The 56939-nt window shown below is 69.5% G+C and carries 56 protein-coding genes and 4 tRNA genes (2 of these 60 only partly in view); 23 read left to right on the top strand and 37 right to left on the bottom strand.

Annotated features, from left to right (window positions below; translation table 11 throughout):
• From QSK25_RS23720 to QSK25_RS23645, 16 genes are all read right to left on the bottom strand, one after another.
• Positions 1–977 carry the 5' portion of a prenyltransferase/squalene oxidase repeat-containing protein gene (locus QSK25_RS23720; RefSeq protein WP_285641339.1) on the bottom strand. Its footprint begins 247 nt before the window's first position, so only the first 977 of its 1224 coding nucleotides appear in the window; its start codon is at positions 975–977; its stop codon lies beyond the left edge, outside the window.
• A 147-nt stretch (positions 978–1124) separates the two neighbouring features.
• Positions 1125–1565, bottom strand: coding sequence for an NUDIX domain-containing protein (locus QSK25_RS23715; RefSeq protein ID WP_285641337.1), 441 nt, complete (start codon positions 1563–1565; stop codon positions 1125–1127).
• A gap of 4 nt (positions 1566–1569) precedes the next feature.
• Positions 1570–2421, bottom strand: coding sequence for a DUF72 domain-containing protein (locus tag QSK25_RS23710; RefSeq protein ID WP_502881887.1), 852 nt, complete (start codon positions 2419–2421; stop codon positions 1570–1572).
• A 54-nt stretch (positions 2422–2475) separates the two neighbouring features.
• Positions 2476–2553 (bottom strand) — tRNA-Ile (locus tag QSK25_RS23705).
• 89 nt (positions 2554–2642) lie between these two features.
• Positions 2643–2715: transfer RNA gene (locus QSK25_RS23700), tRNA-Leu, on the bottom strand.
• A 1-nt stretch (position 2716) separates the two neighbouring features.
• Positions 2717–2790: transfer RNA gene (locus QSK25_RS23695), tRNA-Leu, on the bottom strand.
• A 12-nt stretch (positions 2791–2802) separates the two neighbouring features.
• Positions 2803–2875 (bottom strand) — tRNA-Gly (locus tag QSK25_RS23690).
• Between the two features lie 348 nt (positions 2876–3223).
• Positions 3224–3979, bottom strand: a complete 756-nt coding sequence (locus tag QSK25_RS23685; protein ID WP_285641335.1) for a hypothetical protein — start codon at positions 3977–3979, stop codon at positions 3224–3226.
• A 67-nt stretch (positions 3980–4046) separates the two neighbouring features.
• Positions 4047–4433 (bottom strand): metal-sulfur cluster assembly factor, encoded by a 387-nt coding sequence (locus QSK25_RS23680; protein WP_285641334.1) that lies wholly within the window; start codon positions 4431–4433, stop codon positions 4047–4049.
• Positions 4430–4870 (bottom strand): Fe-S cluster assembly sulfur transfer protein SufU, encoded by a 441-nt coding sequence (sufU, locus tag QSK25_RS23675; RefSeq protein ID WP_285641333.1) that lies wholly within the window; start codon positions 4868–4870, stop codon positions 4430–4432. The genes QSK25_RS23680 and sufU overlap by 4 nt, the downstream gene beginning before the upstream one ends.
• Before the next feature lies 1 nt (position 4871).
• The gene (locus tag QSK25_RS23670; protein ID WP_285641332.1) at positions 4872–6149 is read right to left on the bottom strand and encodes a cysteine desulfurase; all 1278 of its coding nucleotides are present in this window, start codon (positions 6147–6149) and stop codon (positions 4872–4874) included.
• Between the two features lie 26 nt (positions 6150–6175).
• Complete coding sequence (sufC, locus tag QSK25_RS23665) at positions 6176–6949, bottom strand: Fe-S cluster assembly ATPase SufC (RefSeq protein ID WP_285641331.1); 774 nt, start codon at positions 6947–6949, stop codon at positions 6176–6178.
• Between the two features lie 36 nt (positions 6950–6985).
• Positions 6986–7300, bottom strand: coding sequence for a non-heme iron oxygenase ferredoxin subunit (locus QSK25_RS23660; protein ID WP_285641328.1), 315 nt, complete (start codon positions 7298–7300; stop codon positions 6986–6988).
• The gene (gene sufD, locus QSK25_RS23655) at positions 7297–8454 is read right to left on the bottom strand and encodes a Fe-S cluster assembly protein SufD (RefSeq protein WP_285641326.1); all 1158 of its coding nucleotides are present in this window, start codon (positions 8452–8454) and stop codon (positions 7297–7299) included. Before sufD ends, QSK25_RS23660 begins: the two co-directional genes overlap by 4 nt.
• Before the next feature lies 1 nt (position 8455).
• Positions 8456–9910, bottom strand: coding sequence for a Fe-S cluster assembly protein SufB (gene sufB, locus QSK25_RS23650; protein ID WP_285641324.1), 1455 nt, complete (start codon positions 9908–9910; stop codon positions 8456–8458).
• Positions 9907–10578, bottom strand: a complete 672-nt coding sequence (locus tag QSK25_RS23645; protein ID WP_285641322.1) for a helix-turn-helix transcriptional regulator — start codon at positions 10576–10578, stop codon at positions 9907–9909. Before QSK25_RS23645 ends, sufB begins: the two co-directional genes overlap by 4 nt.
• 124 nt (positions 10579–10702) lie before the next feature.
• On the opposite strand from QSK25_RS23645, the gene mptB reads away from it, so the two are divergent.
• The 4 genes from mptB to QSK25_RS23625 all read left to right on the top strand — a co-directional run bounded on the left by mptB (position 10703) and on the right by QSK25_RS23625 (position 17457).
• Positions 10703–12250: a polyprenol phosphomannose-dependent alpha 1,6 mannosyltransferase MptB gene (mptB, locus tag QSK25_RS23640; RefSeq protein ID WP_285641320.1), complete on the top strand. Its 1548-nt coding sequence runs from the start codon at positions 10703–10705 to the stop codon at positions 12248–12250.
• An 84-nt stretch (positions 12251–12334) separates the two neighbouring features.
• A complete protein-coding gene (locus QSK25_RS23635) occupies positions 12335–15982 on the top strand; it encodes a patatin-like protein (protein ID WP_285641318.1) in 3648 nt (1215 codons plus the stop codon).
• Between the two features lie 10 nt (positions 15983–15992).
• On the top strand, positions 15993–16523 hold the full coding sequence (locus QSK25_RS23630; RefSeq protein WP_285641316.1) for a TetR/AcrR family transcriptional regulator: 531 nt from the start codon (positions 15993–15995) through the stop codon (positions 16521–16523).
• Between the two features lie 91 nt (positions 16524–16614).
• A complete protein-coding gene (locus tag QSK25_RS23625; RefSeq protein ID WP_285641315.1) occupies positions 16615–17457 on the top strand; it encodes an oxidoreductase in 843 nt (280 codons plus the stop codon).
• Between the two features lie 165 nt (positions 17458–17622).
• Here QSK25_RS23625 and QSK25_RS23620 read toward each other — a convergent pair whose 3' ends face one another.
• Together QSK25_RS23620 and QSK25_RS23615 are read right to left on the bottom strand one after the other, a co-directional pair.
• A complete protein-coding gene (locus tag QSK25_RS23620) occupies positions 17623–19608 on the bottom strand; it encodes a glycosyltransferase (RefSeq protein ID WP_285641314.1) in 1986 nt (661 codons plus the stop codon).
• Entirely contained in the window at positions 19605–20180 is a 576-nt protein-coding gene (locus tag QSK25_RS23615) for a DUF998 domain-containing protein (protein WP_285641313.1), read from the bottom strand. Before QSK25_RS23615 ends, QSK25_RS23620 begins: the two co-directional genes overlap by 4 nt.
• Before the next feature lie 178 nt (positions 20181–20358).
• Here QSK25_RS23615 and QSK25_RS23610 point away from each other — a divergent pair, with 178 nt between their 5' ends.
• Genes QSK25_RS23610 through QSK25_RS23600 form a run of 3 tightly spaced genes read left to right on the top strand, consistent with a single transcriptional unit; the run spans position 20359 to position 22980 of the window.
• A complete protein-coding gene (locus QSK25_RS23610) occupies positions 20359–21288 on the top strand; it encodes an ABC transporter ATP-binding protein (RefSeq protein ID WP_285641312.1) in 930 nt (309 codons plus the stop codon).
• Between the two features lie 56 nt (positions 21289–21344).
• Complete coding sequence (locus tag QSK25_RS23605) at positions 21345–22043, top strand: ABC transporter permease (protein WP_285641358.1); 699 nt, start codon at positions 21345–21347, stop codon at positions 22041–22043.
• A 19-nt stretch (positions 22044–22062) separates the two neighbouring features.
• Complete coding sequence (locus tag QSK25_RS23600) at positions 22063–22980, top strand: COX15/CtaA family protein (protein WP_285641310.1); 918 nt, start codon at positions 22063–22065, stop codon at positions 22978–22980.
• Here QSK25_RS23600 and QSK25_RS23595 read toward each other — a convergent pair.
• The 9 genes from QSK25_RS23595 to QSK25_RS23555 form a co-directional block, all read right to left on the bottom strand.
• A complete protein-coding gene (locus QSK25_RS23595; protein ID WP_285641308.1) occupies positions 22959–24062 on the bottom strand; it encodes an ankyrin repeat domain-containing protein in 1104 nt (367 codons plus the stop codon). The two genes, QSK25_RS23600 and QSK25_RS23595, sit on opposite strands and share 22 nt — an antisense overlap.
• A 9-nt stretch (positions 24063–24071) precedes the next feature.
• A complete protein-coding gene (locus QSK25_RS23590) occupies positions 24072–24536 on the bottom strand; it encodes a GbsR/MarR family transcriptional regulator (protein WP_285641307.1) in 465 nt (154 codons plus the stop codon).
• Between the two features lie 115 nt (positions 24537–24651).
• Complete coding sequence (locus QSK25_RS23585; RefSeq protein WP_285641306.1) at positions 24652–25089, bottom strand: Imm1 family immunity protein; 438 nt, start codon at positions 25087–25089, stop codon at positions 24652–24654.
• 404 nt (positions 25090–25493) lie between these two features.
• Positions 25494–25661 carry a DUF397 domain-containing protein gene (locus tag QSK25_RS23580; protein WP_285641305.1) on the bottom strand — a complete coding sequence of 56 codons (168 nt, stop codon included), beginning with the start codon at positions 25659–25661 and terminating at the stop codon, positions 25494–25496.
• On the bottom strand, positions 25658–26494 hold the full coding sequence (locus QSK25_RS23575; RefSeq protein ID WP_285641304.1) for a helix-turn-helix domain-containing protein: 837 nt from the start codon (positions 26492–26494) through the stop codon (positions 25658–25660). Before QSK25_RS23575 ends, QSK25_RS23580 begins: the two co-directional genes overlap by 4 nt.
• Before the next feature lie 131 nt (positions 26495–26625).
• Positions 26626–27144 carry an ATP-binding protein gene (locus tag QSK25_RS23570; RefSeq protein ID WP_285641303.1) on the bottom strand — a complete coding sequence of 173 codons (519 nt, stop codon included), beginning with the start codon at positions 27142–27144 and terminating at the stop codon, positions 26626–26628.
• A gap of 79 nt (positions 27145–27223) precedes the next feature.
• Positions 27224–27697: a DUF742 domain-containing protein gene (locus tag QSK25_RS23565; protein ID WP_285641302.1), complete on the bottom strand. Its 474-nt coding sequence runs from the start codon at positions 27695–27697 to the stop codon at positions 27224–27226.
• Positions 27698–27775: 78 nt separating this feature from the next.
• Positions 27776–28195, bottom strand: coding sequence for a roadblock/LC7 domain-containing protein (locus QSK25_RS23560; RefSeq protein WP_285641301.1), 420 nt, complete (start codon positions 28193–28195; stop codon positions 27776–27778).
• On the bottom strand, positions 28192–30837 hold the full coding sequence (locus tag QSK25_RS23555; RefSeq protein ID WP_285641299.1) for a sensor histidine kinase: 2646 nt from the start codon (positions 30835–30837) through the stop codon (positions 28192–28194). Before QSK25_RS23555 ends, QSK25_RS23560 begins: the two co-directional genes overlap by 4 nt.
• 333 nt (positions 30838–31170) lie before the next feature.
• Here QSK25_RS23555 and QSK25_RS23550 point away from each other — a divergent pair, with 333 nt between their 5' ends.
• Both QSK25_RS23550 and QSK25_RS23545 read left to right on the top strand, forming a co-directional pair.
• The gene (locus QSK25_RS23550) at positions 31171–31581 is read left to right on the top strand and encodes a DUF485 domain-containing protein (RefSeq protein WP_285641298.1); all 411 of its coding nucleotides are present in this window, start codon (positions 31171–31173) and stop codon (positions 31579–31581) included.
• Entirely contained in the window at positions 31578–33155 is a 1578-nt protein-coding gene (locus QSK25_RS23545; RefSeq protein ID WP_285641297.1) for a monocarboxylic acid transporter, read from the top strand. Before QSK25_RS23550 ends, QSK25_RS23545 begins: the two co-directional genes overlap by 4 nt.
• On the opposite strand, the gene QSK25_RS23540 is transcribed toward QSK25_RS23545, so the two are convergent.
• From QSK25_RS23540 to QSK25_RS23530, 3 genes are all read right to left on the bottom strand, one after another.
• A complete protein-coding gene (locus tag QSK25_RS23540) occupies positions 33141–33926 on the bottom strand; it encodes an alpha/beta fold hydrolase (protein WP_285641295.1) in 786 nt (261 codons plus the stop codon). The genes QSK25_RS23545 and QSK25_RS23540 overlap by 15 nt on opposite strands.
• Before the next feature lie 105 nt (positions 33927–34031).
• Entirely contained in the window at positions 34032–34883 is an 852-nt protein-coding gene (locus tag QSK25_RS23535) for an ATP-grasp domain-containing protein (protein ID WP_285641293.1), read from the bottom strand.
• Complete coding sequence (locus QSK25_RS23530; RefSeq protein WP_285641292.1) at positions 34880–35170, bottom strand: hypothetical protein; 291 nt, start codon at positions 35168–35170, stop codon at positions 34880–34882. The genes QSK25_RS23535 and QSK25_RS23530 overlap by 4 nt, the downstream gene beginning before the upstream one ends.
• 36 nt (positions 35171–35206) lie before the next feature.
• Between QSK25_RS23530 and QSK25_RS23525 the strand changes: the two genes are divergently transcribed.
• Entirely contained in the window at positions 35207–36793 is a 1587-nt protein-coding gene (locus QSK25_RS23525; RefSeq protein WP_285641290.1) for a DUF885 domain-containing protein, read from the top strand.
• On the opposite strand, the gene QSK25_RS23520 is transcribed toward QSK25_RS23525, so the two are convergent.
• Positions 36790–37578 carry a glycoside hydrolase family protein gene (locus tag QSK25_RS23520; RefSeq protein WP_285641289.1) on the bottom strand — a complete coding sequence of 263 codons (789 nt, stop codon included), beginning with the start codon at positions 37576–37578 and terminating at the stop codon, positions 36790–36792. The genes QSK25_RS23525 and QSK25_RS23520 overlap by 4 nt on opposite strands.
• Positions 37579–37711: 133 nt before the next feature.
• Between QSK25_RS23520 and QSK25_RS23515 the strand changes: the two genes are divergently transcribed.
• Both QSK25_RS23515 and QSK25_RS23510 read left to right on the top strand, forming a co-directional pair.
• On the top strand, positions 37712–38653 hold the full coding sequence (locus QSK25_RS23515; RefSeq protein ID WP_285641287.1) for a quinone oxidoreductase family protein: 942 nt from the start codon (positions 37712–37714) through the stop codon (positions 38651–38653).
• Positions 38650–38874 (top strand): cold-shock protein, encoded by a 225-nt coding sequence (locus QSK25_RS23510; protein ID WP_285641286.1) that lies wholly within the window; start codon positions 38650–38652, stop codon positions 38872–38874. The genes QSK25_RS23515 and QSK25_RS23510 overlap by 4 nt, the downstream gene beginning before the upstream one ends.
• Before the next feature lie 44 nt (positions 38875–38918).
• Here QSK25_RS23510 and QSK25_RS23505 read toward each other — a convergent pair whose 3' ends face one another.
• Positions 38919–39437 carry an FKBP-type peptidyl-prolyl cis-trans isomerase gene (locus QSK25_RS23505; protein WP_285641284.1) on the bottom strand — a complete coding sequence of 173 codons (519 nt, stop codon included), beginning with the start codon at positions 39435–39437 and terminating at the stop codon, positions 38919–38921.
• Between the two features lie 396 nt (positions 39438–39833).
• Here QSK25_RS23505 and QSK25_RS23500 point away from each other — a divergent pair, with 396 nt between their 5' ends.
• The 4 genes from QSK25_RS23500 to QSK25_RS23485 all read left to right on the top strand — a co-directional run bounded on the left by QSK25_RS23500 (position 39834) and on the right by QSK25_RS23485 (position 42464).
• A complete protein-coding gene (locus QSK25_RS23500) occupies positions 39834–40772 on the top strand; it encodes a hypothetical protein (protein WP_502881892.1) in 939 nt (312 codons plus the stop codon).
• Positions 40773–40778: 6 nt separating this feature from the next.
• The gene (locus QSK25_RS23495) at positions 40779–41426 is read left to right on the top strand and encodes a hypothetical protein (protein WP_285641282.1); all 648 of its coding nucleotides are present in this window, start codon (positions 40779–40781) and stop codon (positions 41424–41426) included.
• A 61-nt stretch (positions 41427–41487) separates the two neighbouring features.
• Positions 41488–42138, top strand: coding sequence for an HD domain-containing protein (locus QSK25_RS23490; RefSeq protein ID WP_502881891.1), 651 nt, complete (start codon positions 41488–41490; stop codon positions 42136–42138).
• Positions 42102–42464 carry a hypothetical protein gene (locus tag QSK25_RS23485; RefSeq protein ID WP_285641360.1) on the top strand — a complete coding sequence of 121 codons (363 nt, stop codon included), beginning with the start codon at positions 42102–42104 and terminating at the stop codon, positions 42462–42464. The genes QSK25_RS23490 and QSK25_RS23485 overlap by 37 nt, the downstream gene beginning before the upstream one ends.
• On the opposite strand, the gene QSK25_RS23480 is transcribed toward QSK25_RS23485, so the two are convergent.
• Genes QSK25_RS23480 through QSK25_RS23470 form a run of 3 tightly spaced genes read right to left on the bottom strand, consistent with a single transcriptional unit; the run spans position 42448 to position 45684 of the window.
• Positions 42448–42696, bottom strand: a complete 249-nt coding sequence (locus tag QSK25_RS23480; RefSeq protein WP_285641279.1) for a three-helix bundle dimerization domain-containing protein — start codon at positions 42694–42696, stop codon at positions 42448–42450. The two genes, QSK25_RS23485 and QSK25_RS23480, sit on opposite strands and share 17 nt — an antisense overlap.
• Positions 42697–42728: 32 nt before the next feature.
• Entirely contained in the window at positions 42729–44738 is a 2010-nt protein-coding gene (locus QSK25_RS23475) for a hypothetical protein (RefSeq protein WP_285641278.1), read from the bottom strand.
• Positions 44739–44760: 22 nt separating this feature from the next.
• Positions 44761–45684: a heme o synthase gene (locus QSK25_RS23470; RefSeq protein ID WP_285641277.1), complete on the bottom strand. Its 924-nt coding sequence runs from the start codon at positions 45682–45684 to the stop codon at positions 44761–44763.
• Positions 45685–45937: 253 nt separating this feature from the next.
• On the opposite strand from QSK25_RS23470, the gene tkt reads away from it, so the two are divergent.
• Genes tkt through pgl form a run of 6 tightly spaced genes read left to right on the top strand, consistent with a single transcriptional unit; the run spans position 45938 to position 54061 of the window.
• Positions 45938–48028 carry a transketolase gene (tkt, locus tag QSK25_RS23465; protein WP_285641276.1) on the top strand — a complete coding sequence of 697 codons (2091 nt, stop codon included), beginning with the start codon at positions 45938–45940 and terminating at the stop codon, positions 48026–48028.
• Complete coding sequence (gene tal / locus QSK25_RS23460; protein ID WP_285641275.1) at positions 48025–49137, top strand: transaldolase; 1113 nt, start codon at positions 48025–48027, stop codon at positions 49135–49137. The genes tkt and tal overlap by 4 nt, the downstream gene beginning before the upstream one ends.
• 25 nt (positions 49138–49162) lie before the next feature.
• Positions 49163–50749, top strand: a complete 1587-nt coding sequence (locus QSK25_RS23455; protein WP_285641273.1) for a phosphoglucose isomerase-related protein — start codon at positions 49163–49165, stop codon at positions 50747–50749.
• 50 nt (positions 50750–50799) lie between these two features.
• Complete coding sequence (gene zwf, locus QSK25_RS23450; protein ID WP_285641357.1) at positions 50800–52287, top strand: glucose-6-phosphate dehydrogenase; 1488 nt, start codon at positions 50800–50802, stop codon at positions 52285–52287.
• Positions 52284–53297: a glucose-6-phosphate dehydrogenase assembly protein OpcA gene (gene opcA / locus QSK25_RS23445; protein ID WP_285641272.1), complete on the top strand. Its 1014-nt coding sequence runs from the start codon at positions 52284–52286 to the stop codon at positions 53295–53297. The genes zwf and opcA overlap by 4 nt, the downstream gene beginning before the upstream one ends.
• Positions 53294–54061, top strand: coding sequence for a 6-phosphogluconolactonase (pgl, locus tag QSK25_RS23440; protein WP_285641270.1), 768 nt, complete (start codon positions 53294–53296; stop codon positions 54059–54061). Before opcA ends, pgl begins: the two co-directional genes overlap by 4 nt.
• 37 nt (positions 54062–54098) lie before the next feature.
• Here pgl and QSK25_RS23435 read toward each other — a convergent pair whose 3' ends face one another.
• Positions 54099–54965, bottom strand: a complete 867-nt coding sequence (locus QSK25_RS23435) for a M48 family metalloprotease (RefSeq protein ID WP_285641269.1) — start codon at positions 54963–54965, stop codon at positions 54099–54101.
• A 540-nt stretch (positions 54966–55505) separates the two neighbouring features.
• Positions 55506–56792 carry a variant leucine-rich repeat-containing protein gene (locus tag QSK25_RS23430; RefSeq protein ID WP_285641267.1) on the bottom strand — a complete coding sequence of 429 codons (1287 nt, stop codon included), beginning with the start codon at positions 56790–56792 and terminating at the stop codon, positions 55506–55508.
• Positions 56793–56909: 117 nt separating this feature from the next.
• On the opposite strand from QSK25_RS23430, the gene QSK25_RS23425 reads away from it, so the two are divergent.
• Positions 56910–56939, top strand: the 5' end (the start) of a protein-coding gene (locus QSK25_RS23425) for a substrate-binding domain-containing protein (protein WP_285641265.1). The gene runs 2859 nt beyond the window's last position; 30 of the gene's 2889 nt are visible here — the first part of the coding sequence; its start codon is at positions 56910–56912; its stop codon lies off the right edge, out of view.

The following is a 56939-nucleotide window of genomic DNA, read 5'->3' as shown; positions in this document are numbered from 1 at the left end:
TGCGTCGCGAGCACCCAGTCGACGGCTTTTTCGTTGCCCCTTAGGGCGTTCGTGACGCACGCTGTCGCGTAGTACGGCGAGGCGTGCCACTTGTCGCGCCAGCTGCCGTCCGGTTCCTGCATGTCCCGCAACCACTCCTCCAGCGCGCGGTCGTGGCGCAAAGCCTGCAGCGCGTGGGCGTTCGTGCTGGTCGACGGCGTGCGCTCGCCCGGGAAGCAGGCGAAGTGCCGGGCTTCGCGATAACGGCCGAGGGTGCTGATCGGGCCGGGGCTGTCGCACAACGCGAGGGCGTGCAACGCGGTCGCGGTGTCGTCGGCGTCGGCGGGCAGCCCCGGTCCCCCGGCCGCACCGCGTGGCCCGAACGCGGCCGCGATCTCACCGATCGCGGCATCGGGCACGTCCAGGCCCGCGGACTTCAGCGCGACGACGATCCAGGACCGTTCGAACAACGGCACCGGCACCCCGGCGGGCACCGGCCCACCGTGCGCTTCTTGGACCGCCTCCAAGTACCGCAGACCGTCACCCGGTCGAGGCATGCCGAGGTGCACCGCCGTCGCGGCCGGGCTCGCGGCCACGATGCCGCCGACGGGCACGACCTCGGGCCGCGGGCCGAAGATCTCGAGGGTGTGCCAGAGCTTGTCCGGCAACGGCCGGTGGCGCAGCGCGTGCAACGGCCGGGGGTCGAACGGTGTGCGCAGGCCGAGTCGTTCCGCGAGCGCGGGCACGATGAGCTCGACCGCGACCGTGTCCGGCAGCTTCACCGGACGGCTGAGCAGCCGCCGCAACGCCGCGAGACCCCGCCGCGCCGCCGGGTGCCTGCCCAGGGCGTCGACCGCGCTCAACGTCGGGACCAGCGCGTACTCCCCGGGACCGCCCCAGGTGCCGTCCGCGTGCTGGCTGTCCAGCAGGTACCGGATCCTGGCCTGGTGGCCCTTCAGCCACGGCGCCAGCGCGACGAGCCTGCCCGTCTCGTACACGGACGGTGAAATGCCGCTCCAGGGATCGTCTGCGAGTTGCGCTGACAGCCTCATCGCGGCCCCCGGAGATAGCAACTGCGTAACCCTAGGAACACAGAGAGTAGCACCGGTTAGGCCGTTCAGAGGAGCACACGGCAGGGTGGTCGTCTACCGCGGAGGGCGGCCGTGTTCGAGGTAGCGGGTCTCGCCCGACTCCCTGGCCCGCACCGCTTCGGTGACCCGGCGGGTGAGCCGCGGGATCAGGAAGTGCCCGGCGTCCTCCGGTGGCACGAACGTGAACGACCTGAGTTCCTCGGCCTGCAACCGGATCTCGGCCGCGTCGATCAGACCGCCCTCGAACACGAACAGCACGCGGTCCTCGCCGTCGCGCGGGGCCCAGTCGGCCACCAGCAACCGGCCGGGTTCGCGCTCCAGCCCCAGTTCCTCGAAGACCTCGCGGCGGCAGGCCTCGCTCGGCGTCTCGCCGTGCTCGATCACGCCCCCTGGGATCTCCCAGTGCGGCTTGTAGGTGGGCTCGACGAGGAGAAGGCGCCCCGCTCCGTCGAAGAACAGGGCTCCGGCTCCGGAGAGCGCTCTGCTGGAGTTCACGGGCTCAGAACAGCGTGGCGGGCTCGACCGGCGCCGGATCCGGCAGCGGGTCGAGCTCCGGCACCAACGCCCGCACGTCGTCGTGGAAACGGCGGGCGAGCGCGGGTGCGTCGTCGTTGTTGGGGGTGTGCACGAAGAACGTCGGCGAACGGCCCTCGCGCAGCCAGCCCGCGACCACCTCGGTCCACGGCCGCCAGCCCTCGACCGTCTCCTCGTCGGCGTCTCTGCCCAGGTAGCGGACGACGGGCCGGTCGGTCAGCGCGCGCGTGCGGCGCGGCGTCCTCGGTTTCTTGGCCCACGCCTCCGCCTCGCCCTCGCTGGTCGGCGGGCTCGCGAAGAGGACCTCAGTGTCGAACGGGATCCACTCGGAGTCCGCGTCGGCGAGGGTGCTTTCGAGCAACGCCGTCGCGTGTTCGTCGGTGAAGAAGCTCAGGTGGCGCACCTCGACCGCACGCCGGCGGTCGGCGGGCAGCCTGCGCAGGAACCGGCCGAGCGCCTCGACGTCGGCAGGGCTGAACGACGCGGGCAGCTGGGTCCACAGCACGGCGCGGTCACCGAGGGGGTCGATCGCGTCCAGGAACGCGCGCATGTCGGCCTCGACCCCGGCGAACCGGCGTTCGTGCGTGACGACCTTCGGCACCTTCACGACGAACCGGAAGTCCGGGTCGGTCTGCTGCGCCCACGTCTGCACGGTGCTGCGGGCCGGGGTCGCGTAGAAGGTGGTGTTGCCCTCGACCGCGTTGCACCAGCCCGCGTACGCCCGCAGGCGTTCCTTCGGCGGCAGCGGTTGCGGCAGGAACCGTCCGGGCCATGCCTTGTGGTTCCACATCGCGCAGCCGACGTGCAGACGTGCCACTCCACCCACTCCCTGTCGGTCGTGGGCCCAATCTACTGGTTCGCAAGCGAACGATGGTCGTCCCGCCAGGATTTGAACCTGGGACCTACCGCGTATCAGGCGGACGCTCTCACCGGGCTGAGCTACGGGACGGAAGTGGAAGACGAGGGTGTCGAACCCTCCGGGGCGATCTTGCAAGGATCACCTGCGCGCCGGCGCGTCCCCCTTGTTCAGTTGTGCAGTGCCGCGGGCAGGATTCGAACCTGCACTGGACGCGTTCTGAGCGCGTTGCCTCTTCCGTTGGGCTACCGGGGCGTGCGGATCCGGGGAGTCGAACCCCGACTGTCATGGCCCTCAACCATGTGCCTCTACCAGTTGGGCTAGATCCACTTTCTTCGTGCGAGCGGCCGGAGGGCATCGAACCCCCTGCTTCGGTTTGGAAGACCGACGTGTCCGCCGAGTTCACCACGACCGCATTGTTTTCGAGCAGCACCGATGGAAGGACTCGAACCCTCGGGAAACTGTTTTGGAGGCAGTTCCGCTTCCCAAGCTCACCGGCATTGTGACGCAGGCCAAAAAGAAAACCGCCCAGGTTTCCCGTGGGCGGCTCCGAGGTCATGACCTGGGGATCAGGTCATGGCGTGGAGCCCCACGCCAGCGCCAGCAGACCGCCGGCGATGAGGGCGAGAATCCGCCATCCCGCGAGCTGTGCCTTGGCGAGCATGTCTTCCTCCGGTTGATCTCGTTCGTTCGTGATGACACCAAGCTAGGCGAGCGTCCAGGACGCTCGCAACGCATTTAATTCTCTCCCAGGAACTGGGAATCAGCCTTCTAGGGGTTTGCGGAGCTCGGCGACGCGGGCGGCGCCGTATTGGGCGGTGAGCGCCTCGATCAGCAACTGGTCCGCGGTCACGCCCCTGCGCGCGGCCAGTTCCTCGAACACGTAGAGCGCCATGCCGTTCACACCGGCCAGGTCGATCTTCCAGTTCTCGCCCTCGCGCAGGAACGTGAACTTGATCGGCTTGGGGAACGCGGGCGCGGCGGGATCGTTCGACGCCAGCTCTCCGGTCACCTCGTCGGCGCCGAGGACGAGGTTCACCAGCACGGGCGTCGCCTCCTTGACGGTGGTGGTGCCGTCCGCGTTCACGAGCCTGGTCGTCAGGTTCAGGGTGACGAGGCCCTGCTGGACCGCCGTGACCAGGACCGTGCGGCCGGTGCCGTTCCGCAGGGAGGGACCCGCGGACGCGCGCAGCCCGTAGACGATGGCGCGTTCGATGACCGGAAGGCCGGCGAGGTCGGCCTCGGTGCTCTTCAGCGCGTGCACCCGGTAGGTCTCCCACCGGGCGATCGAGACGTCCGCCGCCAACGCCGCCGCGGCGTCGCCGTTCTTCTCGTGGAGGGCTTTCACGAAGTCGGCGAAGACGCCCTGGACCTGCTCGGCCTGGTTGGGCTTCCACGTGGTGGTCGTGGCGGTCGTCGTCAGCGGCGGCGGGGGCACGGTCGAGGACCGCGTCACGCCCGGCGGGGTGGGAGAACACGCGACCACAGCCAGAACCAGCAACGGAGCCAGTCGCCTCATGGCCGCAGCGTAAAGCGAACGGCGCGCATCCCGTGGTGGAATGCGCGCCGTTCGACTGAAAGGCCGATCAGACCGTGAAGCCGAGCGCCCTCAGCTGCTCGCGGCCGTCGTCGGTGATCTTCTCGGGGCCCCACGGCGGCATCCACACCCAGTTGATGCGGAAGTCCGACACGAGACCGCCGCCCGTGCCACCGGTGAGGGCGGCGCGGGTCTGGTCCTCGATGACGTCGGTCAGCGGGCAGGCCGCGGACGTGAGCGTCATGTCGATGGTGGCGACGTTCTTGTCGTCGACGTGGATGTCGTAGACGAGTCCGAGGTCCACGACGTTGATGCCGAGCTCGGGGTCCACGACGTCGCGCATCGCTTCTTCCACGTCGTCCAGCGCGGCGACGTCAGCCTTGGGCTCGAAGACCGGCATGCCTTCGGCTCCCCGGACCACTTCTTCGGTGCTCATGCTGCTCCCTGGCTTCGTGCTACTGCGTCTTTGAAGGCCATCCAGCCCAGCAGCGCGCACTTCACGCGCGCCGGGTACTTCGACACACCGGCGAAGGCGATGCCGTCTTCCAGGACGTCCTCGTCGGGCTCGATCTGACCGCGGCTCTGCATGAGCTCGACGAACGCGTCCATCTTCTTGAACGCCTCGCCGACGGGCTTGCCCACGACGAGGTCCGTCAGCACCGACGTCGACGCCTGGCTGATCGAGCAGCCCTGGCCGTCGTACGACACGTCGGCGACGGTCTCGCCGTCGAGCTTGACCCGCAACGTCACCTCGTCGCCGCAGGTCGGGTTGACCTGGAACGACTCGGCGTCGAACGGGTCGCGCAGGCCGCGACCGTGCGGGTTCTTGTAGTGGTCCAGGATGATCTCCTGGTACATCTGCTGGAGCTGCATCTCAGGCCACCCCGAAGAACTTCTGCGCCTCGCGGACGCCGTCGACCAGCGCGTCGACCTCGTCGAGCGTGTTGTACAGGTAGAACGTCGCGCGCACCGACGACTGGGCGTTGAGGCAGCGGTGCAGCGGCCACGCGCAGTGGTGACCCACGCGCACGGCGATGCCCAGGCTGTCGAGCACCTGACCGGCGTCGTGCGGGTGCACGCCCTCGATCTCGAACGGCACGGCGCCGCCGCGGTGCACGGCGTCGGACGGACCGATCAGCCGCACACCCTGGACGGCCGACAGACCTTCCAGCGCCGCAACGGTCAGCGCGTGCTCATGGGCGTGGATGCGCTCCATGCCCACGACGCCGAGGTAGTCCACCGCGGCACCCAGACCGACGGCCTGGGACGTCATCGGCGAACCGGCCTCGAAGCGCTGCGGCGGCGGGGCGAACGTCGAGCCCTCCATCTTCACCAGCTCGATCATCGAGCCGCCGGTGATGAAGGGGGGCAACGCCTCCAGCAGCTCACGCCGTCCATAGAGGACACCGATGCCGGACGGGCCGAGCATCTTGTGCCCCGAGAACGACGCGAAGTCGACGCCGAGCTCGCGGAAGTCGACCGGGCCGTGCGGAACGGACTGGCACGCGTCCAGCACGGTCAGCGCGCCGACCTTCCGCGCCGCCGCGACGAGCACGTCGACCGGGTTGATCACGCCGGTCACGTTCGACTGGTGCGTGAACGCGACGACCTTGGTGCGCGGCGTGATCACGCTGTCCACATCGGACAGGTCGAGCCTGCCGTCCGAGGTCAGCCCGAACCACTTCAGCGTCGCGCCGGTCCGGGCAGCGAGCTGCTGCCACGGAACGAGGTTCGCGTGGTGCTCCATCTCGGTCACGACGATCTCGTCGCCGGGACCGACCACGAAGCGCTTCGCCTCGGGGCCGGACGTGGCGGCGTTGCCCATCGCGTACGCCACGAGGTTGAAGCCCTCGGTGGCGTTCTTGGTGAACACGAGCTCGCCGAAGTCGGCGCCGACGAAGTCCGCGATGCGCTGACGCGCACCCTCGTACGCGTCGGTCGCCTCTTCCGCCAGCTGGTGCGCGCCGCGGTGCACGGCCGCGTTGTGCTCCTGCAAGAACGCCTTTTCAGCGTCCAGAACCTGCGTCGGGCGTTGCGAGGTGGCGCCGGAGTCCAGGTAGACCAGGCGCTTCCCGTCACGAACGGTGCGAGACAGGATCGGGAAGTCCGCCCTGAGGGCGGTGACGTCCAGTGGTGCTGCGGTGGTGGTCACAGCGCCTCCTCTCAACACCTGCAACGTTAGGAAATGGCTGCGGCTTCCGACTTTCCGGTGTACTTCACGTAACCCTCGGACTCGAGCTGGTCGGCGAGCTCGCGGCCGCCCGACTCGACGATCCGGCCGTTCGCGAAGACGTGCACGAAGTCCGGCTGGATGTACTTGAGGATCCGGGTGTAGTGCGTGATCAGCATGACGCCGACCTCACCGGAGGCCTTGTAGCGGTTGACGCCCTCGGACACGACGCGCAGCGCGTCGACGTCGAGACCGGAGTCGGTCTCGTCGAGGATCGCGACCTTCGGCTGGAGCAGGCCCAGCTGCAGGATCTCGTGGCGCTTCTTCTCACCGCCGGAGAAGCCCTCGTTCACCGAACGCTCGGCGAACGCCGGGTCGATGTCGAGGTCGGCCATCGCACCCTTGACCTCCTTCACCCAGTGGCGGAGGTTCGGGGCCTCGCCGCGCACGGCGGTGGCGGCGGTGCGCAGGAAGTTCGACATCGAGACGCCGGGGACCTCGACCGGGTACTGCATGGCGAGGAAGAGGCCCGCGCGGGCGCGCTCGTCGACGGACATCTCGAGGACGTCCTCGCCGTCGAGGGTGACGGTGCCCGAGGTGATCGTGTACTTCGGGTGCCCGGCGATCGCGTAGGACAGCGTGGACTTGCCGGAGCCGTTGGGGCCCATGATGGCGTGCGTCTCGCCGGCCTTGATCGTCAGGTCGACGCCCTTGAGGATCTCCTTGGGAGCGTCCTCGCTGACGACCGAGACGTGCAGGTCCTTGATCTCAAGGGTGGCCATGACTTGCCGTTCTCCTGGTGGTGTAGCTAAAGAAAGTCAGTTCGTGGTGACGGTGACGTCGACGAAGACGTCGCCGTCCCGGATGTCGACGGCGTAGACGTCGACCGGTTCGCTGGCGGGCGGCGACGAGGGCTTGCCGGTCTCCAGGTCGAAGCACGACCCGTGCAACCAGCACTCGATCCCCTTGCGGGAGACCTCGCCCTCGCTCAGCGACACCGCGGCGTGCGAGCACAGATCCGCGAGTGCGTGCACCCGCTCGCCCTCGCGCACCAGGACGACGTCCACGTCGTCCACGGTGGCCGCGAAGGGCTTGCGGTTGTCCAGTTCGGACAGTGCACACACCTTGATCACGCGCCGACCGCCTCGAGCTCTGCCTCGATGGCGGCCTCGAGGCGCTCGCGCACCTCGGGGACGTTGATCTTCGCGATCAGCTCCTGGAAGAAGCCGCGCACGACGAGTCGCCGTGCCTGGTCCTCCGGGATGCCGCGCGCCTGCAGGTAGAACAGCTGCTCGTCGTCGAACCGGCCGGTGGCGCTGGCGTGGCCCGCGCCCTCGATCTCGCCGGTCTCGATCTCCAGGTTCGGCACCGAGTCGGCACGCGCGCCGTCGGTGAGCACCAGGTTGCGGTTGAGCTCGTACGTCTCGGTGCCCTCGGCCGCCGCGCGGATCAGCACGTCGCCGATCCACACGGTGTGCGCGCCCTCGCCCTGCAGCGCGCCCTTGTAGACCACGTTGCTGCGGCAGTTGGGCTGCGAGTGGTCGATGAACGGGCGGTGCTCCTGGTGCTGGCCCGCGTCCGCGAAGTACAGGCCGGCCAGGTCGGCGTCGCCGCCCTTGCCCGCGTACTGCACGACCGGCGTGATGCGGACGGCGTCGCCGCCGAGCGTCACGACCGTGTGCTTGATCGACGCGTCCCGGCCCAGCTTCACGTGGTGCTGCGAGACGTGCACGGCGTCGTCGGCCCAGTCGTGGATCGCGATCACCTGGAGGTGAGCGCCGTCCGCGACGACGAACTCGACGTTCTCCGCGTAGGCGCCGGAGCCGCGGTAGTCGACGACCACCGTGCCCTCGGCGAACTGCGCGGCCTTGACCAGCAGGTGGCCGTACGCGACCTGGCCCTCGCCGGCACCGGTGACGGTGACGGTCGTGGGCTCGGACTTCGCGTCGCCGGGCAGCGTCACGACCGTGGCCTGCTCGAAGGACGTGTACGCCTGGGCCGCGATGCGGTCACCGGGGACGCCGGCCTTGCCGAGGCGGTCGTCGTCACGACCGACCGTCTCGACGGTGACACCGGCGGCGGCGTTCACCTCGACGGCAGCGGAACCCGTTGCCGCAGCGCCGGAGTGCAGACCGGCCAGACGCTTGAGAGGCGTGAAGCGCCAGATCTCCTCACGGCCGCCCGGGACCTCGAACGCGTCCACGTCGTACGACGTGAAGTGCTCCGCGCGAGAGGCGACCGGGACGACGGCACCGTGGGAGTGAGGTTGAGTCGACAGGGCGGCCATGTCAGCCGACGGCCCCTTCCATCTGCAGTTCGATCAGGCGGTTCAGCTCGAGGGCGTACTCCATGGGGAGCTCGCGCGCGATGGGCTCGACGAACCCGCGCACGATCATCGCCATGGCCTCGTCCTCGTTGAGGCCGCGCGACATCAGGTAGAACAGCTGGTCCTCGGAGACCTTCGAGACCGTGGCCTCGTGGCCCATCGCGACGTCGTCCTCGCGGACGTCGACGTACGGGTAGGTGTCCGAGCGGCTGATGGTGTCGACCAGCAGCGCGTCGCACTTCACCGTGGACTTCGAGTGGTGCGCCCGCTTGTTGACCTGGACCAGGCCGCGGTACGACGTGCGGCCACCGCCGCGCGCCACCGACTTCGACACGATGGTCGAGGAGGTGTGCGGGGCCATGTGGACCATCTTGGCGCCGGCGTCCTGGTGCTGGCCCTCGCCCGCGAACGCGATCGAGAGGACCTCGCCCTTGGCGTGCTCGCCCATGAGGAACACGGCCGGGTACTTCATGGTCACCTTGGAGCCGATGTTGCCGTCGACCCACTCCATGGTCGCGCCCTCTTCGGCCTTGGCGCGCTTGGTGACCAGGTTGTAGACGTTGTTCGACCAGTTCTGGATGGTCGTGTAGCGGCAGCGGCCGCCCTTCTTCACGACGATCTCGACGACGGCCGAGTGCAGCGAGTCCGACGAGTAGATCGGCGCGGTGCAGCCTTCGACGTAGTGCACGTAGGCGTCTTCGTCGACGATGATCAGCGTGCGCTCGAACTGGCCCATGTTCTCGGTGTTGATCCGGAAGTAGGCCTGCAGCGGGATGTCGACGTGGACACCCTTCGGCACGTAGATGAACGAGCCGCCGGACCAGGTCGCGGAGTTCAGCGCGGAGAACTTGTTGTCACCGGCCGGGATGACCGAGCCGAAGTACTCCTTGAAGAGCTCCGGGTAGTCCCGCAGACCCGAGTCGGTGTCGACGAAGATGACACCCTGCTGCTCCAGGTCCTCGCGGATCTGGTGGTAGACGACCTCGGACTCGTACTGGGCGGCGACACCCGCGACGAGGCGCTGCTTCTCAGCCTCGGGGATGCCCAGCCGGTCGTACGTGTTCTTGATGTCCTCGGGCAGGTCCTCCCACGAGGTGGCCTGCTTCTCCGTGGACCGCACGAAGTACTTGATCGAGTCGAAGTCGATCCCAGAGAGGTCGGCGCCCCAGTTGGGCATCGGCTTGAGGTCGAAGAGCTTCAGCGCCTTCAACCGGTAGTCGAGCATCCACTCGGGCTCGTCCTTCTTCGCCGAGATGTCGCGGACGACGTCCTCGCTGAGGCCTCGGCGGGCGCTCGCGCCGGCAGCGTCGGAGTCGGCCCAGCCGAACTCGTAGTTGCCGAGAGACGCGATGGTCTCTTCCTGCGTGAGCGGAGACTGCACCGTGGTGGGCGTGCGCTGCTCGGCAGCGGCAGTCATGCGGGCTCCCCTCCATCATCTGGGATCCGTGAAGTGTTCGGGATGTGCGTCGTGCACACGGCGTGGCCGCGGGCGATCGTCGCGAGGCGCTGCACGTGGGTACCGAGGAGGTTCGCGAACGTCTCCGTCTCGGTCTCGCACAGCTGGGGGAACTCGGCGGCGACGTGGGCGACCGGGCAGTGGTGCTGGCACAACTGCTCACCCACCCCGACGTTGCGAGCCGATGAAGCGTAGCCCTCCCTGGTCAGCGCGGCTGCGAGGGCCTTGGCCCGTTCGGCGGGCGTGACCTGGGCCACGATCGACGATCGATGCCGGTCCACGAGCGCGTCGACCCGACTTTGCGCGAACGCCTTGACCGCTTCTTCCCCGCCCGTCTGGGCGAGGAACCTGAGCGCGGCGACCGCGAGGTCGTCGTAGGCGTGGCCGAACCGGGCACGTCCGGCGTCAGTCAGGAGGAACAGCTTCGCGGGACGACCTCGGCCACGTTGCGTCTGCCTCGGTGCGTCCCTGGTGATGGCCTCGCCGTCCGCGAGCAGCGCGTCGATGTGCCGGCGCACCGCTGTCGGGCTGATGCCCAGCTCCTCCGCGACGGCTGCCGCGGTGACCGGGCCCTGCTCCAGGAGGAGCCTGGCGACAGCACGCCGAGTCTTGCCGTCGTGCTGGGGCACGGCGTCAAGGTGGGTCTCGGCGTTTTTCACAACACCAGTGTTGCGTATTTAGCCGGAGGTCGCAAAGATCGCGGTCACAGGGTGACCTGACTCACGGCTGAACGTGGCTGGATACGCTGCTCCCATGCCCACTTCCGGCGGAGCCGTGACTCCGGAGAGCGACCTCTTGAACGGTCGAGAGCGTCGTCAACTGGACATCGTGCGTCGCTGGGGCACGATCGGCGCGTTGTTGCTGACCGTCGGGTCGCTCGGCGGTGGCGCCGCGCCCATCTACTCCCCGCTGTACGGCGTGCCCGTCCTCGGACTCTTCTCGAGGATGCCCAGCGTGGCGATGGGGGTCGTCTGGACCGGCATCTTCATGATCGTGTCCGCCTGGCTGGCCCTCGGCCGCTTCGTGAAGCCGGGCAGACCGAGGCTCATCTCCCGCGGTCAGATGGACCGCACGCTGCTCATGTGGACCGTGCCGCTGGTCTTCTGCGTGCCGATGTTCTCCCGGGACGTCTACTCCTACCTCGCGCAGAGCGAGATCGCCGCCAGGGGTCTCGACCCGTACGAACTGGGGCCGGCCAACGCGCTCGGCGTGGACCACGTCCTGACCCGCGGTGTGCCGAACATCTGGCGGGAGACGCCGGCGCCGTACGGTCCGCTGTTCCTCGCGTTCGGCCGGTTGACCGCGATGCTCACGGGCGACCACGTGGTGTCCGGCGTGTTCGTGCACCGGCTGCTCGTGCTGGTCGGTCTGGGCATGATCGTGTGGGCCCTCCCCCGCCTGGCCGCCAGGTTCGGTGTGCCGCCGGTCGGGGCTTTGTGGCTCGGGGCGCTCAACCCGTTGGTGTTGTTCCACATCGTCATCGGGGTGCACAACGACGGCCTGGCGCTCGGGCTGATGCTGGTCGGCCTCGAACTGGCGATGCGCGGGCTGGAACCGTTGAAGTGGTCCTGGATCGCTTTGGGGTCCGGGGTCATCGTGTGCGGCGCGATGGTGAAGATCCCGGCGATGGCGGCTCTCGGCTTCCTCGGCGTGCTGGTCGCGCGCAAGCTCGGCGGGCAGTTCAAGCACCTGGCGTTGGTGGCCGGCGCGATGGCGGTGATCGCCGCGGTCGGGGTGGTGGCGATCTGCCTGGGCACCGGGTTCGGGTTCGGGTGGCTGGAGACGCTCAACGTCGCGTCGACCGTCAAGTCGTGGATGTCGCCGCCCACCGCGCTCGGGTTCCTCGGGGCCGGCACGGGGATCATGCTCGGGCTCGGCAACCACACCGAGGCGATGATCGCGTTGACCCGCCTGCTCGGGCAGGCGGTGTCCGTGGTCATCACGGTGGCGTTGCTGTGGCGGAGCTTCAAGGGCCGGATCAAGGCCATGAACGGGCTCGGGGCGGCGCTGGGCGCGATCCTCGTGCTCGGGCCGGTGTTGCAGCCCTGGTACGTGTTGTGGGCGATGTTGCCGCTGGCCACGGCGGTGGTCGGGCCCAAGTTCCGGATGTTCGCGATGGTGGTGTCCGCGATCATCGCGGTGATCCTGCCGCCCACCGGGTCCGCGTTCGACGGGCGGGCCTACACGGTGCCGCAGGCGGTGGCCGGGGCGATCATCACGTTCGCGGTGTGCGTGCTCATCGCGCGCAAGCGGGTCGGGCCGTTCCTCAAGTCCGACCCGGCCGGTGGCGGACACGTCTGATGGCCCGATCGGGCCAGTAACCCCGAACCTCCGACGGGCGACCTCTCCTCAGTAGGAAGATCTACGGCCGGGAGGGGGTGCGGCATGAACGAAGAAACCATGGCGCGCGAAGAGGTCCGGTTCGCGGTCGTGCTCAACGGGGGTGTGAGCCTCGCCGTCTGGATGGGCGGCGTGGTGCTCGAGCTCGACCGGCTGACCAGGCCCGGGTCGGTGTACCAGCCGTTGCTCGACCTGGTCGGGTGCACGGCGCGGGCGGACGTCATCGCGGGCACGTCGGCCGGCGGCATCAACGGGGCCGCGCTGGCGTTGTCGCAGGTCAACAAGAACGCCGACCTGAGCAGGCTGCGGGACCTGTGGGCCGAGCAGGGGCGGATGGAGCAGCTGCTGCGCACGCCGTTCCGCGGCCAGCCCGCGTCACTGCTCAAGGGCGACGAGTTCTTCCTGCCACGTCTTCAGGAGGCGCTCGCGCGGCTGACCACCGACTTCGACCCCACCGAGGCCGACGAACGCCCGATCGACCTGCGGATCACCACCACGCTGCTGGGCGGCGTCCCCACGCTCACCTACGACGACCTGGGGCAGCCGCTGACGCAGTCGGTGCACCAGGGATCGTTCTCGTTCCGCCGCGACCCGTACGCGTGGGTCGCCGAGGACACCCGCGACGACTTCTTGCCCGCCACGATGAACGACCGGGTGATGCAGCTGGCGCTCGCGGCGCGCAGCAGCGCGAGCTTCCCGTTCGCGTTCGAGCCGAGCTTCATCCCCGTCGGCGGCCAGGCGACGCCGGACCGTCCCGACATGGCGGACGTCGCGAGCTGGTCCAACGGAGGCGACCGCAGCCGGTTCGCGGTCGACGGCGGCGTGCTCGTGAACACGCCGACCAAGGAGGCGCTGGAGGCCATCGACCGGATGCCGGCGGACGGGCCGGTGCGGCGGGTGATGCTGCTGGTCTTCCCGCACGCCGAACCGCTCGGGTCGGAACCGGCCGCCGACGTGATCGACCGGTCGATGACGACCGTCGCGTCCGGCGGCAAGCTGCTGGGCGCGATGTCCAGCCAGGCCAACAGGACCTACGTCGAGAAGATCGAGGAGCACAACCGGCGCGCGGCGAGCAGCCGGGGCGGGCGGATGGCGTTGCTCGACCGCCTGCACGCGGGCGGGGACGACGTCGTCGACGAGGTGTACTCGTTGGCGGACAAGCTCTTCGGCCACTACGAGGACGTCGAGATCCGGCTCGCCGCCCGGCAGGTGACGGCGCAGCAGTTCGCGCTGCCCGGGGGAAATCCGGCGAACTGGTCGTTCGAGCGGGCCCGGCGCGCCGCGGACACCGCGCAGCGCAAGTGGAAGAAGCAGCACGGCGTCCTGCCGTACGTGCCCGGCGTGCGGCTGCCGGACGTGGTGTGCCGCGAGAACGTGGGCTGGGAGTGGGGCATCACGATGGCCGAACGCCTCGGGGCGTCGGCGCTCGACCTGCTCAAGCGCCTCGTGTGGGTGGCACCGGACGGCAGGGCGGAGGAGATCGCCGCGGCCCGCCGCCAGTTGCACCAGGTGCGCGCGGAACTGCGCAGGCTGCGCACCGAGCTGTTCGACTGGAAGCCGTCCGACTCGCTCGGCGAGACGTACTGGACCGGGCGGCTCGCGAGCTACCACGAGCACATGATCGACGGGCACCTCGGCCTGGAGGTCAAGGCGCAGGTCACCGAGATCGGCCGGATCGTCGGCGCCGCGCAGGAGGTCATCACCACGCTCGACGAGCACCGGCTCAAGCTCGGCGGGCTCGGCTCGTGGCACGCCCTGCTCGGGGCTCCCGCGACCACCGAGGAGGCCGGGCTCGACGACGGCGAGCGGTGGCTGTCGCGGTTGCTGGCGCTGGAGATCGCGGGCACGTGCCTGTCCGACGACGCCTCGACGGGGCTCGACACCCCGGTCGAGCTGGTGCAGGTGTCGCTGCAGACGCGCAACGCGTTCGCGCAGCAGTCGCTGACGGCCGACGACAAGGCCGGTGGAGCGTCGCTCTCCCGCTTCTCGGGTTTCCTGAAGCGGTCGTGGCGGGTCAACGACTGGATCTGGGGACGCCTCGACGGCGCCACGATGCTGTGCCGCGTGCTGTTCGACCCGCGCCGCCTGCGCCGGATGGACACGCTCGGCCGTCCCGCCGACGACCGCCGCACCGCCGGGGAACGTGCCGCCGCCGTCGTCGACGAGGTGGTCACGGCGATGTTCGGCCTGGAGCTGCCGGTGCGCGTCGCCGCGTGCGCCGAGGAAGCCAAGAAGGAGCTGGCGGGCATCTACGAGACCGACAACGAGCTGTCGCCGTCGTCGATGAAGCTCGCCGAACTCGCCGCGTGGGGCCTGCACTGGCGGATCATCTGCGAGGAACTCCCCCGGCTGCGCGCCGCGATCATCGCCGACCGCGGTGACGGCGCGGACGAGCGGTCGCGCGGTGAGCTGTTCCTCGAGGAGCACGCGGACCTGTTGCAGCGCCTCGAATATCCGGAGCAGCACACGGTCACGCTAGGCATGTCGGCGCTGAACGCGTTCGACCGCGCGGGCATCGGCCGGGAGCCGCTGACCCAGGAGGCGGCGTCGGACCAGATGATCCGCACGGCCGCGACCGCCGCCGCCGTGGCCGTCACGGTCGCCGACTCCGAACGCTCCGGGCTCGCCGCGGTCCGCCCGGTCACGCGGGTGGTGCGCGGTGCGGCGCTGCTGCCGTACTGGACGATCACCGGCCTGACCCGCGGCGGCAACCTGGCGCAGTTCCTGGGGTTGCTGGGACTGGCGGTCGGGGGCGCGCTGGTGGTGATGGCGCTGTTCGGCATGCTGCCGGCGTGGGCCGCCGGTCCGGGCGCGGCCGTCGGGGCGGCCAGCCTGCTCGGCGCGTTCGGGTACGCGGCGCTGCGCAGCGGCACGATGCTGCACGGCCTGGTGTTGCTGTCACCGGTGATCCCGTTGGTGGCCATAGCGGTGGACCGGTTGCCCGACGACCGGTCGGAGATCACGACCGGCACGATCACGGTGGCCGGTGTCGCGTTCGTCGTGGCGGCGTTGCTGGTGCTCGGCTCGTTGCCGTCCCCGATCCGCACTCCCCTGGCCGTGCTGGCGGACTTCCGGCCGTGGCGGCTGATCAGGCGCCGCTGGAAGCAGGCGGCGGTCGCGGTGGCGGTCGGCGCGGGGGTCTGGGCGATCTGGCACTTCGAACTGCACACCAGGCCGTGGCTGGTGATCCCGGCTTCCGTCCTGTGTGGAGCGTTCGGTGTCTGGATGGCGTTGTCGGGCGGCAAGTCCCTGCAGCGCTGGCGTCGCGTCGAAGGCGTGTGGGGCACGGAACGCGCCGAGCCGCCCGCCGCCGCGACCGCGGGCTGGGCCGTCGTCTACGGCGTGGTGTACCTGGCCGCCGCCGACGTGCTGCTGATCATCGGGCCGCGCGGCTGGGGCTGGCAGGCGGTGATCGGCACGGCGCTGGCGTTCGGCCTGACGTTGCTGCTGGTCACGTCCTGGTACGTGCCCCGGATCGAACGCCGCCGCATCCGCGAGCAGCTCGTGGAGGAGGCGATCCCGGCGGTCTACCCGGCCGGTTCCGACGTCGCGGCGCTGCTGCGGGAACGGCTGGAGGGCCACGCGTCGCTCTACCGGTTCATGGTGACCGGCCAGGGCGACCACCCGGAGGAACTGCGGCTGACGCAGACCGGACTGCTTGTCGCGCAACGGATCGAGGCCAAGCTCCGGTAGGTTGACCGGGATGAGGGCAGACGCGACGCGCAACGTCGAAGCGGTGCTGCGCGCGGCGGCACGGGTCTTCGCGGCCGACCCGCACGCCCGCATCCCGGACGTGGCCGCCGCGGCGGGCGTCGACCGCCGCACCGTGTACCGCCGCTTCGACTCGCGCGAGGAACTGCTGCTCGCGGTCTACCGCGCCCGGCTCGACCAGCTGGAGGCGCTGATCGCGTCGACTTTGGACGACCGGCCGGTGCGGGAGGCGCTGCTGGCGTTCGCCGAGGGCGGGGTGCGGCTGAGCCGGGAGTGGCCGGTCGACATCCGCGCGGTGGCCGACGCCGAGGTGCAACGGCGGCGGGTCGAGCTGGACGCGCGCATGTCCGCGTTCCTGGAGCGGGCCGAAGAGGCCGGACTGGTGTCGTCCGACCTGCCCGCCGGGTGGGCGTTGCGGACGTTGCAGACCCAGCTGCACACGGCCGCGCAGGAAATGCCTGGGTTGGCGCCCCCTGAGGCTGCCGAGCTGGTGGTGTCGACCTTCCTGCACGGCGTCGGCTGAGGTGTGACGCGGGCCATGCCCTGGTCCGGGCATTTTCTGGCCGCCTTGGGCGTCATAAGTGTCATAGAAAGTGACACTTATGGAGGTTCTGATGTCCCAGACGTGGCTCGTCACCGGTGCGTCGCGCGGGTTCGGCCGTGAACTGGTGCTCGCCGCCGCCGAGGCCGGCGCTCAGGTCGTGGCAACCGCACGCCGGGTTGAGCAGCTCGCTGACCTGGTCGAGCGCTACCCGGACCGGGTGCGCGCGGTGGCCCTGGACGTGACCGACGCTGCCGCGGCCGAGCACGCCGTATCGGTGGCCGTGCGGGAGTTCGGCTCGCTGGACGTGGTCGTCAACAACGCCGGGTACGCCAACAGCGCGCCGATCGAGGAGATGGACGCCGACGACTTCCGCGCCCAGGTGGAGGCGAACCTGTTCGGCGTCGTGAACGTGACGCGGGCCGCGCTGCCGGTGTTGCGGCAGCAGCGTTCCGGGACGTTCGTGCAGTTCTCGTCCGTGGGCGGCCGCGCGGGTGGCACGCCCGGGATGGGCGCCTACCAGACGGCGAAGTTCGCGGTGGAGGGCTTCTCCGAGGTGCTGGCGAACGAGGTGGCGCCGTTCGGGGTGCGGGTGGTGATCGTGGAACCGGGGGCGTTCCGCACGGACTGGCAGGGCTCGTCGATGGTCCGGCACGCGGTCGGGGCCGACTACGAGGAGACCGTGGGGGCGATCAACCGGTTCCGGGACGAGACCGACGGCGTGCAGCCGGGGGATCCGGCTCGGGGCGCGCGGGTCGTGGTGGACGTGGTGGGGTCGGAGGCTCCGCCGCGCCGGCTGGTGCTGGGGGCCGCGGCGGTGGAGACGGTGCTGGCGGCCGAGGCCCGGCGCAGCGCCGAGACGCGGGAGTGGACGGAGGTCAGCGCTTCGGCCGACTTTCCCGCCGACGAAGCCTGAACAGGACAACGGTTCGCACCGCACGCCAACGGCCTGGCCGCACGCCAACGGCCCGACCGTGTGATCGTGGCCGGGCCGTGGCTCTCCACTCCCCCTGTTCCCCCTGCTCCCCCGCAATCCCCCTCTGGCTCCCCCTGCGATGTCGTCCGCGAGGTGTTCCGGCCGTCAGGCCGCGAGCGCGATGACCGGCACCGTCTGGCCCATCGCCCGCGCGTACAGCGCCTCGAAGCGTTCCAGCGTCGTCCCCAGCGCGTGGTGCGAGATGATCTCGCTGGACGTCGCGCCCATCCGCAGGCGCATCGGCTCGTCGTGCACCAGCGTGTGCAGGCGCTGCGCCAGCTGGTTCACGTCGCCCGGCTCGAACAGCCAGCCGTTGCGGCCGGGGTGCACGAGGTGCGGCAGCGCCATGGCGTTGGCGGCGATGACCGGCTTGCCGGCGGCCATGGCCTCCATCGTGGCGAGGCTCTGCAGTTCGGCGACGCCGGGCATGACGAACAGGTCGCAGCGGGCGTAGGCGTCGAGGAGTTCGTCCTCGGACACGAAGCCGTGGAAGCGCACGCGGTCGGTGATGCCGAGGTCGCGGGCCAGCAGTTCCCACTCCGCCCTGCAGGTGCCGTCGCCGACGATCTCGCCGAACGCTCCCGGCACGCGGGCCAGGGCGCGCAGGAACTCGTCGACGCGCTTCTCCTCGTCCAGGCGGCCCACGAACAACGCGGTCGGGCGGTCGTTGTGGGTGACCTCGCGCTGATAGCGGTCGATGTCGATGCCGCACGAGACGGGGACGGCCGGGTTCGGGAAACCGCTGTCGTGCAACAGCTGCACGGCGCGCGGGGTCGGAGCGGTGACGACGTCGGCGCGGCCGAAGACGCGGGCCAGGTCGCGGTAGGCGAACCTGCGGGCCATGCCCTGCAGGAACGACGGCACGTGGGCGTGGCTGAACAGGTTCTCCGGCATGAAGTGGTTGGTGGCCAGCGTCGGGATTCCCCGAGCCACCGCGGCGTTCAGCACGAACCTGCCCACCACGAAGTGCGCCTGCACGTGCACCACGTCGGGCTTCAACGACGCGACCAGCTCGGAGGCCTCCTTCGAGGCCTGCCACGGCAGGCAGAAGCGGAAGTCCGGGTAGAACGGCAGGCGGTGCGATCGGAGCCGATGCACTGTCACGCCGGGGATTTCGGTGGCTCGGGGCGAGTCCGGGGCGATGACGTGCACGTCGTGGCCCCTCGACGCGAGGCCGACCGCCAGGCGCTGCGCGAAGCGCGCGGCGCCGTTGACGTCCGGCGGGAACGTGTCGGCGGCGATGACGACGCGCAGCGCGCTGGAGGTGTTCACGGGAAGCTCCGTTCGGATGTTTTCACGAGGTTGACGAGCGAGTGCGAACACGCCGCAAACGGCGGCGAGAGCGCAGGCGAACAGCACGACACCGGTCAAAGGAGACAAATGCGCCGCTTCGCCGAGCAGGAAGGCGCCGAGGCCCACGGCGACCAGCGGGTCGACCACGGTCAGGCAGGCGACGGCCAGGTGCGGGGGTCCGCCGGCGTAGGCGTGCTGGACCAGCCAGCCACCGACGGCGAGGGACAGTGCGATGCCGAGCACGGATGCGAGGTGCGAGAGGCCGAAACCGCCCTGCTGCACGGACTGCGAGACGGCACGCATCAGCACCGACACGTACCCGTAGGCGACGCCTCCGGCCGATGCGAACGCCACGGCACGAACGCGCGCGTTCGGCGTAAGGGCCGCGACCACACCCGGCACCGCGATCAGGCCGAGAGTCACCAGTCCGGCTGTGAGTTCGACATCAGGCGCAACGCGGGTAGCGGTCGCACTGCCTGAGGCGAACCACACGAACGCACCGACGCCCACGGTCGTGAGCAGGATGGCCGGCAACTCGCGGAAACGACGGTCCATCAACGCCGTCATGCCGATGGCGAGCACACCGATCGGTTGCACAACCGTCAACGGCGCCATGCCCAGCGCGGCGGCGTGCACACCGGCACCGGCGACGAGCAACGCGAGGCCGCCCAGCCAGCGGGGCTGCCGCAGCACACCGGCGCGCGCACCGGTGAGGGCGACCGCGTCGTGCTGGAGCCGGGCCGCGAGGGCGAAGCACACGGCGCCGAGCACGGCGAGCGTGATGGCGAGCAGTGTCATGACGTGCGCCTCACCTGTAGTGCCGCAATGGCGAAAAGCAGGACGTAAAGAGATGCGAACAAAACGCGTTCCGTAAGTCCGCGTGCTTCGAAACCGCCGAAGGAAACGTGGCTCACCAGAAACGCCGCGCTGGAGATGGTCGCCGTTGTTGCGATACCGAGCAGGGCCGGAAATTGACGGGCGATGAGCACCCCCGCGGCCGGCAGGGCCACGAACATCACCGCGCCGGCGTACCGGTGGATGTAGCCCGACATCGAGGTCGGCGCTCCCGTCGGGTCGGTCGGGAAGATCGTCGCCACGGTCAGCCCGGCGGCCCAGACGCCGATCAGCCACTGCGCTGACCTGCCTACACCGCGCAGGTTGACGGCGAGCAACGCCGAGACGGCCGCGAGACTAAGGGACGTCGCCGCGAGCCAGCCCGTGCCGTTGTCGACGAACACGTAGTCGCTGATCACGTCCGAGACCGGGTTGAGCTGCCCTGCCGACATGACATGCAGGTAAAGAATCGGAACCAGTGAGAACACCAGTCCCCCGACCACCAGGCCTCGCCTTTTCGCCCCCGCTTCGACCACGGGAAAAGTCTCTTTCGAACAACGTGATCAACCAATGGGGAACTCCCCCGACGTGACCCTGAGGTGTCCCTGAGGTGCCGGGGTAGGGCTAGCCCCACCTTTTTCAGCCCCGCTTCTCCGAATGGGCCGAATGACCCAACTGAGTGCCGGGCGCTCCGACCGCCTAGGCTGCGTGCCTGTGAGCCCGAATCCCCAGCCTGCGGTGGAAGTGTCGGGGCTGGTCAAGAGGTACGGCTCGAAGACCGCCGTCGACGGCCTCGATCTCGTCCAGCAGCCCGGCACCGTTCTCGCCCTGCTCGGGCCCAACGGCGCGGGCAAGACGACGACGGTCGAGATCTGCGAGGGGTTCCGCCGTGCCGACGACGGCTCGGTGCGCGTGCTCGGCCTCGCGCCCGGCTCCGAGGAGCTCCGCCCGCGCATCGGCGTGATGCCGCAGGGCGGTGGCGGCTATCCCGGCATCCGCGCCGAGGAGATGCTGAACCTCGTCGCCGCGTGCGCGAAGAACCCGCTCGACCCCAAGTGGCTCATCGAGGTCCTCGGGCTGGGCGGCGCCACGCGCACCCCGTACAAGAGGTTGTCGGGCGGCCAGCAGCAACGGCTCTCGCTCGCGTGCGCGTTGATCGGCCGTCCCGAGCTCGTGTTCCTCGACGAACCGACCGCCGGCATGGACCCGCAGGCACGCCGCCTGGTCTGGGACCTGGTGGCGGCGCTGAAGGACGACGGCGTGGCCGTGCTGCTGACGACGCACCTCATGGACGAGGCCGAGTCGCTCGCGGACGACGTCGTGATCATCGACGAGGGCCGCGTCGTCGCGCAGGGCTCGCCCGCCGAGCTGACCGCGAACCGGCCGGACGACCAGCAGCTGCGGTTCCGCGCCCGTCCCGGCCTCGACACCACGCTGCTGTCCGCCGCACTGCCCGAGGGCCTGAAGGTGCGCGAGGCGACGCGGGGCGCGTACGTCGTGGAGGGGCTGATCGACCCGCAGGTCGTCTCGACCGTCACGTCGTGGTGCGCGCAGCAGGGCGTGCTGGCCGAGGAGCTGACCGTGGCCAAGCGCAGCCTCGAAGACGTTTTCCTGGAGCTGACCGGCAGGGAGCTGCGTTCGTGACCACCTTCGCTCCCGGCACGTTCAAGCCCGCGCCCGGCCGCGGTTCGTTGCCGCGCATGCTGTTCACGCACGCGCGCACCGAGGCGATGCTGACGTTGCGCAACGGCGAGCAGATCCTGCTGACGGTGCTCATCCCGCTGGCGTTGCTGATCGCGCTGTCGCTGATGTCGGTGATCCCGATGCCGGAGCCGCGCGTGGGCTCGGCCACCGCCCGGATCTTCGCGCTGGCGATCATCTCGTCCGCGTTCACCGGGCAGGCCATCGCTCTCGGGTTCGACCGGCGTTACGGCGTGCTGAAGCGGCTTTCCGCCTCGGCGCTGCCCCGGTGGCTGCTCGTCGCCGGACGGGTGTGCGGCGCGTTGGTCGTGGTCGCGATCCAGATCGCGTTGCTGGCGGTCACGGCGTTGCTGCTGGGCTGGCGGTTCCCGCTGGCCGGGCTGCCGTGGGTGGTGCTGCTGATCGTCCTGGGCACGTTGACGTTCGGCGCGCTGGGCGTGCTGCTCGGTGGTGCGCTGCGCGCGGAGATCGTGCTGGCGCTGGCGAACATCATCTGGTTCGTGCTGCTGATGGTCGGCGGTGTGGCGCTGAGCGTGCCGGTGTCGTTCGTCCACCTGCTGCCGTCCGCCGCGCTGGCCCAGGCGCTGGAAACCTCTGTGGTGCACGGCACGGCACCCGGTGTGGGCCCCGTCGCAGTCCTCGTGGCCTGGGGCGTTGTCGCAGGCGCGTTGGCGACCCGGACGACGAAGCTGACCTGACTCCACCTACCATCAAGGCGTGTCGAAGCTGACCGCCTTCCTCGTGTCCTGGCAGCGCGCGTTCGCGATTGCCGTCGTCGTCGCACAGGCCGGAATCGCGGTCACCGGCTCGATCGTCCGCGTCACCGGCTCCGGGCTCGGCTGCCCGACGTGGCCGCAGTGCGTCGAGGGCAGCGTCGTCCCGGTGGAACACCCCGAGGTCGCCGCGCTGCACCAGTGGGTCGAGTTCGGCAACCGCACGCTGACCGGTGTCGTCGGCATCATCGCCGGCCTGTGCGTGCTCGCCGCCTGGTTCCACCTCCCCCGCCGCCGCCGGGTGCTGGTGCTGTCGCTGGTCCAGCTCGTCGGCGTGGCAGTGCAGGCGGTCGTCGGCGGCATCACGGTGCTGACCGGACTCGCCTGGTACACCGTGTCGATCCACTTCATGATCTCGATGGGTCTGGTGTGGATGGCCGTGCTGCTCGTCAGCTCGTTGCGCGAGGGCGACGGTCCCGCGCGGCTGAAGGTGCCGGCCCCGTTGATGAAACTGCAGGTCGTCATGGCGGTCGTGCTGGGCGCGCTGCTGCTCGCCGGTACGTGGGTGACCGCCGCCGGTCCGCACGCCGGCGACGCCTCGACGCCGCGCCTGGGTGTCGAGGTCGCGACACTCGCGCAGATCCACGCCGACCTGCTGTTCCTGTTCCTGGGCCTGCTGATCTCGGTCGGCTTCTTCGTGCGCAACCGCACGTACTGGACGCTCGTCGGCGTCGTGCTCGCGCAGGGCGCGCTGGGCATGGTCCAGTACTGGACCGGCGTGCCCGAGGTGCTCGTGTCGATCCACGTGCTCGGCGCGGGCGCCGTCGTCGTCGCCACGGCGGCGCTCTGGACGTCCAGCCGCGAGCGCACGCACGAGGTCGAACTGCCCGCCTCGGACGATCAGGCGCTCAGCAAGGCCTGAGCGTCGCCCTGGTCGTTGTGGCCCGCCCAGTTCGCGGGCGTGGCCTCGAAGTTGGCGTCGGTGATGGTCCGGTCGGCGCCCGCGTCGAGCAGGATCCTGATCACCGGCAGGTGGCCGCGTTCGGCGGCGAGGTGCAGCGCCGTGACTCCCTCGCCGTGCATCGGGCCACCGAAACCGGTGCGCTGGTTGGGATTCGCGCCCAGGTCCAGCAACGTCCGGGTGGCGTTCTCCAGCCCGCACCAGGCCGCCCAGGCCAGGGCCGTGCCGCGGTAGACGTCCGCGTCGATCCGGGCGCCGCGCTTGAGCAGGTCGCCGAGGACCTCGGTGCGGTCGTTGCGGGCGGCCCACGACAACGCCTCGTCCAGCACCTCCTGGGGGTCGTTCGTCGGCCACCAGCGCGGGAAACCGCTGTGCGGCCGGTAGTAGCCGCGCTTCGCCTCGGGCGCGGTCGCCAGGTCGAGGTCGCCCAGGCCGGCGGCGGTGCGCAGGTTCGGCGGGTGGATCCCGTGCTGCGCCAGGAGTTCCGCCGTCTTCCGGTTGCCCCAGAACAACGCGACGGTGAGCGGGGTGCCGCCCTCACCGCGTGCTTCGAGGTCGGTGCGGGCTCCTCGGGCGAGCAGCAGTTCGGCCAGGTGCGGCTGGTTCGCGTAGGCCGTCTGGTGCATCGCGGTCCAGCCGTGGACGTTCTGGTGGTCGATGTCGGCGCCGTCGTCCAGCAGCACCTCGACGAGGCGTTCGTCGCACTTGGCGGTGGCGAGGCCGAGCAGATCGTTCCCGTTGGTACCACTGGCTTTCACGAGCCACGGGTCGCGCGTGATGATCGCCTTGAGCTCGCCGGGGTTCTGCATCTCGATGGCCTGGTAGGCGCGGGCGAACGGGCGCGGCTTGCGGATGTTCGCCCGCAGCGCCTTCCAGTCCTCGCAGCCGTGGGCCTGCGCGAGCACCATGTGCGCGCCCTCGTCCGTCAGCGGTACGTCGTCGAAGACCTCCAGCGCGCCGGGCACGCCGTCCCACGCGGAGGCGAGCAGACCGCGCGCTCGCTCCTCGTAGTACTCGATGTCATCGCGGAACGGGTGCCACATGGCACCACGCTACTTCGGTGCGGCGGGCCTGCGCTCCCACAAAGCGGGCAGTTCCTCTGAGAGCCAACCGTAGAGGTTGTCGACGGCCTTGAGCCGCTGCGCGCGTTCCGGGTCGCCGCTGAGCAACCGCATGCCGTCGTCGGTCAGCAGCTGGACGCTCGCGATGGCGTTGAACTTGCGCTGGATGAAGTCCGTCCAGGCCTTCTCGTTGATCCGGTACTCGGCCGCCTGCCGCCCGCGCCGCGTCCGCTTGGTCACGAGGCCGACGTTGACCAGGTACTTCAGGTTCGTGCTGATCGACCCGCTGCTCGCCTCGAGCTCCTGGGACAGCTCGGCGGCGGTGCGTTCGACCGGCTGGCACACCAGCAGGTACCCGAGGATGCGGCCACCGATCAGCGGGATGCCCTCCTCGGCGAAGTGGGCCGCGAACCGCTCGATCCAGGCCGACAGCCTGGTCTCCCGCCCGACGCTCATCAGCGATCCCTTTCGGTCGACACTGAAACTATCGTAGCGATCTTGTCAACGGGCGCGGCCGAAGAGGAGCACGCGACCACCCGCGGGGTCGCGCGTTGGGGTAAGGAGGGTGCCGCTAGAAGACGGCCGACTCCTGCCACTGCACGCAGGTCGGACGCTGCGCGGTGCGCATGAACTCGTGCAGCGCTTCCCTCAGCACGAGCAGGGAGACGGCGGAGTCGCCGGGGAACTCGATGTCGGCGTCCCTGTCCAGCCAGAGCGTGGTGGCCGCCGGTGCGGCCTTCGTGGTCCAGGCCCGCTGAGACCGGGCGTCCATCAGGTAGAGAGCCGCCGTACCGGACTCCACGTCCGCAGCGAACCTCAACTGGTGGTCGGGGAGGTTCAGGGCGCCGACCGTCGGACGGCCGTCAGCGACGACCACGGTGGGATGCGGCTGCTCGTTGGCGAGGACGTCGTCGATCAGCGCGTCGAGCGCGGTGTCCGTGTCGACGGAGACAGGTTCGTCGTCGTCATCGACGTCGCGGAAGTACCAGACGGTGAGCGAGTGGGTCACCTGGCTTCCTTTCCGCGAAAGACACGAGTCGTCCTCGGGTCGTGCACCACGAGTGTCTGCCCGGGTAGCAGCATCTCCTGAAGCAGCTCCCGACAGGAGAACGAGGAGCCACCTCCGCAGACGACCCGAGAAGCGATCGCAGTTGTTCGGCCACCCGCTCGGCCACCTGGCCCGCCTGAGCGGCCAGTTCTCCCGCCCCGGAGTGCGCGGCGCGCCACTGGCCTGTGACGTCGGCGTAGTCAGACTCGTGCCGGCTGCCATTGCCCACCGGCTCGATGAGCTCGCACGCGTCTTTGGCGAGGTCTTCGGCCTGTCGCACGGCTGCGATGAGGTCCTCGACCTTGCGCAGGACCTCACGCAGACGTTGTCCGACTTCCCCAGGGATGTCACCAGCGGCCGAACTCCTAACGGGCCGAGTCGGCCTTCACGGCCGAGAGGAACGCCTGCCAGGTCGTCGCCGACACCGGCAGGTGCGTGGCGGGAGCCTTGCTGTCCCGGACGCCGACGCCTCGCCCCACCTCGACGCAGTTGTCAGCCGTGCCGCTGTAGCTGCTCTTGCGCCAGTTGGTCATTGGAGACCCTCCAAGATGTTGTCGATCACCGCCCTCGATTGTTCCTGATCCAGGGCGACGGCCGCGAGACGCTTCAGCCGGTCCTCGTAAAGGGCGACGGTCTCCTTGTCGTCGAAGAACAGGCCGCAGTTCAACGTGTCCAGGAAGACGAGCGGCGGGAACTTCGGGAACTTCATCACGCGGAAGTCCCCCGCCGCGCCGGGGTGGATGCCGATCGATCGCGGGATCACGTGCAGGTTGATGTACTGGCGCACCGACATCCGCAGCAGATGCGCCAACTGCTCACGCCACACCTCCTCACCTCCGACCGGCAGCCACAACGCCTGCTCGTGGACGTAGAAGGTGAAGGTTCGGCCGGGGCGCAGGATCTCAGTTCGCGCGATCCGCGCCTTCGCGACCCTCGGCACGTCGTCCGGTGCGACGGGCGCGGCGGCGGTGACGAGGTACGCGTACTCGGGAATCTGGAGCAGCCCCGGCACAACTGCCATCGACCACGCAAAGATCTCATTGGATTCGATCTCGTGGCTGATGAGTGTGCGCAACTGGTCGGGCACCACGTCCTCGGAAAAGAGGAGGTGGCCTTTCTCCTCCGCCTCCAGGTACAGGGCGATCATGTGCTGGCGTTCCGCGAGTGACAGGCGGCAGTAGGCCAGCAGCACCTCGACCTCGTGCACCGTGGCGCCGCCCTTGCCGTTGACGAGATCGGACAGTTTCGACTCGTCCCAGTCCAGCTCCGCGGCCAGACCGCGTTGCGTCATCCCGGTCTTGGCGATCGCGGCGCGGAGTGCGTTGCCGAACTCGCGGCCCACGATGTTCGACTCTCTTTTGGGCATGCGAAAAAGCTAGGAGACGAATGCCTCCCAGCTCCATCGTTTCAGCTCAAAAAGCCCTGAAAGGGGGCCGCTTGGAGATTCTCCAAGCGGCACAACGAGTGTGCCTGCGCAGACCCGGCCGCGAAAAAACGTCAGCAGACCGGTGCGAGCGGGGTGGTCTCGTCCGGGCCGGGGCGGCGGCGCCAGCGGTCCAGTTTGGCGTGTTCCGTGAGCGAGATCAGCGTCTCGCGCACCGACAGCCGCACGCGCGGATCGCAGGTCAGCACCGGAACTTCGGGCGCGATGCCCATGCCCCGGATGATGGCCGAGACGTCCGACCGGACAGACGCGTGCACGTTGTTCAGCGCCAGCACGTACGGGATCTTGTGGTCCTCGAAGTAGCGCATGGCGTCGACCGAGTCGGCCGGGCGCATCACGTCGAAGAGCACCACGGCACCCACGGCGCCGCGCACCACGTCGACCCAGCCGGCGCGCGGGTCCTGCCACTGCGGCGCCACGAACAGGTGCAGCGCGAGGCCCGGATCGAGCCACACGCGGCCGAACTGGATGCGCACCAGTTCCGTCACGCCACCGGCACGTTCCGGCGCGAGTGAACTCATCGTCAGGAGATCGTTCTCCACGATGGACCTGATGAAAGTGCTCTTGCCCACGCCGAAGCCACCGGCGACGACAATCTTGGCCGAGGTCAGCTCCCGACCGGGCGGCCCTGGGGGCCCGAATTCGGGAAATCTAGAGCCGACGTAGTCCACTCAGCACTCTCTCCATCAACCCGAGGTCCGGCGTGTCACCGCCTGCGGAAGCGGTCTGGTGCACGTCCACCAGACCTCGTTCCGCCATGTCGCCGAGCAGTACTTTCACGACTCCCAGCGGGAGACGCATCAGCGCGGCCACTTCCGCGACGGATCGCGGTGAGTGGCACAACTCGACAACGCGTTGGTGCTCAGCCTGCAAGATACCCGCAGAGTGCCGACTCTGATCATTGGCGGAGACAAGTGTCTCGATCTCGAGGTGGATGTTCGACCGAGTGCGCCCACCCGTCCAGGCATATGCACGAACGATCGAGGCGTCGGCCGCGTCCGGAAGGACGGATTCCAACGCCGGAACGGCTTCCCGCTGGGGTGCAACGGGTGCGGCATCCCGCGCGGGCACCTCGGTGGACGAGCGCGGTCGCTTTCGGCCCGAATCCAGGGAAAACCCGTTCATCAGGTCGGCGAACGTCTGCTCGGCGGCCGTCTCGGCCCGCCTCCGTCGTCGGTGCGCGTCAGCGGACGAACTCATGGATCACCTCACGCTGTGCAGCTGCGCTCGCAGTTCGGGGGTGAGGATCTGGCCCACCTGGTCGACGACCACGGTCATCTCGTAGGCCACTTGACCGACGTCGCTGTCGGGGGCGGCGAGTACCGCCAAACAAGACCCGTCTCGAATGGACATGAGGAGCATGATCCCGTAGTCCATCTCGACCACGGTGCGCAACACTCCGCCACCTTCGAAGCAACGTGAGGCGCTCAACGTGAGCGCCACGACGCCCGAGGCGATGGCGGACAACTGGTCGGCGCGCTCGGGTGGCAGGGCCGCCGACTTCGTGAGCAGCAGGCCGTCCACCGAGATCACGATGGCGTGGGCGACACCGGCCACGCGATCGGCGAAGTTCGTGATCAACCAGCCGAACTGGTCGACCTGTCGCGACTGCGGCGTGCTCATGCCTTCTCCCCGTTGTACTGGCCGTTCCCCTGGCCGTTGCCGTTCCCGCCGCCCCCGAGCGGTGCCTGGCGCAGGCCCGTCTGGTAGCTCGCGAGGAAGCCCCGTGCCCGCTCCGGATCGCGCTTCGGACCCGCGGCGGGACGTGTCCCGGTCTCGGGACGTTCGGCGAGATCGGGGAGCAGGTTCTTACGCGGTGCCCGTTTCGGCAACCCGGCATCGGTCTCGCCGGCGTCCGTCGCCGGGTCGCCCGCCTGCTCCCAGACGGTCCCGCCGGGCTTCTTGCCGAACCAGGATGCCACTACTGACGGTGACGACGCGGGTGAGGGGCCCTGAGCGGGCCCGGCCGGGGTTTGGTCACCGTTGACCGCTTCGCCCGAAACCCCGCTGCCCGCGAACCACGAAGACGTCGTCTCGTTCGGCGTCGGCGCGGGCGCCGGGGCGGATCCGTTGCCGTTGTGGCTGCCGTTGTGGTGGCCGTTGCGGGCGGGGCGCTGGGGCAGCGACTCGTCGATCGCGGCGCCGCGGAACGACGTCCACTCGGCCGATTCGCGGGGCTGGTCGATCGAGGGGGCCGCTTCCGGCGGCGGTGCCAGGTTCGGCGTCTTCACGACGACGTGGGGCTGCTTGGCGAGGGCGGGCTTCGGCTGGGGCAGCGCGGCGTGCCGGGGCCCGGCCGGGGCGGGGGCGGGTTCGTGCGAGCGGACGAGCTCGGAAGGCACGAGCACGAACGCGCGCAGGCCCTCACGGCCTTCTCCGGCCGACCGCAGCCGGACGGTGATGCCGTGGCGCCCGGCGAGCCTGCCGACGACGAACAGGCCCATCTGACGGGAGACGGGCACGTCGTCCTCGGTACCGGACGAGAGGCGCTCGTTGGCTTCGGTGAGCTCGGCAGGTCCCATGCCGATGCCCTGGTCGGCCACCTCGACCAGCACGGATCCCTGCTGGTCGAGCCGCGAGCCGATGATGACCTGGGTGGAGGGCGCGGAGAACGCGGTGGCGTTGTCCAGCAGCTCCGCGACGAGGCGGACGAGGTCGCTGGCGGCGTAGCCGACGATCTCGACCGACGGCGTCGACTTCACGACGACCCGCTGATAGTGCTCGATCTCCGACGCGGCGGCGCGCAGCACGTCCGCGAGCGGCACGGGCTGGTGGAACCGGCGGGCCACGTCGGTGCCGGACAGCACCATCAGGTTCTCGTTGTTGCGGCGCATGCGCGTCGCGAGGTGGTCGAGCTTGAAGAGGTTCGCGAGCTGCTCGGGGTTCTCCTCGTGGCGCTCCAGCTCCTCCATGAGCTTGAGCTGGCGCTCGACGAGGCCCTGCGAGCGGCGCGACAGGTTCACGAAGATGTTCTTCATGCCGGACCGCAGCGACGACTGCTCGACGGCCGAGCGGATGGCCTGCTCGTGCACGGCGTCGAACGCGCGGGCCAGCTGGCCGAACTCCTCGACCGAGTGCACGGGCACGGGTTCGATCTCGAGGTCGGGCTGGCGGTCGGCGCGGATCGCGGCGACGACCTCGGGCAGGTGGTGGTGCGCCACGTCGAGCGCGGAGCGGCGCAGTTCGGACAGCGAGCGCAGCAGGTAGCGGCCGATGACGAAGCCGAGCGTGCCGGCGATCAGCAGCATGGCCAGCAGGATCACCGCGGCGGCGCCGGCCTTGTTGGACGTGTCGTCCTGGAGCCTGCCCGCGGTGTTCGCGAGTTCGTCCTGCAGTGCGCGGCCGACCTGTTCCATCAGCCGGGCGGTGGCGCCGGACGCCTTGTTCCAGTCCTCGACGGCGATGCCGAACTCGGGCGCGGGCTTGGGCTGGCCGGGACGGGTGGCGGGCGGCGGGGTGCCTTCCGGCTGGGTGAGAGCGCGTTCCACGAACGCCGTGCGCAGCGCCACGGAGGCACCGGTGACGGTCTGGTCGTAGGTGCGGCGCTGTTCGGTGGTGCCGATGGCCTGGAAGTCGTTGAGGCGGTCCTGGAGCCGGATGTCGGACTGCTCCAGGGCGCGGATCTCGGGGCCGAGGAGCTTGCCGCGGCCGATGCCCGCTAAGACGAGGGAGTGCTGCAGCGAGACCTGCTCCTGCGCGATGACCATGTTGTGCAGGGCCTGCGCGGTGCCGGAGATGGCGTCGTCGTTGAACTGGCCGACGAGCGCCTGTTCGAAGTCCAGCAAGGACTTCACCACGGCGGAGTAACCGGAGGTGCCGCCGGACGGGTCACCGCCGTCGCCGCCCTGCGCGACCTTCTCCCGCAGGTTCTTGAGCGTCTCGAGCTGGCCGCCGAGTTCGAGGAACCGCTGCTTCGCGACGTCGCTGACGCCCTCGGTGCGGTCGACGCGGCGGCGCACGGTCGCGGCGGCGTTGTCGGTGGCGCTGATCTGGTTCTGGTAGGCGCCCACGCCGGAGCCGCTCGTCGCGCTCTGCGCGGCGAGCGTGCGTTCCTGCTGGACGCTGGAGATCAAAGGCGCGAGATCCGCCCGCAGACGAACCAGGCCCTGCATCTGCACGTAGTTGTTCGACCGGTCGACGTAACCGGAGATCTGCAACGCGCCCGCGCCGACCGCCACGGCGACCGGCACCAGCAGCACGACGCCGAGCTTGACCGGCAGGCGCCAGTTGCGCCAGTCGCTGATCTTTCTCCACTCGACATTCACGAAATGATCCCCAAGGCGCGCTCGAAGTGCCCCACTATCGGCTACCTCCTGGCCTGGCGAATCCCCGCGAGTCGATGTCCCCGCAGCTCGATATCTCCATCAGCCGTATCGGGTGTGAGCGGATAGTAGGCCAGAGAGCGTGACGCGACAACGACCTGGGGCGTGCACGATCGATCACTCTGCGTCACTCGGGACCTTTTGGGGTGGTCCTGCGGGTTCAGGGGATTGACTCGCCGCCACGCGTGGTTACGCTTGCGCCCTCCACCCCCGGATCGGACGCGCTGAGTGCGCGGAGCCTCGCCGGGCACTCCCCGTAACGAATGCGAGCGGTTGATGACGAAGGCGCTGCCCTCCGTGTCACGCCCGGCGACGCCCGGTTTCGCGACCTTTGACGAGCCCGTTCACTCATTGCTCATAGATGGTGACGGAGAGCCGGATTACGGTGCGATCCAAACGAGTGAGGATTTCCTCGACCTGAAGCGGCGGGTGAAGCGTTTCATTCTCCCGGCCACGTTGCTGTTCCTCGCTTGGTACGTCACGTTCGTATTGCTTTCCGCTTACGCCGCCGACTTCATGAGCACTCCGCTGTTCGGAACGGTGAACGTCGGCTTGACGATGGGATTCCTCCAGATCGTCACCACCATCATCATCACCATGGCGTACGCGCGTTACTCCAAAAGGAAGCTCGACCCGCAGGTCGACAAGGTGCGCGCGCTCGCGGAAACCGACGAGGAGCTCGCGTGACCGGGGCGAACACCGCGATCAACCTGTCCGTCTTCGGCATCTTCGTCCTGCTGACGCTCTACATCGTCTACCGCGCCTCCACGCGGAACGTCAGCGCGTCGGACTACTACGCCGCAGGCAGCAGCTTCACCGGCACGCAGAACGGCATCGCACTGTCGGGTGACTTCCTGTCCGCGGCGTCGTTCCTGGGCATCTCCGGCGCGATCGCCGTGAACGGCTACGACGGCTTCATGTACTCGATCGGCTGGGTCGTGGCCTGGCTGATCGGCCTGATGCTGATCTCCGAACGGCTGCGCAACACCGGCCGTTTCACGATGGGCGACGTGATGGCGTTCCGCATGCGCCAGCGCCCCGTGCGCGCGGCCGCCGCGAACGCGACCCTGGTGATCTCGCTGTTCTACATGATCGCGCAGATGGCGGGCGCCGGCGGCCTGATGGCGTTGCTGCTGGACGTGCACAGCAAGATCGGCCAGTCGATCATCATCGCGGTCGTGGGCATCGTCATGGTGCTGTACGTGCTGGTGGGCGGCATGAAGGGCACCACCTGGGTGCAGATCATCAAGGCCGTCCTGCTGATCCTGTCCGTCTCCCTGCTGACGATCTTCCTGATCGGCAAGTTCGGCTTCGACTTCTCCTCGATGCTCGACCGCGCCTCGCAGCAGTCGCCCCTCGGCGAGGCCGTGCTGGCGCCGGGCGTGAAGTACGGCGCCTCGGACCTGTCGAAGATCGACTTCATCTCCTTGGCCCTGGCTCTGGTGTTGGGCACCGCCTCGTTGCCGCACGTGCTGATGCGCTTCTACACCGTGCCCAACGCGCGTGAGGCGCGTAAGTCGGTCGTGTGGGCCACCTGGATGATGGCGATCTTCTACTCGTGCACGCTCGTCATCGGCTTCGGCGCGATGGCCCTCGTCGGCACCGACAAGATCACCGGTGCTCCCGGCGGTGAGAACTCCGCGGCACCGCTGCTGGCGTTCCAGGTGGGCGGCACGGTTCTGCTCGGCATCGTGTGCGCGGTGGCGTTCGCGACGATCCTGGCCGTGGTCGCCGGTCTGACCCTGACCGCTTCGGCCTCCTTCGCGCACGACGTGTACGCGAACGTGATCAAGCACGGCGAGGCCGATCCGCGCGACGAGGTCCGTGTCGCTCGCATCACCGCCGTGTGCGTGGGTGTGCTGGCGATCGTCGGCGGCATCGCGGCCAACGGCCAGAACGTCGCCTTCCTGGTCGCGCTGGCGTTCGCCCTGGCCGCGTCCGCGAACCTGCCCACGTTGCTGTACTCGTTGTTCTGGAAGCGTTTCAACACGCGCGGCACGTTGTGGAGCATCTACGGCGGCTTGGTGTCGTGCGTGCTGCTGATCGTCTTCTCCCCCGCGATCTCGGGCTCGAAGTCGTCGGTGTTCCCGGACGCCGACTTCGCGTTCTTCCCGCTGTCGAACCCCGGCATCGTGTCGATCCCGCTGTCGTTCCTGGCCGGGTTCCTCGGGACCGTGCTGGGCGAGGAGAAGGCGGACGCGGCCAAGCAGGCGGAGATGGAGGTCCGCGGGCTGACCGGACTCGGCTCAGGCCTGCGCTAGCAGTTCCTCCACAGCTCGGTTGAAGGCTTCGGGGCGTTCGACGTTCGGCATGTGGGCGGCGCCTTCGACCACTTCGAGGGTGGACGTCGCTATGCGTTCGTGCATGTACTCGGCGTCTTCGACCGGGGTGTACTCGTCGTCGCTGCCCACGATGACCAGCGTGGGCACGGTGATGCTCTTGAGGGTTTCGGTGTAGTCGGGACGTTCCGCCCTGCCCCTCAGTGCCGCGGCGGCGCCCTCCGGCGGTGCGTTGTGCATCAGCTGCGCGACGAACTCCGCCGCTTCGGGGTTGTGGCGCGCCACCATCTTCCACTTGACCTCGTTGGCGTACCCGGACATGCCTTCGTCGAGAAGGCGATCGGCCATGGCGTTGCGGTTCCTCCGGCCCTCCGCGGTCTCGGGCCGGGCGAAGGTGTCGGCGAGGATCAGGCCCGTCAGCCGTTCGGGGAAGTCTTGGACGCACTGCATGACGATCTGCCCGCCCATGGAGAGACCGCCTAGCACGAACCGGTCGACGTCCAGGTGGTCCAGCAGGGCCGCGATGTCGTTCGCGAAGACGTCGAGGGTGGTGATGCCGGGGACGACGGTGGACTCGCCGTAGCCGCGGAGGTCGGCGGCGATCACGCGGTGGCCCCGGCGGCTGAAGTGCTCGATCTGCGGGCGCCACATCGTGCGGTCGAAGGGGTGGCCGTGCACGAGCACCAGCACGTCGTCACCGGTGCCCGTGTCGTCGTAGCCGATGGTGATGCCGTTGACGTTCGCCGTGGTCATGATCCGACCGTAGCGCGGGCCAGGCGCTGTCCTGCGAGTTCGTTCGGTGAGAGGCGCGGGCGAGCGAGTCGGCTACTGTCGCCCAACGGACTTGCAGGACAGCGCCTAACGCCTGGTCGCGGCTTCCTGGATCGCCTTGCTGAACCGGGACGCCGCCGCGTCGTCGGTGAACGCGAAGCCGAGCGTCGGCTCGGTCAGTTCGAGTTCGAGCAGCAGCGGTGAGCCGTCGGGACCCTCCACCACGTCCACGCGGGCGTAGAGGAAGTCACTGCGCCGCAACGACAGCAACTCGGCCGCCGTGTCGAGCACCTGCTCACCCAGTGCGATCTGGGTGGCGGACGGCTCGATCGCGCGGAGCCTCTCCTCGACGTACAGGCCGGACTCCGCCTCGGCGAGGCCCTGGGCCAGCATCGGTCCTTTGTGGAACGAGTGGGAGTACTCGCCGGCGCAGAACACCAGGGCGGTCTCGCCGTTCTCGTCCACACTGGACTGGTAGGGCTGGATCAGGGTCTTGACGCCCAACGCCTCGAAGTGCGCGCGGGCGGCGGCGTGGTCGGTGAACCTCGCCGCGCCCCTGGAGCCGGCGCCGACCGAGGGCTTCACGACGAACTCGCCGTCCGGGAAGACGGGTTCCTCGCCCGGCGCGACGACCGAGGTGGGCACGACGGGGACGCCGCGGCCGGCGAGTTCGACGAGGTAGGCCTTGTCGGTGTTCCAGCGGACCACGGTGGCCGGGTTCGCGAGCGTCGGCACGCTGTCGCACCACGCCAGGAACTCCTCGAGGTGCTCGGGGTAGTCCCAGGTCGCGCGCAGCACGACCAGGTCGGCGTCGGCAGGGCCGTCGTTCCACGGCCGCCACTCGACGTCGACGCCGTCGCGCCGCAACGCGGTCACGAGCGACTTCTCGTCGCCGTCGCCTTCCGGCAGGCCCGTGCAGGAGGCGAGCACGACCCTCATGACTGCATCTTGGCCATCTTGCGGCGGTGCGCCGGGCCGATCTTGGCGGCGGCCGTGGTCTCGCGGTCCCACTCGGCCTGCTCGACGCCGGCCGCGGCTTCGACGGCAGCCGTGGCGGACTCCACGTCCTTGGTCATCACGTCGCCCATCGCGCCGTCCGCGCCGACCAGCACGATCCGCGCACCGGCGCGGCCGATCGGTTCGACCACGGCTTTGACCGCCGTGTCCGGCTTGCCGTGGGCCTTCACGAACTCGGCGATGCGCTTCTGCGCGGTTTGATCAGACACCCCCACACTGTAAAACCACGGGGTAACTTCGTCCGAGTGACCACCGACACGCTCACGTCGTTCCTCTCCTGGTACTTCGACCGGAACCCCGTTCGCGCCGCTCACGCCGGTTCGCTGGACCACTGCTCCACGTTCGGGGACTTCTCCGCGGCCGCGTTCGAACAGCAGGCCAGGGAGAACGGGGAGTGGATCGCCCGGCTGGAGCCGTTGCCGAGGTCCGTGGACGGCGATCTCGCACTGTCGGTGCTGCGCGGGTCGGCGGCGATGGAGTCCTCGCCCGGCTGGCGGCGGGACCCGAGCGAGTACTCCGGGATCGTGTTCTTCGGGTTGCTGGCGCCGTTCCTGCACCGGTTGCTGCCCGAGGCGGGGCTGATCGGGGCCACGGTCGCGAAGTTGCGCGAGGTGCCGTCGATCCTCGCCGCGGCCGAGGCCAACCTCGACCCGGCGCTGGCGTCGCCGCTGGTCGTGCGGCGGGCGCTGGACCAGGTGCGGACGGCACGGGCGTTCCTGCTGGAGTCGTTGCCGCGGGAGGCTTCCACCCCGGAGTTCCGCGCCGACCTCGCAGAAGCCGCCGGGCCCGCCGCGGACGCGTTCGACCGGCACGCGACGTACCTGGAGGACCTCGCCGTCCGGGCCACCGGGGACTGGCGGATGGGCGAGAAGCTCTACTCGACGTTGTTGCAGGACAAGGAGATGCTCGGCTACGGGTCGCCCGAGCTGCACCAGCGCGGGCAGGACGCGTACGCGGAGCTGGAGGCCGAACTGGTCGAGCTGGCCGGCTCGCCCGACTGGCGGGCGGCGATCACGGCCCTGCAGGACGACCACCCGCCCACGATGGAGGCGATGCTCGCCGAGTACGAGGCCGAGACGGCGCGGGCCCGTGCGGCGCTGGTCGAGCACGACCTCGTGACGTTGCCTGAAGAAGAGGAGTGCCACGTCGTGCCGGCGCCGGCGTTCCACCGGGCGGTCACGGCCGTGGCGAGCTACCTCGGCCCGCCGCCGCTGACGTCGCGGCGCACCGGCTACTTCTTCGTGCCGTTCACGCCCGAGGGCGCGTCGGACGAGCAGGTGTCGCAACGGCTGCGCACCAACTCGCGCTCGCAGCTGCCGACGGTCTCGGTGCACGAGGCGTACCCCGGCCACCACTGGCACGGCGCGTGGGTCGCCGCGCAAGGTCCGGCGCACCCGTTGCGGAAGGTCTTCCGGACGTCGTACTTCTCCGAGGGCTGGGCGCTGTACTCGGAGAAGCTGCTGCGCGAGGTCGGTTTCTACACGACGCCCGGCGCGGTGATGGGGCACGTCCAGGCGCGGCTCTTCCGGGCGGCGCGGATGATCGTCGACACCGCGTTGCACTGCGGCGACATGACGCCCGAGGAGGCGGAGGCGTTCATGGTGGCGCGGACGGCGCTCACGCCCGCCACCGCGACGAGCGAGGTGAAGCGGTACTGCGCGTGGCCGACGCAGGCGCCGTCGTACCTGACCGGGGCGTTGGAGATCGACCTGATCCGCGACGAGTACCTGAACGCGGACCTGGGGTCGTTGCGCGAGTTCCACGACCGGATCGCGGGGTCCGGCGCGCTGCCGCTCGGGCTCGCGCGCCGGGTGGCCCTCGGCGAGGACTAGGCGGATTTGTAGGCCTGCCCCGCCGCGGTCAGCGACGTACCGGTCGACAACCCGGTGGGGCTGGTCTTCGTGGACAGCGTGAACCACGCGTACCGCTCCACAAAGGACAGTCCGTTCAGCATCTTCGTGGACGCCGTGATGAACGCTGTCTGCTGCGCCTGGCTCGGGTAGACCGCGCGGCCGGAACGCCAGTCGATCAGCGCGTACTCGGTGAGCCAGATCGGCTTCTGGTAACGGTTGTGGACGTTGCGCAGGTACGACTCCAGGTGTCCGGTGGCCGCCGCCGAGAAGTCCTGGCCGTACCAGTGGATCGGGATGAAGTCGACGCGCAGGTTGCGCGCCTTGGCACCCGCCATGAACCGGTCGAGCCAGCCGCCCGCGACGTCACCGCCGAACGCGACGCCCGGCGCGCCGAGTCGCAGGCCGGTGCCTTGCAGGCGTGGCCACAGGTCCAGGGCGCGTTCGACGGTCATGTTCGCCTGGCCCGGCATGTCCGGTTCGTTGAAGCCGAGGAGTTGACGGCCGTTGGCCTTGGCTTTGTTCAGTTCGACGTCGGTCACGCCGGCCGCGCCCCAGATCATCGGCACGAACTCGGCGCCGCTCTGGATCCCGCGCCTGTCCGACGCCCACGTGTAGTACCAGCGGGCGTCCAGCGCGGTCATGGCCGCGCCGGCGGATCCGGGGTCGTCGGCCGCGTTCACGCCCTTCTTGGCGGAGGCGGCGTGCGATGGAAGCGCTCCCATGACGAGCAGACAGGCGATCAACAGCAGGGTTGTCTTTCGCATGGGATGGTCTTACCAGGGCCGCGAGCTGCCCGTCATGGGGAGAACACCCAGCCTGGTGGTTTCCAGGACGCGGCGCCGGGAACATCGCGGTGACGGCCTGGGTTGTGCCGAGTGAGTCGATCTAGGAGGACAGATGCCCAAGGCAGTGGTGGTGCGTTCGGCCGGTGGTCCGGAGGTGCTGGAGCACTCCGACGTGCCGTCGCCCGTGCCCGGTGACGGCGAACTGCTGGTGAAGGTGGGCGCCGCGGGCGTCAACTACATCGACACGTACCAGCGCAGCGGCCAGTACCCGGTGCCGCTGCCCACCACGCTCGGCCTGGAGGGCGCGGGCGAGGTCGTGACGAGCAACTCCCCCGGCTTCGCCGTCGGCGACAAGGTCGCGTGGATGTCCGTGCTGGGCAGCTACTCCTCGGAGGTCGTCGTGCCGGCGACCGCGGCGGTGAAGGTGCCGGACGGCCTGGACGTCGAACTGGCCGCGGCGTCGCTGTTGCAGGGCATCACCGCGCACTACCTCGTGCACTCGACGTACGCCGTGAAGGAAGGCGACCGGGTGCTCGTGCACGCGGCGGCCGGTGGTGTCGGGTTGCTGCTGACGCAGTGGGCGAAGGCCAAGGGCGCGACCGTCGTGGCGACCGTGTCGACGGACGAGAAGGAGGCGCTGGCCCGTGAGGCCGGGGCCGACGAGGTGCTGCGGTACGGGGACTTCGCCTCGCAGATCGAGAAGGTCGACGTCGTCTACGACGGCGTGGGCGCGTCCACGTTCGACCAGTCGCTCGCGTCGCTCAAGCCGCGCGGCATGCTGGCGCTGTTCGGCGCGTCGTCCGGGCCGGTGCCGCCGGTGGACCCGCAGCGGCTGAACGCGGCCGGGTCGGTGTACCTGACGCGGCCGTCGACCGGCGCGTACATGCTGACGCGCGAGGAGTTCGAGGGCCGCGCGGCCGACCTGTTCGACGCGATCAGGACGGGCGTGCTGAACATCCGCATCGGTGGCCGGTACAAGCTGGAGGAGGCGGCGCAGGCGCACACGGACCTGCAGTCGCGCAAGACGACCGGCAAGTTGCTGCTGCTGCCGTGACGGCGCGCGGAACGGTGTCGCGGTGGTCTGCCGAGGAGGGCTGGGGCGTCATCGAGTCGCCCGAGTTCGACGGACCGGTGTGGGCGCACTTCTCGTCCGTCACCCCGGCGGGGCCAGGCGGCTTCCGGAGCCTGCGGGTCGGTGACGCCGTCGAGTTCGAAGCCGAACGCGCGGACCAGGACGGCTACCGCTGGCGGGTCGTCACCTTGCGGAGCACATGAGAAAGGCCCGGTTCGACCTCGAACCGGGCCTTTGCACCACGAGGTCAGCTGACCTTGACGCCGTCGATGACGAAGATCAGCGTCTCGTTGGGCTGGATGCCGTTGCCGCCCTTGCCGTAGCCCTTGGCGGGCGGCACGACGAGCAGGCGGCGGCCGTTCTCCTTGAGGCCGATGATCCCCTCGTTCCAGCCGTCGATGACCTGCGCCTGGCCGACGTTCTCCACCGGGAACGGCTCGCCGCGCTTGAACGAGCTGTCCAGCACCTTCTTGTCGGAGAAGGTCGTGAGCTGGTAGTTGACCGTGGCCGTCGAGCCCGCCTTCACCTCGGCGCCGGTGCCGGGCACCAGGTCCTTGATGATCAGTTCCTCGGTGGGCTTGCAGTTCGGCACCTCGACGGTGGGCGCCTTCCCGAAGTCGCCGCTGACCTTGAAGTCGTCGGCCTTGCAGGGGTTCGTGGGCGCGGCGGTCGAGCCACCACCCGCGGAGGGCTGGGCCGAGCCGGCGCAGCCCGCGAGGCCGGCTGCCGCCACGAGGGCCAGGGACGCGATCAGGACGTTACGCATGGTCGGTGAGCGTATTCGGAGCGGTGTGAGCGGCGTGTAGCACCCACCGCGTCCGACCGGCCCACCCCACCGGCAGTAGGCGCGTTCGGGTGGGTGGGTCACCCTCACCCGCCCCGTTCGGAGGTGGCGGCGACACGGCGTCACCGAAGCGCACGGATGCGGGCCGTCCACTGCGCTCACGGGCGTTTATTCCGGGACTGAATGTCGCACGAATAGCAGCTTCCTTATCTTTTGACCGACGCGTACAGTAACTCCGCGCACTTGATCGGACACCGACCGCATTCGTCCGTTCGGGTAGCGACCAATCTGGTGACCCAGGAGGTGGGACACGTGTCCGCGGAGGCCGGAGGCATCCGCAGCAACCTGATCCAGGAGTTGTTCTGGACTCGGACCGGGTTGCTCCTCCTCATACTCGTCGTCACGTCCGGGGCCTCACTGGCCATTTCCAGTCAAATGGATTCCGGGACAGCGAGAAACCTGCTGACAGCACTGGGTACGGGCACGCTGATTTCCGCCGTCGTGAGCTTCACGCAAACGTTGATCACGTCGAAAGCCGCCCAGAAGGCACTGCTCGCGCCGGTCATCGAGGAGAGCCGCAAAGCGCTCAAAGAGCTGACGGAGGAGTATCGCGCGCTCGACCGCGAGTTCTTCCCCAGCCACGTGTTCGAGCCGACGGCGAAGCCCGACCCGGTCTTCAACCAGCTGATGATGCAGGACCTGGAACGGACCCGGCTGTACTGCTTCCGCGGGTTCGCCGGCCGGTACGCGGCGGGAAGAGTGCTGCTCAGCCAGACCGAGTGCGAGCTCAGGGCCGTGCTGGCCGACCCGCGCGACGACAACGCCATCAGCGGGCGGGCGCGTTATCTGCTGCGCAACGAAGGCGCGGACGGCGACTACGACGAGATCCAGGAACGGTTGAAGGAGCAGATCGGCATTGGGCTCGTCGGGCTGTTCGCGGCCCGCAGCCGGTGTTCCCGCATCGACGTCACCATCGTTTCGGATCCGCCGCTCGACCGGCTCGAGTTGTTCGACGACTCCGCGTGGCTCACGCTCTACAGCAACACCGCGGGAGTGCTCAGGCCGTATCCGCGCACGCTCAGGTTCACCGAAAGTTCGTTCCTTTACGCGATGGAACGCGCGGAGTTCCTGCGCATCAGCAATTCCAAGGCCGGCTACCACTTCGCCATCACGCCGGCGACTTCCCGCAACGACTTCGCGGCGCTGTTCGAGAAGGTCACCGGCGAGTCACTCACCACGGACGGGTTCGTGGAACTGGAACGCAAGTTCCACGCTTTCCGGCGCGAATTCTCCGCATCCGCTCAGTTGAGGAGCTGATCGATCTTGCTAGCCGAGTTCACCGGGTTGTCCGCGCTCGACGAGCTCGCCGCCGGGGTGCAGCGCGCCGAATTCCCGGTCGCCGACCACTGGGACGACGTCGGCACGTGGTTCCGCGACTGGGCCACCCGTCCCGAGCTCCGCAAGGAGCTGCGCGCGCACATCGACGCGCTGACACCCCAGGAGGCGACCTGGGTGATCGCACACTCCCGCGAGACGACGACGCACTACGCCTGGTGCCTGCGCGACGTGGCGGACGAGCCGTTCACGTTCTGGCTGCACGAGTACAAGCCACTGCGCGACTGGCGCGCGGGCTACGCGGACTCCGTGCACAACCACCGCTACCACTTCTGCACCACCATCCTCAGCGGCGCCTACCTGCACGAACGTTTCGACGCCAGGCTCGGGGTGGGCGGCCGCACGGTCGTCGGCACCGAACTCACGAACCGCACCCAGTGCACCGAGGGCACCACCGGCACGTTGCACGCGCACGAGTTCCACCGCATCCCGCGCGCGGCCGACGGCACCATGACGTTCCTGGTCAAGTCCCGTGCGGTGAACCCGTGGAGCCTCAGCTACGACCCGGACACCGGCGTCAGCCACCGGCACGTGCCCGTCGAGGACCGGCTGGGGGATCTGACGAACCATCTGTGAACGGCCGTTGAGCGGCCCGCCACGCGCATACCATCAGCCCACCTGGCAGGGAGGGCTGATGATGCGTACGCGCACAGAGATTCCGAGGTCTGTCATAGGGGACGTGGAGCAGCGCGTGAGGCGGCTGTGCGAGGACCTCGCCGCGAAGCTCCAGTTCCACGGCTGGCACCACGTGAGCTTCGTCCGCGACAAGTCCGTGCACTTCGCCGAACGCAACGGCGCCGCACGGGACGTCGTCGAGGTCGCGGCCCTGGTGCACGACCTGAACTACATGGTCCGGCGCAACTCGCTGCCGACGGACGGCGCGGCGTTGCGGCGCAGGACGTTGTTCGTCGCCGGGGTGTCCATCGGCGACATCGAGTGGATCGAACGGATCGTGCTCGAAGCCGAGATGCGCACCCGGTCGCGGGACATCTCGCTGGAGGCGCAGGCGCTGTCCGACGCGGACACGCTGTTCAAGGCGCTGCCGGTGACGCCGGTCGTGCTGGCGCACAAGTACCTGCAGGAGAACGGCATCACGTTGCGCGAACTCGCGCACAAGATCGTGGGCGAGCAGGTGGGCAAAGCCGACGAGGGCTACTACTTTTACGACGCGGAGGCCGCCGCGACCTACACCAAGTGGGCCGAGACGAACCTCCTGTTGTGGAAGTGCATCGTTGAGTCCCTCGACGACCCGTGCGTCGAGGACCTTCTGACCAAGGTGGCGTCCTGAGCACGTTCTTCGTTCGCAACGGCACGGAGTCGGTCGCGGTCGGCGACTACGACCCGCGTGCAGCCGTCGTCGTGTGGCATGAGGTGTTCAACGAGGTTTGGGCGCCTCTGCCCGACGACAACGTTGTCGAGCTGCCCGAAGCGTTGGTCGCGCAGCTCGTCAAAGCCGATCCGGCACGCATGCACGACGTCGCGCTCTCGTGGGCGCCCCTCGTCGGCATGGGCTTCCACGAGGCGTTCGCACACCTCGTGGAGTTGTCCTCGTTGGCCCGCACGGCCGTGAGCCGCGCGGACACCGTGTGCCTGGAGGTCACTTCGCCGGCGTGAGGCCGGCCTTCTGCTGCACGGGCATCGTGACGCCAACGGCGGCGAACGCCAGTTCACGCGATGCACGTCGCACGGTCAGCACGGCCAGATAGGACTCCACCGTGGCCGTGCGACGAAGGTCGTGGAACGCCCCGACGGCGGCGTCGACGATCAGGTCACCGTCCACGCGGTCACCGAAGCGGTGCACCAGTTCCGCGATCGCCTGGTTCAACTGGACCTGCGAGTTCACCATGACCGAGCAAACGCTCGGGCGGGCCCGCCGGTTCAGCGTGCGCGCAGATCGGCACTTCCGTGCAACGCGTACGCGAGCCCGAGCACGTTGCCGCGGCTGAGCATCTCCCACCGCACCTGCCGCAACGCCTCCCCCGCGCCCATCCCGGACCCGACCCGCGCCAGCAGCATGCCGGTGACCCAGCCGGCCATGTCCTGCGGTACCGCCTCGTCCGGACACACCACAGCGGACGCGCCGTGCTCCACGAACGACCGCACGAGTCCCACCATCGGTGACGTCCCCACCACCAACGGCTTGCGCACGGGCCAATGCGGCTGCGGCCACACTCCCGCGCTGTCCCACCGTGCGATCTCCTCGGCGTCGAGGAACCCCTCGCGGAAATGCAGGTGCACGGCGTCCATGGTCTCGCCGGCCAGCACCCGGCCGAGTTCAGGGGGCGTCACGTAGGCGGAGGTGACGGAGTGCGGCGGGATCTGCGACATCAGCTCGGTGACGTGCCGCTCGGTCAGCCCGCGGTCCATCCCGGCGTCCACCGCCATCGACACCTCGAACGGCCACGGGCGCGGCGAGATGCGGTGGACCAGGGGACCGACGGGATGTTCGAGAACGCTCGACAGGCCCCAGAAACCGAAGGGGCACAGGACGTTGCCGCTGTGGTCGTGGACCGGGCAGTGCGCAGGGATCGGCCCGCCCGCGCCGAACGGACCGAACTGGCCGACGGAGGCGCAGAGGCGGTGGGGGCCGTCGGTGAAGGGGAGGTCGTAGACGAGAGGCCAGCGCACGACACCAGGACTGACGGAAGCGATCGTCACGCCTGCAGGACGTCCGGTCACACGAGCGGCATGACGAAGGGCAGCGGCGGGGTTCGAGTCGCCGGCCTGCGCTGAATGCCGTCCACCGGACTCGGCGAACAACTGCGCGTACACCTCCGCCCCCTGCCGGGCCAGGAACGCGAGGTCCGTGCAGTAGGCCGGGAAGTCCTTGCCGTACCAGGGATCCAGCCCGGACAGCGCGGGCAGCCCCATCGCCACACCGGCCGTGCTCACCCACGAGGGCACGTCGCCGGACGCGACCAGCGCCCGTTCCCCGACCTCCAGCACCGACACCGCCCGCGAGGCGGGCAGGTCGGCGAACGTCCGCGACAACCGCAGCCGCGCCGAGGTCCGCGGCTCGCCGGACCCCACCGGCAGCACCACCTGCTGCACGTGCACCGGCACCACACCGAAGTAGATGACCAGCTCACCGCTCCACGGCACGGAGGCGTACGGAGTCTTGACCTCGAAGTTCACCCACGCACTGGGGCCCTCGGCGGGCAGCATGAACACCTCGGACACCACCTGCCGCCCCGACATGCTCAGCACGGCCCGCAGCTTGAGGTCGTCGGCGAGCACCGGCCCGTCCCCGACCCGCACCCACACCTCGTAGTCGGCGCCCGGCCGCAACGCCCCGGCGATCCCCTGCGTGGCGCCGGGAAGCGCGACCACGACCGACACGGGCCGGTCCGCGACGACGGGCGGGGCGGGCAACGAGGTGTAGGTCATCTGCCCGCGGCGCTCCAGCTCGCGGAACTGCCACAGGGCGTCCTCGACCCGCACCGCACCGGCGGCACGCGGTACGGCCAGCACCACGTGCGGTGCGCTCCACCCCACGACGACCGAGGAGGTGTCCACTCCGGACACCCAGTTGTGCACGGCGGTGAAGAGCACCACCGGACGGCCCAGCGCGCGCAACGAGGCGACCAGGGGACCCGAGTCCCAGGAGCGCGAGTCGTGCAGGACCACCACGTCGCCGGGGACGTCCGCGAGCGAGGGCAACCCGGAGGCCGACGGGAAGTGCCGGAGGTCCAGCACGGCGCACCGCAGCGGCCGCACCGCCGTGGCGACCACGGCGGACCCGGCGGAACCGACCGCGAGCCCCGCGCTGACCTGCGCCCACCCGCCCGGATCAGTGATCACGACGAGCGAGGACGCGGGCGTCAGGGCCGCGACGAAGTCCAGTGGTGAACCTTCACCACCGGTGACGGTGAACTCAACGGGCGCCACAGCCGTACGCCTGGAGGTGCAGCTAGAACGGCCAGCCAAGCACCGGCAACCCGACCACGGCGTCCACGGCGAGACCGCAGAACACGAGCATCAGGTAGAGGTTCGACATGTGGAAGAACTTCATCGTGTTCGTGGATCCGCCGCGGCGCACGACGTTGTGCAGCTTGTGCGCGAAGATCGCGAACCACAGGCCGGAGGCGGCCGCCACCGACACGTAGATCCAGGAGGTGACGGGGGCGAGGGCGAGGGTGCAGACCACGGTGATCCAGCTGTAGATCACGATCTGCCGCGTCACCTGCGCCGCTGTGGCCACCACGGGCAGCATCGGCACGCCTGCGCGGGCGTAGTCCTCCTTGAACTTCATCGCGAGGGCCCAGGTGTGGGGCGGCGTCCAGAAGAAGATGACGCCGAACATGACCAGGGCGGGCCACTCGACCGTGCCCGTCACCGCGCTCCAGCCGATGATCACCGGCATGCAGCCCGCCATGCCGCCCCAGATGATGTTCTGGGAGGTGCGGCGCTTGAGCACGAGCGTGTAGACGAAGATGTAGAAGAGGATGGTCGCCACCGCGAACGCGGCCGACATCAGGTTGACGAAGATCCACAGGAACGCGAACGAGACGATGCCGAGGACGACGCCGAAGATCAGGGCGTTGCGCGGCGGGATGGCGTTGTGCGCGAGTGGACGGGCCGCCGTCCGCTTCATCACCGAGTCGATGTCGGCGTCGACGAAGCAGTTGAGCGCATTTGCCGACCCCGCGGCGAGCGTGCCGCCGGTCAGGGTGCAGGCGATCAGCCACAGCGGGGGCAGGCCGTGCTGGGCCAGCAGCATCGCCGGGATCGTGGTGATCAGCAGGAGCTCGATGACCCGAGGCTTGGTGAGGGCCACGTACGCGCCGACAACTTGGCGGGGCGACCTGTTCGGGGCCTCGAGGACCGCACTCATCGCGTGAACGCTCCTGGTGTCGCAAGTGGTGGGATTTCCAGCGACTGATGGTAACTGCGTTCAATATTCACAGCCCGTTCGGGTACTCGTGTGCCTGGGCACACACCGACCTGCGACCTTTCAGCGCAACTTCTGAATCCCTCAGGACTAGGCTGGCCGGTGGACGTGGGAGAGATGCGGGTCAGGCTCTTCGGGATCGATTCCGAACGGCCTGGGCACCCGCCCGAGCGACAAAGTTTGGAGCTGTAAGTCCGTGACCGTCACCGACGACATCACCCGGCTCACGAAGGCCGATCTGCCGGACGACTGGACCGAGCTCGACAAGCGCGCCGTCGACACCGCGCGCGTGCTCGCGGCCGACGCCGTGCAGAACGTCGGCAACGGCCATCCCGGTACGGCGATGAGCCTCGCCCCGCTCGCGTACACGCTGTTCCAGCGCGTCATGCGGCACGACCCGGCGGACGCGGACTGGATCGGCCGCGACCGGTTCGTGCTGTCCGCGGGCCACTCCAGTCTGACGCTGTACATCCAGCTGTTCCTGTCGGGCTACGGCCTGGAGCTCGACGACCTCAAGTCGCTGCGCAAGTGGGGCTCGAAGACGCCGGGCCACCCCGAGCACGGCCACACCAGGGGCGTCGAGATCACGACCGGCCCGCTGGGTTCCGGTCTCGCCTCCGCGGTCGGCATGGCCATGGCCGCCCGCCGCGAGCGCGGTCTGTTCGACCCGTCGGCCGCGCCGGGCCAGAGCCCGTTCGACCACCACATCTACGTGATCGCCTCCGACGGCGACATCGAGGAGGGCGTCACCTCCGAGGCGTCGTCGCTCGCGGGCACCCAGCAGCTGGGCAACCTGGTCGTCTTCTACGACGACAACAAGATCTCCATCGAGGACGACACGACGATCGCGCTGTCCGAGGACACCGCGAAGCGCTACGAGGCCTACGGCTGGCACGTCCAGGTCGTCGAGTCCGGCGAGAACGTCAAGGGCATCCTCGAGGCCGTCGAGAAGGCCAAGGCCGTCACCGACAAGCCGTCGTTCATCCTGCTGCGCACGATCATCGGCTACCCGGCGCCGAACAAGCAGAACACCGGTGCCGCGCACGGTGCCGCGCTCGGCGTGGACGAGGTCAAGGCCACCAAGGAGGTCCTCGGCTTCGACCCCGAGCAGACCTTCGAGGTCACCGACGAGGTCCTCGCGCACGCCCGTGAGGTCGTGAAGCGCGGCGAGCACGCCAAGGCCGAGTGGCAGAAGTCGTTCGACGCGTGGGCCTCGGCCAACCCGGAGAACAAGGCGCTGCTGGACCGCCTGGTGTCGCGCGAGCTGCCCGAGGGCTGGGACGCCGACCTCCCCGTCTACGAGGTGGGCGGCAAGGAGGTCCCGACCCGCAAGGCCTCCGGCGAGGTCATCAACGCGCTGGCGAAGCACCTGCCGGAGCTGTGGGGCGGTTCGGCCGACCTGGCCGAGTCGAACCTGACCACCATCAAGGGCGCCAAGTCGTTCGGTCCCGAGGGCATCTCCACGAGCATGTGGAGCGCCGACCCGTACGGCCGCGTGCTGCACTTCGGTGTCCGCGAGAACGCCATGGGCATGATCCTCAACGGCATCGCGCTGCACGGCCCGACCCGTCCGTTCGGCGGCACGTTCCTCGTGTTCTCCGACTACATGCGTCCCGCTGTGCGCCTGGCCGCGATCATGCAGGCCGCCGTCACGTACGTGTGGACGCACGACTCCATCGGTCTCGGTGAGGACGGCCCGACGCACCAGCCGATCGAGCACCTCGCCGCCCTGCGCGCGATCCCGGACTTCGCCGTGGTCCGCCCCGGTGACGCCAACGAGACCGCGTTCGCGTGGAAGGCCGTCATCGAGCAGCTCGGCCCGGTGGGCCTCGCGCTCTCCCGGCAGAACCTGCCGATCCTGGAGGGCACGAACGCCGAGGGCGTCAAGCGCGGCGGTTACGTGCTCTTCGGTGACGACAACCCCGAGGTTGTGATCATCGGCACGGGCTCCGAGCTGCAGATGGCGGCCGAGGCCGGAAAGGTTCTGCAGGGCGAGGGCGTTGCAGTGCGTGTGGTGTCGATGCCTTCCCTCGACTGGTTCGAGAAGCAGGATTCGGAGTACCGCGAGTCGGTCATCCCGTCCTCGGTGAAGGCGCGCGTGGCGGTCGAGGCCGGCATCGCGCAGCCGTGGTACCGCCACGTCGGCGACGCCGGCGAGATCGTGTCGATCGAGCACTTCGGTGCCTCGGCCGACTACCAGGTCCTGTTCAAGGAGTTCGGCTTCACGACGGAGAACGTCGTCGCCGCCGCCCGCCGTTCCCTTGACAACGTGAGGGGTAACAAGTGAGCAAGCCCAACCTCGACGCCCTTTCGGGTGCCGGCGTTTCCATCTGGCTCGACGACCTGTCGCGTGAGCGGCTCACCAGCGGCAACCTGGACGAGCTGATCCGCGACTGGAACGTCGTCGGTGTCACGACGAACCCGACGATCTTCGCGGGCGCCCTGTCGAAGGGCGAGTCCTACGACGAGCAGGTCCGCGAACTCGCGAACCGCGGCGCGGACACCGAGGCGACCATCCGCGAGGTCACCACGACGGACGTGCGCAACGCGTGCGACAAGTTCCGCGACATCTACACCTCGACCAACGGGGTGGACGGCCGCGTCTCCATCGAGGTCGACCCGCGCCTGGCGTTCGACACGGACAAGACCGTGGCCGAGGCGCAGGACCTGTGGAAGACCGTGGACCGGCCGAACCTGCTGGTGAAGATCCCGGCCACCGAGGCGGGCCTGCCGGCGATCACGAAGACGATCGCCGAGGGCATCTCCGTCAACGTGACGCTGATCTTCTCCGTCGAGCGGTACGAGAAGGTCATGGAGGCCTACGTCGCGGGCCTCGAGCAGGCCAAGGCGAACGGCCACGACCTGCGCTCGATCCACTCGGTCGCGTCGTTCTTCGTGTCCCGGGTGGACACCGAGATCGACAAGCGCCTGGACGCGATCGGCACCGAGGAGGCGACCGCGCTCAAGGGCAAGGCCGCTCTCGCCAACGCCTACATCGCCTACGGCGCGTTCGAGAAGATTTTCCAGGGTGAGCGCTGGGAGGCTCTCAAGGCGGACGGCGCGAACGCGCAGCGTCCACTGTGGGCTTCGACCGGCGTGAAGGACCCGAGCTACTCCCCCACCCTCTACGTCGACCAGCTCGTCGTCGCCGGTGTCGTCAACACGATGCCGGAGAAGACGCTGCAGGCGGTCGCGGACAGCGGCAAGATCACCGGTGACACCGTCACCGGACGTGCCGCCGAGGGCCAGGAGGTGTTCGACCGGCTCGCCGCCGTGGGAATCGATCTCCAGGACGTGTTCGTCACGCTGGAGACCGAGGGCGTCGAGAAGTTCGAGAAGTCCTGGGAAGAGTTGCTCGAGACGGTGACGAACCAACTGGCTCAACTGAAGGGCTGATCACGAAGTGACCTCCGTCGAAATCGTGAGGTCACCGAACGCCGACCAGGTCAGCATCATCGCTGCTGACCTGGTCGCGGATTCGGTGCCGAGCAAGCTGACCGCGCAGGACCCGACCCTGTGGGGGCCGGAAGCCGAGTCCGAGGCGAGCATCCGCCTGTCGTGGACGACGTTGCACGAGACGTCACGGGCGCTGCTCCCGGATCTCGTGGCACTGCGCTCCGAACTGCACGCCGAGGGCGTCGACCGCGTCGTCCTCGCCGGAATGGGTGGCTCCTCGCTGGCCCCCGAAGTCATCACGCGCACCGCGGGCGTTCCGCTGGTCGTGCTGGACACCACCGATCCCGCCCAGGTCGCCGACGCTCTCGCCGGTGATCTCGAGCGCACGGTGATCGTGGTGTCGTCCAAGTCCGGTGGGACGGTCGAGACGGACAGCCACCGCCGGATCTTCGAGAAGGCCTTCACCGACGCGGGCATCGACGCCGCGTCGCGCATCGTGGTCGTGACCGACCCCGGTTCGCCGCTGCAGAAGGCGTCCGAGGAAGCGGGCTACCGCAAGGTGTTCCTGGCCGACCCGAACGTCGGCGGCCGGTACTCGGCGCTGACCGCGTTCGGCCTGGTGCCGTCGTACCTGGCGGGCGCGAACGTCGAGGAACTGCTCGACGACGCGGCCGAGGTCGCGAAGCTGGTGTCGCAGGACAACGCCGAGAACCCCGCCGTGGTGCTCGCCGCGGTCTTCGGCGCCGCGCACGCCAACGGTGCCGAGAAGATCGTCTTCGCCGACACCGGTTCGGGCATCAAGGGCTTCGGCGACTGGGCCGAGCAGCTCATCGCCGAGTCGACCGGCAAGAACGGCACCGGCCTGCTGCCGGTCGTCGTCGAGGGTCCGGGCGCTCCCGGTTTCGTGGACGCGCGTTCCGACGCCACGACCGTCGCGATCGGACCGGCCACCGGGTCGGCGCACCTCGCCGTCGAGGGCAAGCTCGGCGCTCAGTTCCTGCTGTGGGAGTACGCGACCGCGCTCGTCGGCCGGGTGCTCGGGATCAACCCGTTCGACCAGCCCGACGTCGAGGCCGCGAAGAAGGCCGCCCGCGCGCTGCTCGACGCGCCGATCGCGTCCTCCACCCAGCCGTCCTTCGTGGACGGTCCGGTGCAGGGGCACGGCACGGACTGGGCGCCGCGCAAGGTGCACACCGTCGCGGAAGCGCTTGCGGCGATCGTTGAAGTGGCGCCCGAGTTCGGCTACATCTCGGTTCAGGCGTACTTGGACAGGATCGACGACGCGTCGTTCGAGCTGCTCCGTGCGGAGATCGCGAAGAGGACGCACCTGCAGACCACGTTCGGCTGGGGTCCGCGCTTCCTGCACTCGACCGGCCAGTACCACAAGGGCGGTCACCAGAACGGCGTGTTCATCCAGATCACCGGCGAGTCCGGCGACGACCTGGAGGTGCCCGGCCGTCCCTACACGCTGGCGCAGCTGCAGCTCGCGCAGGCGCTCGGCGACGGTCAGGTCCTGGCCGAACACGGTCGCCCGGTGCTGCGCCTCCACCTCGAGGACCGCATCGCCGGACTGGCCCAGCTCGTCGAGGCAGTCCAGGAGGACGGCTCGTGACCACATCCGCCAAGTGGCACAACCCGCTGCGGGACGCGCGCGACAAGCGCATGCCCCGCATCGCGGGCCCGAGCGCGCTGGTCATCTTCGGTGTCACCGGTGACCTCTCGCGCAAGAAGCTCATGCCGGCGATCTACGACCTCGCGAACCGGGGTCTGCTGCCGCCGGGCTTCGGTCTCGTCGGGTTCGCCCGCCGCGACTGGGCCGACCAGGACTTCATGAAGGTCGTGCACGACGCCGTCAAGGAGCACGCGCGCACGCCGTTCAACGAGGCCGTGTGGCAGCAGCTCGCCGAAGGCATCCGGTTCGTGCAGGGCACGTTCGACGACGACACGGCGTTCGACAACCTGGCCTCGTGCCTGGCCCAGCTCGACGCCGAGCGCGGCACGGGCGGCAACCACGCGTTCTACCTGTCGATCCCGCCGGGCGCGTTCCCGACGGTGGTCAACCAGCTCAAGCGCGCGGGTCTCGCCCAGACGGCTCCCGACCAGTGGCGCCGGGTCGTCATCGAGAAGCCGTTCGGCCACGACCTGAAGTCCGCCAAGGAGCTCAACCGCACGGTCAACGAGGTCTTCCCCGAGGAGTCGGTGTTCCGCATCGACCACTACCTCGGCAAGGAGACCGTGCAGAACATCCTGGCGCTGCGGTTCGCGAACCAGCTGTACGAACCCATCTGGAACTCGAACTACGTCGACCACGTGCAGATCACCATGGCCGAGGACATCGGTCTCGGCGGTCGCGCGGGGTACTACGACGGCATCGGCGCCACGCGTGACGTCATCCAGAACCACCTGCTGCAGCTGCTGGCCCTGATCGCGATGGAGGAGCCGGTCTCCTTCAAGCCGTCGGACCTGCGCGCGGAGAAGGTGAAGATCCTCTCGGCGACGCGTCCGGCGGAGCCGTTCGAGGAGACCACCTCGCGCGGTCAGTACACCGGTGGCTGGCAGGGCGGTCAGAAGGTCCCCGGTCTGCTGGAGGAGGGCGGTTTCTCGCCCGAGTCGAAGACCGAGACGTTCGGTGCGATCACCTGCGAGGTCAACACCCGCCGCTGGGCCGGGGTGCCGTTCTACCTGCGCACCGGCAAGCGCCTGGGTCGTCGCGTGACCGAGGTGGCCGTGGTGTTCAAGCGGGCGCCGCACCTGCCGTTCGACGACACCGCGACCGAAGAGCTCGGCCAGAACGCCCTGGTGGTCCGGGTTCAGCCGGACGAGGGCGTGACGATCCGGTTCGGGTCGAAGGTGCCCGGCAACACGATGGAGGTCCGCGACGTCACGATGGACTTCGGCTACGGCCACTCGTTCACCGAGTCGTCGCCGGAGGCCTACGAGCGGCTGCTGCTCGACGTGCTGCTCGGGGAGCCGTCGCTGTTCCCGAAGAACGACGAGGTCGAGCTGTCCTGGGAGATCCTCGACCCGGTCCTGGAGTTCTGGGCGCGCAAGGACGAGCCCGCCCTGGAGAAGTACAAGGCCGGTACGTGGGGCCCGCCGTCGGCGGACGCGATGACCGCTCGCACCGGAAGGCACTGGAGGCGTCCGTGATCATCGACCTGCCCTCGACCACCACCTCCCAGATCAACTCGCGGCTGGTCCGGCTGCGCGACGAAGGCGGTGCGACGACTCTCGGGCGCGTGCTGACCCTCGTGATCGTGACCGAGGACGGCCAGCGCACCGACGCCGCGATCGACGCGGCGAACGACGCTTCGCGCGAGCACCCCTGTCGCGTGATCGTCGTGGCGCGTGGCGCTCGCCAGGCCGCACCTCGCCTGGACGCGCAGATCCGCGTCGGCGGTGACGCGGGTGCCTCCGAGGTCGTCGTTCTCCGTCTGTACGGGGAACTGGCCAAGGAAGGCGCCTCGTGCGTCATGCCGCTGCTGCTGCCGGACACCCCGGTCGTGGCGTGGTGGCCGTTCGACGCGCCCGTGTCGCCGTCGAAGGACCCGATCGGTGCTCTCGCGCAGCGTCGCATCACCGACGCCGCGGCCGAGAAGAACCCGATCAAGGCCCTGGAGACCCGGCGCGCCCACTACGCGCCGGGCGACACGGACCTGGCCTGGACGCGCCTGACGTTGTGGCGCGCCATGCTCGCGTCCTCTTTGGACCTGCCGCCGTACGAGAAGGTCAGCGAGGCGGAGGTGACCGGCGAGGCCGACTCGCCGTCCACGGACCTGCTCGCGGCGTGGCTGACCGACCGCCTGAAGGTGCCGGCCAAGCGCTTCAAGGCGACCTCGGGTGAGGGCATCGTGGAGGTGCGGCTCGTCCGTCCCTCCGGCGACGTCGACCTGCTCCGCCCGGACGGCAAGGTGGGCACGCTCTCGCAGCCCGGCCAGCCGGAGCGTCGTGTCGCGCTGCAGCGTCGTTCGGTGCGCGACTGCCTCGCCGAGGAACTGCGCAGGCTCGACCCCGACGAGGTCTACGCGGCGGCGCTGAAGTCGCTGGCGAAGGTCACCAAGGGTCGTGCGCACTCGGCCAAGGACGAGGCCCCGGTGGCCGCGCCCGAGGCGAACGGCGCTCCTGCACCCAAGAAGTCGAAGGCGAAGGCCGGTTCGTGAGCAAACCCGAAGTGGTGGTCCACCGCGACGGCGACCTGCTGGCCGCCGCCGCGGCGGCCCGCCTGGTGACCCGCATCGTCGACGCCCAGGCCGCCCGCGGCTGGGCGTCGGTCGTGCTCACCGGCGGCCGCACCGGCACCGCCGTCCTGGAACACCTGAACCGCAGCGCCGCGCGCGACGCGGTGGACTGGTCGCGGGTCGACCTGTTCTGGGGCGACGAGCGCTTCCTGCCGTCGGGTCACGCCGACCGCAACGAGACGCAGGCCCGTGCCGCCCTGCTGGACCACGTCCCGCTGGACCCGTCGCGCGTGCACGTGATGGAGCCGTCGGACGGCGAGTTCGGCGACGACCCGGAAGCCGCCGCCGAGGCGTACGCGTCGTTGCTGGCCTCCCTCGCGGACGGCGGTGTGCCGTCGTTCGACGTCTGCATGCTGGGCGTGGGCGAGGAGGGCCACGTGGCGTCGGTGTTCCCGGATTCGCCCGCGGTGCACGAGAAGGAGCGCACGGTCGTGGCCGTGCGCGACTGCCCGAAGCCGCCGCCGACGCGGGTGTCGCTGACGCTCGAGTCGGTGCGGTCCGCGCAGGAGGTCTGGCTGATGACCACGGGCGAGGCCAAGGCAGAGGCGGTGGCGGCAGCGCTGAACGGCGCCGCCGAGGTGGACCTGCCCGCCGCCGGTGCCACGGGCCGGCAGCGCACGTTGTGGCTGCTGGACACCGCGGCGGCCTCAGCGGTACCGGCTCTGTTCACGCCGTCCCAGGCTTGATGTTCGTGAACGGCCCCGGTTCTCGCCGGGGCCGTTCTCATCTCCCCCTCAACCGGCTGATCCGCTGCGCACACGACGGATGCGACGCGAGCATCCGCGCCCGCACCCCGGCCCGTGCCCGGTGCAGGTCGTGCCCCTGCCTCACCCACTGCTGCAACACCTCCAGCAGCAACGGCCCGTACCCGAGCTCGGCCGCGACCCGGTCCGCGTGCAACTCGGCCTTCCGCGACTGCCACGCCAGCAGAGGCGCGATCACCGGCACCAGCAGCACCCACGGGCTGACCGCGACCGCCGCCACCGCCAGCACGACGATCAACACGATGCTGATCGTCCTCGCGGCGGGCGTCCCGATCCGCCGCCCCGCCGCGTGCACGCCCAGCCCCACCACGAGCACCACCCAGACCGTCGTGCGGGCCGGCAGTTCGTACCACCACCGCAACAACGAGATCTTGGTGTGCCCGGCCAGGTGATGCCCCAGTTCGTGCGCCAGCACGGCTTCGAGCTGCTCGGGCGGCAACCGCATCGCCGCCGTCGACACCCCCACGACGTGCCCGCCGACCGCCATCGCGTTGATCTCGCGCGAGTTCTGCACCCGCAACCAGTACCGCCCGGGCTCCACCCCCGCCGCCCCGCACACCTCGTCGAGCAACGGCTGGAGCGCGGCGCTCTCGGTCCCGGTCGGCTTGCGCAACCGGTGCGCCAGCACCGCCAGGAGCTTGTCCACGGTCGGCAGCAACACGAAGGCACCGGACACGAACCACGCTGCCGGGAGCAGCCAGAGCGCCTGGGGGAACACGGCCTTGCCGATGAGGCCGACGATCAGCAGGCTGCTCAGAACCGTGGGGACGCCGAGCAGCAACTCGGTCAGGGCGGAGACGTGGAAGCGTCGTCGGGGAACGCGCACGGGCCATCACCTCGCGCGGACGAGCCTCGCAGCGCCATCCCGTTTGTGTCCAGCCGAGTCGCCCGACCCGCCCAGTGTGGTTGGCTGGGTGGCGAACCTGGGGGGACGACATGCACATCCGCGAGGTGCGGGCCGGCGACGCACCGGCCATCCAGCAGATCAACCTCATCGCTTGAGGCGAGGTTTGCCGATGAACACGGCCCCGCCCTCCCAGGGGGCAGACCACCAGCACCCCCAACGCTAGTCGCGAAAATCGGCCGTCAACCCACCGCTCGGCGATCTGTGGACAACCGCGCCGCGACGCCGAGTTGTCCACAGATCGCCGAGCGGGGCCTTGACAACGCCTCGCCACCGGTAAATTTGGCACTCGGGGCGTGGGGTGGTCAGCCCCCTGGGTGGGCGGGGCCCAACGCACGGCTCCGACTTCGCGTCCGGCTCGTGACGGGGCACAACCGGGTGGCCGCGCGGAAGTTCTACGCCGCCAACGGGTACGAGCTCCGCAAGGAGCAGACGAACCTCATCAAGTGGTGGGCCTGACACTCACCCGCACACGAGGATCGCGTACCCGCCGCCATCCGCCAGGTGCTCCATCACGGGCACCGGCAGCGAAGGGTTCGACGCCGCCGCTCCCGCCGTGAACTCGCTCGCCAGCAACTCCACGATCGAGTCCACGGGCAGGTTCGGGTGAGCGGCGGCGAGGTACCTGGCTCGCGCGTCCTCCAGGCACAGCAACAAGGTCTCGCCGGAGGCAGCCGGATGCTGAGCAACGGCCCGGAGCGTCTTCGCCGACCCGCCCGAAGCCATGCGGTGCAACAACTCCGGAGTGCACAACGGATTGGAGGCGATCCGAGGGTGCAGCCACGACCCCAGCCGGGCCAGCTCCTCCAACCCGGCGGCATCAGCCCGAGTGGCGGCAACGGAAGCCACCATCTTCCGCACCTGCTCGACGGGTGACGAACCCAGCGCCGACAGTTCGGCAGCAGAAGCCGACTCGACGCGTGGCACCAGCTTTGCTCCGGTCCGGGCCACCGGCGCCAGTTCCACCAGCAGGTCCAACGGGATCGCCGGGTTGTGCAGCACCGCACGGCGCAAAGGCGTGGTCACGGCCAGAGAGCGCAACACGTGCACGGGCACGGCCGGGTTGGAGGCCAGGTTCGACAAGACCCCCGGCTCCAGTTCCAGTGCGAGCTGCTCGTACAGGGCGGCGGGCAGGTCGGTGCGTTCCGCCAGGTAGTAGCGGCAGGCGGGCCACCGCATCAGGTCGGCCGCGACGGCGGCCGGGGTCGCGGGGTTCGACGCCAGTTCGCGGGCCAGGGACTCCGCACTCAGCGACGCCAGCACGTCCGCGGGCGTGTGCTGGCTGCGGGCCAGCGCGGACCGCACCTCGGGGCTCGAGTGGTCGCGCAAAGGTGTGGTGTGGAAGAGAACGAGCTCGGAGACCACGTCCGGTGACGGGTCGGCGGCCAGCAGGTCGATCACGTCGGGCGGCAACGCGAAGGCCCATTCCGGGAGTTCTGCCCGAACGGTCGCGTCCGGGTGGTGGGCCAGGACTCGGGCCACACCGGGATCGGCGTCCGGGTGGCTGGTCACCACCAACGCGACCGACTCGTTGAGCAGAGGCACGTCCGCGGGTGCGGCCAGGCCGGCGCGCAGCAGCCCGTGGGTCGCCGACGAGTCGCCGTGCGACAAGAGGGTGCGCACCCGGGCCGGGGTCAGGTCGGTGCGTCCGGCCAGTTCGGACGCGAGTGACGGGTCGTGGACCAGGCGGTCCAGCAGGAACGCGGGCAGGGCGGGGTTCGTCGCCAGGCCCTCCAGTTCAGCGTTCACCAATCCCCTTCGTAACACGGCAGGCATTCCCCCCGACAACGCGTATCATCCCCAATCGCGTTGAGTAGCGGGGGTTTTGTGGCAAACGGCAGTGCGAAGCGACGTCCCACCATCGGGATGATCACCGCTGGCCCGCTGATCGAGCTC

The organism is Lentzea sp. NBRC 102530, from assembly GCF_030269365.1.
Classification (GTDB): Bacteria; Actinomycetota; Actinomycetes; order Mycobacteriales; family Pseudonocardiaceae; genus Lentzea.
Note: the sequence above shows the minus strand (reverse complement) of the source record. Positions and strands in the feature narration are given on the sequence as shown.

Coding starts and splice junctions, on each gene's coding strand:
- QSK25_RS23685 (WP_285641335.1), bottom strand. CDS start 3,979: ATGAGGCGACTGGCTCCGTTGCTGGTTCTGGCTGTGGTCGCGTGTTCT.
- QSK25_RS23680 (WP_285641334.1), bottom strand. CDS start 4,433: ATGAGCACCGAAGAAGTGGTCCGGGGAGCCGAAGGCATGCCGGTCTTC.
- sufU (WP_285641333.1), bottom strand. CDS start 4,870: ATGCAGCTCCAGCAGATGTACCAGGAGATCATCCTGGACCACTACAAG.
- sufC (WP_285641331.1), bottom strand. CDS start 6,949: ATGGCCACCCTTGAGATCAAGGACCTGCACGTCTCGGTCGTCAGCGAG.
- sufD (WP_285641326.1), bottom strand. CDS start 8,454: ATGGCCGCCCTGTCGACTCAACCTCACTCCCACGGTGCCGTCGTCCCG.
- sufB (WP_285641324.1), bottom strand. CDS start 9,910: ATGACTGCCGCTGCCGAGCAGCGCACGCCCACCACGGTGCAGTCTCCG.
- mptB (WP_285641320.1), top strand. CDS start 10,703: ATGCCCACTTCCGGCGGAGCCGTGACTCCGGAGAGCGACCTCTTGAAC.
- QSK25_RS23635 (WP_285641318.1), top strand. CDS start 12,335: ATGAACGAAGAAACCATGGCGCGCGAAGAGGTCCGGTTCGCGGTCGTG.
- QSK25_RS23630 (WP_285641316.1), top strand. CDS start 15,993: ATGAGGGCAGACGCGACGCGCAACGTCGAAGCGGTGCTGCGCGCGGCG.
- QSK25_RS23625 (WP_285641315.1), top strand. CDS start 16,615: ATGTCCCAGACGTGGCTCGTCACCGGTGCGTCGCGCGGGTTCGGCCGT.
- QSK25_RS23620 (WP_285641314.1), bottom strand. CDS start 19,608: ATGACACTGCTCGCCATCACGCTCGCCGTGCTCGGCGCCGTGTGCTTC.
- QSK25_RS23605 (WP_285641358.1), top strand. CDS start 21,345: ATGCTGTTCACGCACGCGCGCACCGAGGCGATGCTGACGTTGCGCAAC.
- QSK25_RS23595 (WP_285641308.1), bottom strand. CDS start 24,062: ATGTGGCACCCGTTCCGCGATGACATCGAGTACTACGAGGAGCGAGCG.
- QSK25_RS23590 (WP_285641307.1), bottom strand. CDS start 24,536: ATGAGCGTCGGGCGGGAGACCAGGCTGTCGGCCTGGATCGAGCGGTTC.
- QSK25_RS23580 (WP_285641305.1), bottom strand. CDS start 25,661: ATGACCAACTGGCGCAAGAGCAGCTACAGCGGCACGGCTGACAACTGC.
- QSK25_RS23575 (WP_285641304.1), bottom strand. CDS start 26,494: ATGCCCAAAAGAGAGTCGAACATCGTGGGCCGCGAGTTCGGCAACGCA.
- QSK25_RS23565 (WP_285641302.1), bottom strand. CDS start 27,697: ATGAACGGGTTTTCCCTGGATTCGGGCCGAAAGCGACCGCGCTCGTCC.
- QSK25_RS23560 (WP_285641301.1), bottom strand. CDS start 28,195: ATGAGCACGCCGCAGTCGCGACAGGTCGACCAGTTCGGCTGGTTGATC.
- QSK25_RS23550 (WP_285641298.1), top strand. CDS start 31,171: ATGACGAAGGCGCTGCCCTCCGTGTCACGCCCGGCGACGCCCGGTTTC.
- QSK25_RS23540 (WP_285641295.1), bottom strand. CDS start 33,926: ATGACCACGGCGAACGTCAACGGCATCACCATCGGCTACGACGACACG.
- QSK25_RS23535 (WP_285641293.1), bottom strand. CDS start 34,883: ATGAGGGTCGTGCTCGCCTCCTGCACGGGCCTGCCGGAAGGCGACGGC.
- QSK25_RS23520 (WP_285641289.1), bottom strand. CDS start 37,578: ATGCGAAAGACAACCCTGCTGTTGATCGCCTGTCTGCTCGTCATGGGA.
- QSK25_RS23515 (WP_285641287.1), top strand. CDS start 37,712: ATGCCCAAGGCAGTGGTGGTGCGTTCGGCCGGTGGTCCGGAGGTGCTG.
- QSK25_RS23505 (WP_285641284.1), bottom strand. CDS start 39,437: ATGCGTAACGTCCTGATCGCGTCCCTGGCCCTCGTGGCGGCAGCCGGC.
- QSK25_RS23490 (WP_502881891.1), top strand. CDS start 41,488: ATGCGTACGCGCACAGAGATTCCGAGGTCTGTCATAGGGGACGTGGAG.
- QSK25_RS23480 (WP_285641279.1), bottom strand. CDS start 42,696: ATGGTGAACTCGCAGGTCCAGTTGAACCAGGCGATCGCGGAACTGGTG.
- QSK25_RS23470 (WP_285641277.1), bottom strand. CDS start 45,684: ATGAGTGCGGTCCTCGAGGCCCCGAACAGGTCGCCCCGCCAAGTTGTC.
- zwf (WP_285641357.1), top strand. CDS start 50,800: ATGCCCCGCATCGCGGGCCCGAGCGCGCTGGTCATCTTCGGTGTCACC.